The sequence below is a fragment of the Streptomyces beigongshangae genome (assembly GCF_019710745.1).
Taxonomy (GTDB): Bacteria; Actinomycetota; Actinomycetes; order Streptomycetales; family Streptomycetaceae; genus Streptomyces; species Streptomyces beigongshangae.
Map to the genome: position 1 here is coordinate 156,579 of NZ_JAHKJW010000003.1, position 55,507 is coordinate 212,085.

56 protein-coding genes, 1 tRNA gene and 4 pseudogenes (2 of these 61 only partly in view) are annotated in these 55,507 nt (G+C 69.9%); 33 read left to right on the top strand and 28 right to left on the bottom strand.

All coding sequences use genetic code 11. From position 1 onward, the window contains the following. A protein-coding gene (locus KM933_RS03375) for a M1 family metallopeptidase (RefSeq protein ID WP_430727273.1) crosses the window boundary here: on the bottom strand, positions 1-1,299 show its 5' portion. 129 nt of this gene lie to the left of the window's left edge; the window shows 1,299 of its 1,428 coding nt (coding positions 1-1,299); it begins with the start codon at positions 1,297-1,299; the stop codon falls past the left edge of the window. A 7-nt stretch (positions 1,300-1,306) separates the two neighbouring features. Between KM933_RS03375 and KM933_RS03380 the strand changes: the two genes are divergently transcribed. Beyond that, positions 1,307-1,807 (top strand): hypothetical protein, encoded by a 501-nt coding sequence (locus tag KM933_RS03380; protein ID WP_221348250.1) that lies wholly within the window; start codon positions 1,307-1,309, stop codon positions 1,805-1,807. A 266-nt stretch (positions 1,808-2,073) separates the two neighbouring features. Here the strand turns inward: KM933_RS03380 and KM933_RS03385 are convergent, their stop codons facing one another. Together KM933_RS03385 and KM933_RS03390 are read right to left on the bottom strand one after the other, a co-directional pair. Continuing rightward, the gene (locus KM933_RS03385) at positions 2,074-2,787 is read right to left on the bottom strand and encodes a pentapeptide repeat-containing protein (RefSeq protein ID WP_221348251.1); all 714 of its coding nucleotides are present in this window, start codon (positions 2,785-2,787) and stop codon (positions 2,074-2,076) included. Between the two features lie 35 nt (positions 2,788-2,822). Next, positions 2,823-3,662, bottom strand: a complete 840-nt coding sequence (locus KM933_RS03390; RefSeq protein ID WP_308013243.1) for an aminoglycoside phosphotransferase family protein — start codon at positions 3,660-3,662, stop codon at positions 2,823-2,825. Between the two features lie 182 nt (positions 3,663-3,844). On the opposite strand from KM933_RS03390, the gene KM933_RS03395 reads away from it, so the two are divergent. Together KM933_RS03395 and KM933_RS03400 are read left to right on the top strand one after the other, a co-directional pair. Next, entirely contained in the window at positions 3,845-5,212 is a 1,368-nt protein-coding gene (locus KM933_RS03395; protein WP_308013248.1) for an NAD(P)/FAD-dependent oxidoreductase, read from the top strand. 25 nt (positions 5,213-5,237) lie between these two features. Next, a complete protein-coding gene (locus KM933_RS03400; protein ID WP_221348253.1) occupies positions 5,238-5,966 on the top strand; it encodes an alpha/beta hydrolase in 729 nt (242 codons plus the stop codon). Between the two features lie 48 nt (positions 5,967-6,014). On the opposite strand, the gene KM933_RS03405 is transcribed toward KM933_RS03400, so the two are convergent. Continuing rightward, a tRNA-Thr gene (locus KM933_RS03405) sits at positions 6,015-6,089 on the bottom strand. 175 nt (positions 6,090-6,264) lie between these two features. On the opposite strand from KM933_RS03405, the gene KM933_RS03410 reads away from it, so the two are divergent. The 4 genes from KM933_RS03410 to KM933_RS03425 all read left to right on the top strand — a co-directional run bounded on the left by KM933_RS03410 (position 6,265) and on the right by KM933_RS03425 (position 10,678). Then, on the top strand, positions 6,265-7,665 hold the full coding sequence (locus tag KM933_RS03410) for an RNA-guided endonuclease InsQ/TnpB family protein (RefSeq protein ID WP_221348254.1): 1,401 nt from the start codon (positions 6,265-6,267) through the stop codon (positions 7,663-7,665). 334 nt (positions 7,666-7,999) lie between these two features. Further along, entirely contained in the window at positions 8,000-9,136 is a 1,137-nt protein-coding gene (locus KM933_RS03415; RefSeq protein WP_221348255.1) for an ABC transporter ATP-binding protein, read from the top strand. A gap of 237 nt (positions 9,137-9,373) precedes the next feature. Beyond that, positions 9,374-9,820 carry a hypothetical protein gene (locus KM933_RS03420; protein ID WP_221348256.1) on the top strand — a complete coding sequence of 149 codons (447 nt, stop codon included), beginning with the start codon at positions 9,374-9,376 and terminating at the stop codon, positions 9,818-9,820. Positions 9,821-9,946: 126 nt separating this feature from the next. Continuing rightward, complete coding sequence (locus KM933_RS03425) at positions 9,947-10,678, top strand: nucleotidyltransferase family protein (RefSeq protein WP_221348257.1); 732 nt, start codon at positions 9,947-9,949, stop codon at positions 10,676-10,678. 98 nt (positions 10,679-10,776) lie between these two features. Here the strand turns inward: KM933_RS03425 and KM933_RS03430 are convergent, their stop codons facing one another. The 6 genes from KM933_RS03430 to KM933_RS03455 form a co-directional block, all read right to left on the bottom strand. Continuing rightward, entirely contained in the window at positions 10,777-12,495 is a 1,719-nt protein-coding gene (locus KM933_RS03430; RefSeq protein ID WP_260332980.1) for a DoxX family protein, read from the bottom strand. An 87-nt stretch (positions 12,496-12,582) separates the two neighbouring features. Continuing rightward, the gene (gene rlmB, locus KM933_RS03435; RefSeq protein ID WP_221348258.1) at positions 12,583-13,527 is read right to left on the bottom strand and encodes a 23S rRNA (guanosine(2251)-2'-O)-methyltransferase RlmB; all 945 of its coding nucleotides are present in this window, start codon (positions 13,525-13,527) and stop codon (positions 12,583-12,585) included. A gap of 137 nt (positions 13,528-13,664) precedes the next feature. Further along, positions 13,665-15,065 carry a cysteine--tRNA ligase gene (cysS, locus tag KM933_RS03440; RefSeq protein WP_221348259.1) on the bottom strand — a complete coding sequence of 467 codons (1,401 nt, stop codon included), beginning with the start codon at positions 15,063-15,065 and terminating at the stop codon, positions 13,665-13,667. Between the two features lie 221 nt (positions 15,066-15,286). Next, positions 15,287-15,805 carry a 2-C-methyl-D-erythritol 2,4-cyclodiphosphate synthase gene (ispF, locus tag KM933_RS03445; RefSeq protein ID WP_221348260.1) on the bottom strand — a complete coding sequence of 173 codons (519 nt, stop codon included), beginning with the start codon at positions 15,803-15,805 and terminating at the stop codon, positions 15,287-15,289. After that, on the bottom strand, positions 15,795-16,547 hold the full coding sequence (gene ispD, locus KM933_RS03450) for a 2-C-methyl-D-erythritol 4-phosphate cytidylyltransferase (protein ID WP_221348261.1): 753 nt from the start codon (positions 16,545-16,547) through the stop codon (positions 15,795-15,797). Before ispD ends, ispF begins: the two co-directional genes overlap by 11 nt. A gap of 402 nt (positions 16,548-16,949) precedes the next feature. Beyond that, positions 16,950-17,432 (bottom strand): CarD family transcriptional regulator, encoded by a 483-nt coding sequence (locus KM933_RS03455; protein ID WP_006380568.1) that lies wholly within the window; start codon positions 17,430-17,432, stop codon positions 16,950-16,952. A gap of 724 nt (positions 17,433-18,156) precedes the next feature. On the opposite strand from KM933_RS03455, the gene KM933_RS03460 reads away from it, so the two are divergent. Beyond that, entirely contained in the window at positions 18,157-18,852 is a 696-nt protein-coding gene (locus tag KM933_RS03460; RefSeq protein WP_221348262.1) for a copper chaperone PCu(A)C domain-containing protein, read from the top strand. A gap of 193 nt (positions 18,853-19,045) precedes the next feature. Here KM933_RS03460 and phoP read toward each other — a convergent pair whose 3' ends face one another. Continuing rightward, complete coding sequence (gene phoP / locus KM933_RS03465) at positions 19,046-19,717, bottom strand: two-component system response regulator PhoP (RefSeq protein ID WP_488269380.1); 672 nt, start codon at positions 19,715-19,717, stop codon at positions 19,046-19,048. Positions 19,718-19,722: 5 nt separating this feature from the next. Next, positions 19,723-21,000, bottom strand: a complete 1,278-nt coding sequence (gene phoR / locus KM933_RS03470; RefSeq protein WP_221348263.1) for a two-component system sensor histidine kinase PhoR — start codon at positions 20,998-21,000, stop codon at positions 19,723-19,725. 288 nt (positions 21,001-21,288) lie between these two features. On the opposite strand from phoR, the gene phoU reads away from it, so the two are divergent. The 3 genes and pseudogenes from phoU to KM933_RS38945 all read left to right on the top strand — a co-directional run. Then, positions 21,289-21,966 (top strand): phosphate signaling complex protein PhoU, encoded by a 678-nt coding sequence (gene phoU / locus KM933_RS03475; RefSeq protein ID WP_221348264.1) that lies wholly within the window; start codon positions 21,289-21,291, stop codon positions 21,964-21,966. A 182-nt stretch (positions 21,967-22,148) separates the two neighbouring features. Then, a complete protein-coding gene (locus tag KM933_RS03480; RefSeq protein WP_221348265.1) occupies positions 22,149-22,301 on the top strand; it encodes a hypothetical protein in 153 nt (50 codons plus the stop codon). Between the two features lie 343 nt (positions 22,302-22,644). Next, positions 22,645-22,835: pseudogene (locus KM933_RS38945) on the top strand (hypothetical protein); the annotation flags it as partial. A 224-nt stretch (positions 22,836-23,059) separates the two neighbouring features. On the opposite strand, the gene KM933_RS03485 reads toward KM933_RS38945, so the two are convergent. The 3 genes from KM933_RS03485 to KM933_RS03495 all read right to left on the bottom strand — a co-directional run bounded on the left by KM933_RS03485 (position 23,060) and on the right by KM933_RS03495 (position 25,545). Continuing rightward, entirely contained in the window at positions 23,060-24,145 is a 1,086-nt protein-coding gene (locus tag KM933_RS03485; protein WP_221348266.1) for a Gfo/Idh/MocA family protein, read from the bottom strand. 103 nt (positions 24,146-24,248) lie between these two features. Beyond that, positions 24,249-25,217: an alpha/beta hydrolase gene (locus tag KM933_RS03490; RefSeq protein ID WP_221348267.1), complete on the bottom strand. Its 969-nt coding sequence runs from the start codon at positions 25,215-25,217 to the stop codon at positions 24,249-24,251. Between the two features lie 115 nt (positions 25,218-25,332). Further along, a complete protein-coding gene (locus KM933_RS03495; protein ID WP_221348268.1) occupies positions 25,333-25,545 on the bottom strand; it encodes an SDR family oxidoreductase in 213 nt (70 codons plus the stop codon). A 102-nt stretch (positions 25,546-25,647) separates the two neighbouring features. Between KM933_RS03495 and KM933_RS03500 the strand changes: the two genes are divergently transcribed. Continuing rightward, positions 25,648-26,517, top strand: a complete 870-nt coding sequence (locus KM933_RS03500) for a helix-turn-helix transcriptional regulator (RefSeq protein WP_221348378.1) — start codon at positions 25,648-25,650, stop codon at positions 26,515-26,517. Between the two features lie 297 nt (positions 26,518-26,814). Next, a pseudogene (locus KM933_RS03505) lies at positions 26,815-27,360 on the top strand (tyrosine-type recombinase/integrase); the annotation flags it as partial. A 237-nt stretch (positions 27,361-27,597) separates the two neighbouring features. Here the strand turns inward: KM933_RS03505 and KM933_RS03510 are convergent. Beyond that, positions 27,598-27,969, bottom strand: coding sequence for a GIY-YIG nuclease family protein (locus KM933_RS03510; RefSeq protein ID WP_260332982.1), 372 nt, complete (start codon positions 27,967-27,969; stop codon positions 27,598-27,600). Between the two features lie 566 nt (positions 27,970-28,535). Here KM933_RS03510 and KM933_RS03515 point away from each other — a divergent pair. Both KM933_RS03515 and KM933_RS03520 read left to right on the top strand, forming a co-directional pair. Continuing rightward, the gene (locus tag KM933_RS03515; RefSeq protein WP_221348270.1) at positions 28,536-28,955 is read left to right on the top strand and encodes a hypothetical protein; all 420 of its coding nucleotides are present in this window, start codon (positions 28,536-28,538) and stop codon (positions 28,953-28,955) included. Between the two features lie 35 nt (positions 28,956-28,990). Then, positions 28,991-31,123, top strand: a complete 2,133-nt coding sequence (locus KM933_RS03520; RefSeq protein WP_221348271.1) for a tetratricopeptide repeat protein — start codon at positions 28,991-28,993, stop codon at positions 31,121-31,123. Between the two features lie 570 nt (positions 31,124-31,693). On the opposite strand, the gene KM933_RS03525 is transcribed toward KM933_RS03520, so the two are convergent. The 3 genes from KM933_RS03525 to KM933_RS03535 are packed head-to-tail and all read right to left on the bottom strand — an operon-like array spanning position 31,694 to position 32,953. Further along, entirely contained in the window at positions 31,694-32,077 is a 384-nt protein-coding gene (locus tag KM933_RS03525; protein ID WP_221348272.1) for a hypothetical protein, read from the bottom strand. After that, positions 32,071-32,499 (bottom strand): ATP-binding protein, encoded by a 429-nt coding sequence (locus tag KM933_RS03530; protein ID WP_221348273.1) that lies wholly within the window; start codon positions 32,497-32,499, stop codon positions 32,071-32,073. Before KM933_RS03530 ends, KM933_RS03525 begins: the two co-directional genes overlap by 7 nt. 46 nt (positions 32,500-32,545) lie before the next feature. Beyond that, positions 32,546-32,953, bottom strand: coding sequence for an NUDIX hydrolase (locus KM933_RS03535; protein WP_221348274.1), 408 nt, complete (start codon positions 32,951-32,953; stop codon positions 32,546-32,548). 107 nt (positions 32,954-33,060) lie between these two features. Here KM933_RS03535 and KM933_RS03540 point away from each other — a divergent pair, with 107 nt between their 5' ends. The 11 genes and pseudogenes from KM933_RS03540 to KM933_RS03590 all read left to right on the top strand — a co-directional run bounded on the left by KM933_RS03540 (position 33,061) and on the right by KM933_RS03590 (position 40,794). Then, positions 33,061-33,846 carry a GntR family transcriptional regulator gene (locus KM933_RS03540; protein WP_221348275.1) on the top strand — a complete coding sequence of 262 codons (786 nt, stop codon included), beginning with the start codon at positions 33,061-33,063 and terminating at the stop codon, positions 33,844-33,846. A 156-nt stretch (positions 33,847-34,002) separates the two neighbouring features. After that, positions 34,003-34,359 (top strand): SCO3933 family regulatory protein, encoded by a 357-nt coding sequence (locus KM933_RS03545; RefSeq protein ID WP_221348276.1) that lies wholly within the window; start codon positions 34,003-34,005, stop codon positions 34,357-34,359. After that, positions 34,359-35,747, top strand: coding sequence for an FtsK/SpoIIIE domain-containing protein (locus tag KM933_RS03550; protein WP_221348277.1), 1,389 nt, complete (start codon positions 34,359-34,361; stop codon positions 35,745-35,747). Before KM933_RS03545 ends, KM933_RS03550 begins: the two co-directional genes overlap by 1 nt. A gap of 95 nt (positions 35,748-35,842) precedes the next feature. Continuing rightward, positions 35,843-36,499, top strand: a complete 657-nt coding sequence (locus KM933_RS03555; protein WP_221348278.1) for a DUF2637 domain-containing protein — start codon at positions 35,843-35,845, stop codon at positions 36,497-36,499. Positions 36,500-36,521: 22 nt separating this feature from the next. Next, positions 36,522-36,713, top strand: coding sequence for a mobile element transfer protein (locus tag KM933_RS03560; RefSeq protein WP_030673588.1), 192 nt, complete (start codon positions 36,522-36,524; stop codon positions 36,711-36,713). 15 nt (positions 36,714-36,728) lie between these two features. Next, positions 36,729-36,923, top strand: a complete 195-nt coding sequence (locus tag KM933_RS03565; RefSeq protein ID WP_221348279.1) for a hypothetical protein — start codon at positions 36,729-36,731, stop codon at positions 36,921-36,923. A 25-nt stretch (positions 36,924-36,948) separates the two neighbouring features. Beyond that, positions 36,949-37,194: a SpdD protein gene (locus KM933_RS03570; protein WP_221348379.1), complete on the top strand. Its 246-nt coding sequence runs from the start codon at positions 36,949-36,951 to the stop codon at positions 37,192-37,194. Positions 37,195-37,359: 165 nt separating this feature from the next. After that, complete coding sequence (locus tag KM933_RS03575) at positions 37,360-38,664, top strand: replication initiator (protein ID WP_221348280.1); 1,305 nt, start codon at positions 37,360-37,362, stop codon at positions 38,662-38,664. Then, positions 38,657-38,899: pseudogene (locus KM933_RS03580) on the top strand (helix-turn-helix transcriptional regulator). The gene KM933_RS03575 and the pseudogene KM933_RS03580 overlap by 8 nt, the downstream one beginning before the upstream one ends. Next, complete coding sequence (locus tag KM933_RS03585) at positions 38,899-40,128, top strand: tyrosine-type recombinase/integrase (protein ID WP_221348281.1); 1,230 nt, start codon at positions 38,899-38,901, stop codon at positions 40,126-40,128. The pseudogene KM933_RS03580 and the gene KM933_RS03585 overlap by 1 nt, the downstream one beginning before the upstream one ends. Before the next feature lie 483 nt (positions 40,129-40,611). Beyond that, on the top strand, positions 40,612-40,794 hold the full coding sequence (locus tag KM933_RS03590) for a hypothetical protein (RefSeq protein WP_221348282.1): 183 nt from the start codon (positions 40,612-40,614) through the stop codon (positions 40,792-40,794). Positions 40,795-40,881: 87 nt separating this feature from the next. Here KM933_RS03590 and KM933_RS03595 read toward each other — a convergent pair whose 3' ends face one another. Next, on the bottom strand, positions 40,882-41,643 hold the full coding sequence (locus KM933_RS03595; RefSeq protein ID WP_221348283.1) for a phosphoglyceromutase: 762 nt from the start codon (positions 41,641-41,643) through the stop codon (positions 40,882-40,884). Between the two features lie 197 nt (positions 41,644-41,840). Between KM933_RS03595 and KM933_RS03600 the strand changes: the two genes are divergently transcribed. Then, positions 41,841-43,184 (top strand): MDR family MFS transporter, encoded by a 1,344-nt coding sequence (locus KM933_RS03600; protein WP_221348284.1) that lies wholly within the window; start codon positions 41,841-41,843, stop codon positions 43,182-43,184. Positions 43,185-43,255: 71 nt separating this feature from the next. Here the strand turns inward: KM933_RS03600 and KM933_RS03605 are convergent, their stop codons facing one another. Beyond that, positions 43,256-43,771: a DUF2000 domain-containing protein gene (locus tag KM933_RS03605; RefSeq protein WP_221348285.1), complete on the bottom strand. Its 516-nt coding sequence runs from the start codon at positions 43,769-43,771 to the stop codon at positions 43,256-43,258. A 49-nt stretch (positions 43,772-43,820) separates the two neighbouring features. On the opposite strand from KM933_RS03605, the gene KM933_RS03610 reads away from it, so the two are divergent. Further along, a complete protein-coding gene (locus KM933_RS03610; protein WP_221348286.1) occupies positions 43,821-44,684 on the top strand; it encodes a helix-turn-helix transcriptional regulator in 864 nt (287 codons plus the stop codon). Positions 44,685-44,755: 71 nt separating this feature from the next. Here KM933_RS03610 and KM933_RS03615 read toward each other — a convergent pair whose 3' ends face one another. After that, positions 44,756-45,283: a type III secretion system chaperone family protein gene (locus KM933_RS03615; RefSeq protein WP_221348287.1), complete on the bottom strand. Its 528-nt coding sequence runs from the start codon at positions 45,281-45,283 to the stop codon at positions 44,756-44,758. Next, a complete protein-coding gene (mshA, locus tag KM933_RS03620; RefSeq protein WP_221348288.1) occupies positions 45,276-46,613 on the bottom strand; it encodes a D-inositol-3-phosphate glycosyltransferase in 1,338 nt (445 codons plus the stop codon). The genes KM933_RS03615 and mshA overlap by 8 nt, the downstream gene beginning before the upstream one ends. Positions 46,614-46,987: 374 nt before the next feature. Here mshA and KM933_RS03625 point away from each other — a divergent pair, with 374 nt between their 5' ends. From KM933_RS03625 to KM933_RS03635, 3 genes are all read left to right on the top strand, one after another. Beyond that, positions 46,988-47,797, top strand: coding sequence for a class I SAM-dependent methyltransferase (locus tag KM933_RS03625; RefSeq protein WP_221348289.1), 810 nt, complete (start codon positions 46,988-46,990; stop codon positions 47,795-47,797). A gap of 244 nt (positions 47,798-48,041) precedes the next feature. After that, complete coding sequence (locus tag KM933_RS03630) at positions 48,042-49,169, top strand: C40 family peptidase (RefSeq protein ID WP_221348290.1); 1,128 nt, start codon at positions 48,042-48,044, stop codon at positions 49,167-49,169. Between the two features lie 414 nt (positions 49,170-49,583). Then, positions 49,584-51,218 carry a PP2C family protein-serine/threonine phosphatase gene (locus tag KM933_RS03635; protein ID WP_260332984.1) on the top strand — a complete coding sequence of 545 codons (1,635 nt, stop codon included), beginning with the start codon at positions 49,584-49,586 and terminating at the stop codon, positions 51,216-51,218. 69 nt (positions 51,219-51,287) lie between these two features. Here the strand turns inward: KM933_RS03635 and KM933_RS03645 are convergent, their stop codons facing one another. From KM933_RS03645 to KM933_RS03655, 3 genes are all read right to left on the bottom strand, one after another. Then, entirely contained in the window at positions 51,288-51,620 is a 333-nt protein-coding gene (locus KM933_RS03645) for a DUF2516 family protein (RefSeq protein ID WP_221348291.1), read from the bottom strand. A gap of 136 nt (positions 51,621-51,756) precedes the next feature. Beyond that, positions 51,757-52,353: a hypothetical protein gene (locus KM933_RS03650; RefSeq protein WP_221348292.1), complete on the bottom strand. Its 597-nt coding sequence runs from the start codon at positions 52,351-52,353 to the stop codon at positions 51,757-51,759. Between the two features lie 147 nt (positions 52,354-52,500). After that, entirely contained in the window at positions 52,501-52,983 is a 483-nt protein-coding gene (locus tag KM933_RS03655) for a helix-turn-helix domain-containing protein (RefSeq protein ID WP_221348293.1), read from the bottom strand. A gap of 141 nt (positions 52,984-53,124) precedes the next feature. On the opposite strand from KM933_RS03655, the gene KM933_RS03660 reads away from it, so the two are divergent. After that, a complete protein-coding gene (locus KM933_RS03660; RefSeq protein ID WP_221348294.1) occupies positions 53,125-53,667 on the top strand; it encodes a hypothetical protein in 543 nt (180 codons plus the stop codon). Between the two features lie 84 nt (positions 53,668-53,751). On the opposite strand, the gene KM933_RS03665 is transcribed toward KM933_RS03660, so the two are convergent. Next, on the bottom strand, positions 53,752-53,973 hold the full coding sequence (locus KM933_RS03665; protein ID WP_221348295.1) for a hypothetical protein: 222 nt from the start codon (positions 53,971-53,973) through the stop codon (positions 53,752-53,754). Positions 53,974-54,472: 499 nt separating this feature from the next. Between KM933_RS03665 and KM933_RS03670 the strand changes: the two genes are divergently transcribed. Then, entirely contained in the window at positions 54,473-55,327 is an 855-nt protein-coding gene (locus KM933_RS03670) for a nitroreductase/quinone reductase family protein (RefSeq protein ID WP_221348296.1), read from the top strand. 103 nt (positions 55,328-55,430) lie between these two features. Here the strand turns inward: KM933_RS03670 and KM933_RS03675 are convergent. Further along, a pseudogene (locus KM933_RS03675) lies at positions 55,431-55,507 on the bottom strand (HelD family protein) (its annotated part continues 2,161 nt past the right edge of the window); the annotation flags it as partial.

A 55,507-nucleotide genomic window follows, 5' to 3' on the forward strand; every position in this document is an offset into this window, starting at 1 on the left:
GGCGGCCCAGCCCCGCAGGATGTCCCGGAACACCCGGTCACCGACCGTCCGGCGCACCTCGTGCAGCACCATGGCGCCCCGCTCGTAGACGGGCCTGCCGGAGATGTGGGCGGCGCTCGGCGGCCGGGCGGGGGGAAAGGCCCAGACGGCGTCGTCGTCCGCCTCCTTGTCGAAGTGGTCGCCCGCGTACAGCCGGTCGAAGACCTCCTGGGCGGTGTCCCCGCCGTGGTCCTCGCCCCACAGCCACTCGGCGTACGTCGCGAAGCCCTCGTTCAGCCACATGTCGCGCCACGACCCGGGGGTGACGGAGTTCCCGTACCACTGGTGGGCGAGCTCGTGGACGAGGAGCTCCACACTCGGAGCGCCGGGGAACACGGGCCGGTTCTGGGTCTCCAGGGCGTACCCCGCATCACCCTTCCGCTCCACGATCGCCCCGGTGGACAAGAAGGGATACGCCCCGAACGTCCGCTCGCCCCACGCCACGATCTCGGGAATCCGCCCCAGCACCTTCTCGCTCGCCGCGTCCTGCCCGGGATCCACCGCCACGTACACGGGCAGCCCTCCGGCGGTCCGCGAACGGCGGATCCGGAACTCCCCCACGGCCACGGTCGCCACGTAGGAAGCCATCGGCTCCCCGACACGCCACTCGTGGACGGCCCTCCCGTCCACCACCGTCTCCTTCCTCAACTCCCCGTTGGAGACGGCCCGCAGCCCCTCGGGCACGGCGACGGTGATGTCGTACGTGGCCTTGTCGCCCGGATGATGGTTCCCGGGGAACCAGGCCATGCCCCCGACCGGCTGCCCGAGCGCCACAGCCCCGTCCCCGGTAGGCAGCCACCCCTCCTCGGAACCGTCCGGATCACGAATGACCTCGGGAACCCCGGAGTAACGGACGACCACGACGAAAACACGCCCCTCCCCCACCCCACCCCGGGGCCGGACGGTCACCTCGCCCCCACGCCGTTCGAACCGCGCGGCCTCACCCCCGACCTCGACCGACTCGACCTCCATCCCCACGAAGTCAAGATTGAACGCGCGCAGATCCTCCTCCGCCCGCGCCACGATCACGGCCTCCCCCACCAGCCACCGCGTCCCGGGCTCGTAGTCGAGCGTGAGCCCGTAATGCGTGACGTCGTACCCCCCGGTCCCGGAAGCAGGAAAATACGGATCGCCCACTCCACCACTCCCCGCCCCACCACTCCCCACGCCGCCACAACCCACAAGAACAAACACCACCAGAAAAGCAACAAGCCGCTCAAACCGGCGCACAACTCCTCCCCCGACGCGACGTGACACCATCACCCACGTGCTCGACATCGGCTACGCCCTCTCCTCCCGCTTCCCGGACCCCCCGCAGACCGACTACCGCCGCGCGGACGTCCACGCCCTGCGCCACGACCTGTTCTGCGGAGATGTCTACCTCGCCGACACCAGGACGGACCGGGAGCTGTCCACAGCCTGGGGATGGGTACCGGTGCTCGACTTCGCGTGGGCCCTGTGCGACATCGCCGAACAACTCGACCAGGATCCCCTGGGCAGCCGGGCCTCCCGCCCCCAGCACGCCGAACTGGACTTCACCGAGTCCACGGACCGCATGCTCTTCGAGCGCCGCTTCGGATGGGTCGACATCGAGTCCGACTGGATGCCCGGCGACGAGCCCCCGCTCACCTTCTCCCACACCGAACTGCGCCGGGAGGCCCGCGACTTCCTCCACGACCTCCTGGCGGACCTGACCGACCTCCACGAGGGGCTCCGCGACAACCCGGCGATCTGGACCCTGGAAGCCCGCTTCCCCAGACTCCCCTGAACACCCTCGGGCCCGGCCCGGCCCCGCCCGGCCCGCAGTCGGCGACGTCACGGGAGCGGGCCGTGCCGGTACGTCGAAAGTCCGCCGCGTAGGGCTCCTCCTGGAAACGGAACCCTCAGAAACCTACGGCCGGACACCCGGTGGCGGCGGACTCGACGTACCGGCACGGCCCCGACCCCACCACCGCCCGGACGGACGCCACCCCTCAGCACCCGCCCTCAGCACTCACCCCTCAGCACCCGCCCTCAGCACTCACCCCTCAGCACTCACCCCTCAACCCCCACCACCCGAACCCCCACCTCCGCGGCGAACACCCCCGCCAGATCCAGCAACTGCGCCGGACTGATCACCGCCCCCGCCAACCGGTCGACCCCGCGCGCGAACCCCACCTCCGCCGCCCGCCGCAGATCCACGTCCGTCAGCGACACCCCGCTGAAGTCCGCCTCCTTCAGCACGGAGTCCACGAACTCCACCCGCTCCAGCCGGGCACCCCCGAAGTCCGGCTCGACGAGCACGCACCCCTCGAACACCACATCCCGGATCCGCGCCTCCCGCAGATTCAGAAAATCGATCTTCCCCCCACGGAACACGACCCGCTCCAGCACGGCCCCGTGCAACTGCACCCCGCCCAACCGCGCGTCGACCACCTCCACGTCCCGGAAGGCCGCCGACCCGAGGTCCGTACCGACCCCGCGCAGCCCCGTCAGCATGGAGTCCAGCACCCGCACATGGTGCAGCCGCGTCCCGTCGACCGCGCACCCCGTCAACGCGCAGTCCATGAACCGCGCACCCCCGCCGTCCTGCCCCGCGAAGTCCACGTCGGTGAACCGCAGCCCGTCGTAGTCCCCGTCCGGCTCCAGCTCCCCACCCCCGTACGGCTCCAGCGCAGGCAACCGCACCTCGGGCCGCCGCGCCCCCTTCACCCCAGCGCCCTTCTTCACCCCTGCGCCGGCCTTCACCGCTCTACGTGCCACAACCATCCCCCCATCCTGCCCCCCACGGCCCACGGCAGCCCTCAACGCCCCAACAACATCCGCGCGACAGCGACCTGCCCGACGTCCAGCCCCGCCCCCGCCCCCGCCCCCGCCCCCTCCTCCACCCGCCACAGCGAGTCCTGCAGCACCCGCCCCAGCGTCCAGGCACGCGCCCGTTCCCGGTCCACGCCCAGCGTCCGGGTCAGCAGGTCGAAGCGGCGCGTCAGCCGGCCCTCGTCGAACCGGTTCCACAGCGCGGGCAGCAACTCGAAGCAGGGATCCCCGGCCAGCGGCTTCGGATCGATGACGAGCCAGGGCTCGCGGCCGGCCGCGAGGACGTTCCCGAAGTGCAGGTCCCAGTGCAGCAGCCGGTCCCCCGGCTCGTCCGCGACCTCGCGCACGGCCGCCGCGCAGTCCGCCAGCAGCCGTCTGTCGTCGTCCGCCGCGAGGGACGCGAGCACCCGCGGCAACCGCGCGAACATCCCCGCGACGACACCGTCGAGGCGCCGCAGCCCGGCCGGCGCCGGCACGGCCGTGAGCCGCGCGAGCAGCCCGGCCAGGACCGCGGTCGCCTCCATCACGTCCGGCACGGCGTCCAACGGCCGGTCCTCGTCGAGCCGCTCCAGCAGCAACGTGCCGCTCTCCGCGTCCTCCTCCAGCAACCGTACGACCCCGTCGCCGTCCCAGGTCCGCAGCGCGAGCCCTTCACCGGCCGTCTCCTCGTCGACGTCCTGCAGCTTCAGCGCGGCCCGCGTCCCGTCGGCGCACACCACCGGCAGCACGACCGAGACACGCCCGCTCATCGGCGCGCCCTCCTGCCGCAACCCCCACCGCTCGACGAACCGCCCGCCCCGCTCCAGCAGCCGCCCGTGCCCACTCACCCTCGTGTCCTCCACCCGAACCGCCCCCAGACCCTCGCATCCGAAGAAGACACCCACCACCCGGAGAAGCTAACGTCTCGCGCGTGAGCAGCACGGAGAACGCGGACAACACACCCGGCACACCGGACGGATCCCGCGCCCCCGCCCCCGCCCCCGCCCCCGCCCCCACGACAAACGGTGACATATCGTTCTGGTACGCCCAGGACGGCCGCCCCTCCCCCCGCACCCCCCTCCCGGGCGACGCGAACGCCGACGTGGTGATCGTCGGCGGCGGCTACACCGGCCTGTGGACCGCGTACTACCTGAAGAAGACCGCCCCCTTCCTGCGCATCACCGTCCTGGAACAGCGGTTCTGCGGCTACGGCGCCTCAGGCCGCAACGGCGGCTGGCTCTACAACGGCATCGCGGGCCGCGACCGCTACGCGCGCCTGCACGGCCACGAGGCCGCCGTACGCCTCCAGCAGGCCATGAACGCCACGGTTACCGAGGTCCTCCGCGTCGCCGCACAGGAAGGCATCGAGGCGGACGTCCACCGGGGCGGCGTCCTCGAAGTCGCCCGCACCCCCGCCCAGCTGGCACGCCTGAAGACCTTCCACGAGACGGAACTCTCGTACGGCGAGGAGGACCGCGAGCTGTACGGCCCCCGCGAGACCGCCGAGCGCATCCGGATCGCGGACGCCACCGGTTCGACCTGGACCCCGCACGGCGCCCGCCTGCACCCGGTCAAACTGCTCAAGGGCCTCGCGACCGCCGTCGAGGCGCTCGGCGTCACGATCCACGAGTCGACACCCGTCACGGAGATCAGGCCCCGGCACGCCGTCACCCCGCACGGCACGGTCCGCGCCCCGTACGTCCTGCGCTGCACGGAGGGCTTCACGGCCGCCCTGAAGGGCCACCGGCGCACCTGGCTCCCGATGAACTCCTCGATGATCGCCACCGAGCCCCTGACCCCCGCCCAGTGGGAGTCGGTCGGCTGGGAGGGCCGGGAGACCCTCGGCGACATGGCCCACGCCTACATGTACGCCCAGCGCACCGCCGACGACCGCATCGCGCTCGGCGGCCGCGGCGTCCCGTACCGCTACGGCTCACGCACGGACGACGACGGCCGTACGCACCCCTCCACGGTCCGGGCCCTGCACGACCTCCTCCGGCGCCTCTTCCCCCAGCTCCCGGACCTCGCCGTGGCCCACGCCTGGTCCGGCGTCCTCGGCGTGCCCCGCGACTGGTGCGCCTCGGTCACCCTGGACCGCTCCACCGGTCTCGGCTGGGCCGGCGGCTACGTCGGCTCCGGAGTCGCCACGTCCAACCTCGCCGCCCGCACCCTCCGGGACCTAGTCCAGCAGGACTCGGGCCAGTCCGGCGCGACCGACCTCACCACGCTCCCCTGGGTCGAACACAAGGTCCGCAAGTGGGAACCCGAACCTTTCCGCTGGCTCGGGGTACACGCCATGTACGCGACGTACCGGGCCGCCGACCGCCACGAACTCACCACACACGCCGCGCGGTCGTCCCGGATGGCACGCATCGCCGACCGGGTCGCGGGCCGCTGAGAAAAGCTGAGACAAGGGGAACCCCATGAGCACCGCAGTCATGGACACCGTCCGCTACTCGTCCGACGGTCAGCTCCTCGACATCCACCGCGCCGCCGCCCCGGACGCCCCGACGGTCCTGCTCTGGCACGGCCGCGGCCCCGCCGAACGGGACGTCCTCGGCGCACTGGCGGCGGAGGTCGCCCGCCTCGGCGCCACCGTCATAGTCCCCGACTGGCACCCGGACGCCGAGGACGGCGGCCGCCCCCAGCTCGCCGCGTCGCTCCGCTTCACCTGGGACTTCGTACGGAACCCGGAGGAGGTGGTCCTCGTCGGCTGGTCCCTGGGCGGACGCGCCGCGATGGCCACGGCCCTGCGCCCGGACCCGCCGGAGGGCTGGCGCCCCGCCGCCGTGGTCGGCGTCGCCGCCCGCTACAACCAGCCCGAGCCGCTGCTCGGCCTGCCCTCCCCGATGGACGTCTGCGCCGACGCCCCTCCCCTGCCCATCCACCTGGTGCACGGCACGCAGGACACGGTGTGCGACTTCGCCAACGCGGGCGAGTTCCAGCGCGCCCTGGCGGCCTGCGGCCGCACGGCCCCCCTCACGGAACTGGCCACGGACCACCCGGGCGCGGTCATGGCCGAGTACTCCCCGGAATGGGGCCGCTGCCGCCCGGCCCACACGGGCCAGGCCCACCGGGAGGGCCTGCGCACGGCCCGGGTGATCGCCCGGGCGGCGGGCGTCCCCACGCAGAAGGCCCAGGCCGACGACTGACCTGGGCCCTGCGGAACGGCACGGCGATCACCCCGTACCGATGGACGGAGCCCCCTGTCGGATTCGAACCGACGACCTACGCATTACAAGTGCGTTGCTCTGGCCGGACTGAGCTAAGGAGGCACCGCGCACAACAACGCCGCACGCGAAAGCGGCTCCACTGTACACAGACCGCCTCGCTCCGATCCACGCAGTTGCCCTGACAGCGGACCGCGAAATCCGCACGTAACCACCCGCGCACCCGTTCGTTGAACGGACTGACGTGCTGTTCCGAAGATCGGATCGCGAGGGGGGGCTCGTGGAGGACGTGGCGAAGAAGCCGAAGGCGGTGAAGGGCGTCCGGGCCGAGCGCGTCAAGCGCGAGGCGTTCGGCATCGAGGGCCGCCGCAAGCACGAGGGCCGCACGGCGACTCCGCTGAGGAGTCACGCCAAGGAAACGGGCACCCAGCACCGTGTCTACCGGTTCCGGTTCTATCCGACCGGGGCGCAGGCCGAGCAGTTGGGCAGGACGTTCGGTGCCTGTCGGTGGGTCTACAACGAAGGGCTGGCCCTGCGGTCGGAGGCTTGGGAGCAGCACCGGGTGAGAGTCGGTTTCGCGGAGACGTGCCGAGCGCTGACGGGCTGGAAGCGGACCGGGGAGAGGGCGTGGCTCAAGGAGGTGTCCGCGACGGTGCTGCAGCAGGCCCTGCGCCATCTCGACCAGGCGTTCACGCGGTTCTTCAGCGGGGCGGCGAAGTATCCGCAGCGGAGGAGGAAGCAGCGCTCGCGGGATGCGGTGACGTATGTGCGCACGGGGTTCAGGTGGGTCGAGGACCCCGTGCGGCCAGGGACGGGTCTGATCACGCTCGCCAAGCAGTCCGGGCCGTTGGACGTCCGCTGGTCCCGGGCGCTTCCCGCGGGGGCGGTTCCGGTCCGGTTGTCGGTGACACGGGACCGGGCGGGTCGGTATTTCGTGTCCGTGCTGGTGGAGGAGCGTGTGCGAGTGCTGCCCGCGCTCTTCCTGCCGGGTTCGCGGGAGCCGAAGGCGGTCGGGCTGGACTTGGGGCTGGCGTCCCTGGTGACGCTCGACGACGGTACGAAACTGGACCATCCACGGCTACTGAAGCGGTACGCGGAGAAGTTGGCGCGGTTGCAGCGGGAGCTGCACAGGAAGGTGAAGGGGTCCGGGAACCGGGACAGGGCCAGGCAGCGGATTGCACGCCTGTACGCGCTCATCGGTGACGTACGCAAGGACATGCTGGACCAGTTCACGACCCGCCTCGTGCGCGAGAACCAAGTGCTCGTGGTGGAGGACCTGTCCATCGTGACCCTGTTGCGTCCGGCTCGCGGGAGGGGCCGTCGGCGCAAGGCGGCGCTGAGCCGGGCGATCATCGACGCCGGGTGGGGAGAACTGCTCCGACAACTTCGGTACAAGTGCGGGTGGTACGGCCGGACGCTGGTCGTCGTCGACCGGTTCTTCCCCTCCACCCGGCGGTGCTCGGCGTGTCATGCGAAGGGCCCGAGGCTGGATGTCTCGGTCCGGGAGTGGACGTGCGCCGAGTGCGGTGTGGTGCACGACCGGGATGTGAACGCGGCGGTCAATCTGCGGGACGAGGGGATGCGCCTGTACTGGCTGGTGGCGTCCGCGCTACCTCCGGGCAGCCGGGCTCCGGTTGTGATCAAGGCTTCGGAGTTGGAGAGGTGTCTGCCGGCCGCGTGACCGGGCCGGTGTGCGGTACGGACCGGCGGGCCGTCGGCCGGAATGCCTGTGGAGTCTGCGTGAGACCGTGCGTGACAAAGGGGTGACTCGTTGTCCGCCGGCAGCGACTGTGAAGCAGGAAGCCTCGGCAAGGTCAAAAGTGATCTGCTCTTCCAGGATCGAAATTTAGTCAAAGTTCACACCTTCCTGCCTACTGACAGGGCGGTGAACGCAGGGTAGCGTCTCGATCCAGTCCACCCGTGTGGACTACACCACTACGGAACGTTCCGTGGTGGCACACCACCTTTACAACGGATCGTCCGGCACGTTCCTGCCGGTGAAGGGGGCCCTCATCATGGCCACTGTCTCGTTCAACAAGGCGACCCGCATCTACCCGGGTGGCGACAAGCCCGCCGTCGACCAGCTCGAACTCGACGTCGCGGACGGCGAGTTCCTCGTCCTCGTCGGTCCCTCCGGCTGCGGAAAGTCCACCTCCCTGCGCATGCTCGCGGGTCTCGAGGACGTCAACGGCGGTTCCATCCACATCGGTGACCGCGACGTCACGCACCTGCCGCCCAAGGACCGGGACATCGCCATGGTGTTCCAGAACTACGCGCTGTACCCGCACATGACGGTCGCGGACAACATGGGCTTCGCGCTCAAGATCGCCGGCGTCAACAAGGCCGAGATCCGCCAGAAGGTCGAGGACGCGGCGAAGATCCTCGACCTCACCGAGTACCTGGGCCGCAAGCCGAAGGCCCTCTCCGGCGGTCAGCGCCAGCGTGTCGCCATGGGCCGCGCCATCGTGCGCGAGCCCCAGGTGTTCCTCATGGACGAGCCGCTGTCGAACCTCGACGCCAAGCTCCGCGTCTCGACCCGTACGCAGATCGCGTCGCTGCAGCGCCGTCTCGGCATCACCACGGTGTACGTCACCCACGACCAGGTCGAGGCCATGACGATGGGCGACCGCGTGGCGGTCCTCAAGGACGGTCTGCTCCAGCAGGTCGACTCGCCGCGCAACATGTACGACCGCCCGGCGAACCTCTTCGTGGCCGGCTTCATCGGTTCCCCGGCGATGAACCTCGTCGAGGTCCCGATCACCGACGGCGGCGTGAAGTTCGGCAACAGTGTGGTGCCCGTCAACCGCGAGGCCATCAAGGCCGCCTCGGACAAGGGCGACCGCACGGTCACGGTCGGTGTCCGCCCCGAGCACTTCGACATCGTCGAGCAGGGCGGCGTCGCCTCGGCGACCCTGTCGAAGGAGGCCGCGGACGCTCCGGCCGGCCTCGCCGTCACCGTGAACGTCGTCGAGGAGCTCGGCGCCGACGGTTACGTCTACGGCAGCGCCAAGGTCGGCGAGGAGCTCAAGGACCTGGTCGTCCGCGTCAGCGGCCGCGCGGTCCCGGAGAAGGGCGCGACGCTGCACGTCGTGCCGCGCGCGGGCGAGACCCACGTGTTCTCGACCTCCACGGGCGAGCGCCTCACCGACTGACCCCGGCCCGCCGGCCGAAGGATTCACCCGGGCCGGCACCCGAGTCGGCAGGAGAAGGCCCCGCAGATCACTGCGGGGCCTTCTCCGTTGTCGATCTCCGTTGTCGATAAATATCCCGTCAGACCGGTCATTTCGACAGCCGTTCGTCAACACCCAACTCGAAAGCCAGCCCAATCCCGTCCCCCGAACTGATTACTAAATGTCGCCAAATCATCACCCCGCGCTACCCTCTCTCGCGTGAAGCACTCCACTAACCACTCGACGCGACACGGCCGCGGCCCGGCCCGCCGGATCGGCCGCACCCTCGCCCTCGTTCTGCCCGTCGTCCTGGTGCTCTCCGGGACGCTCGCGGTCACCCGGGTCAGCTGGTCGGGGGACGACTCCACGTCGGCCCTCGCCGCATCCTCCGAGGACGTCTCCCGGCGCGCCTCGTCCCGCGCTCCGCAGGACGTGCTGCGCGACCAGCTCCTGCTGGAGCTCCAGGAGAAGAGCCCGGGAGCCGCCCTCACCCACCTCCAGGAGGCCGTGAACGACCGTCCGTCCCTCGGCCGGCACTGCGCCTCCATCGCCCGTGCCCTGGGCCGCGCGGCGGTTCTCGCGTACGGACCGACCCGGGCCCAGTCGTACGCCCGCCCGGTCTGCGACACATCCTTCGCGACGGGCGTGGCGGCCCAGAACAGCTGAGCCCGCCCGCGGATCCGCACCCGCCGGACCCGCCGCACCCGTTGCATCTGCCGCATCTGCCGCATCTGCCGCACCCCGCACAAACCCCGAAGGTCGACCCGGCGGAGCGCGACGTAAAGTTCGGGCATGACCGATCCGAACGCCGCGTCGCGCCCCGTTCAAGCCGTCGTCCTGGCCGGCGGCCAGGGCTCCCGGCTGCGTCCCTACACCGACGACCGTCCCAAGCCGATGGTCGAGATCCCCGGCACCGGGACCCCGATCATCGGCCACCAACTGGCCTGGCTCGCCGAGGAGGGCGTCACCGACGTCGTCGTGTCCTGTGGTCATCTCGCCGAGGTCCTCCAGGAGTGGCTGGAGTCGGCCGACCTGCCGGTCTCCGTGACCACCGTGGTCGAGTCGGAGCCCCTGGGCCGCGGCGGCGGCCTCAAGTACGCCGCCAAGCACCTGCCCCACCCCGACCACCCCTGGTACGCGACGAACGGCGACATCTGGACCCGCTTCTCGCTGCGCGAGATGGCGGACTTCCACACCGAGCGCGACGCGGTGGCCACCCTCGCGCTGGCCCGCCCCCGCATCCCGTGGGGCGCCGTCGAGACCGACGACTTCGGCCACATCACGGACTTCATCGAGTCCCCGCCGACCGCGTACGGCATCAACGCGGGCGTGTACGTCTTCTCCCCCGAGTTCACCGACCTGCTGCCGGCCCTCGGTGACCACGAGCGCTCCACGTTCCCGCGCCTGGCCCGCGAGCGCCGCCTGGCCGGCTACCCGATCCCGCAGGGCGCCTACTGGCGCGCCATCGACACCGCGAAGGACCTCACGGAGGCGGCCAAGGAGCTGGCGGCACTGGGCCGCTGACACCCGCGCCCAGCCCCGCCCCTCCCCGTCCCACGCACACACCGATGGGCCCCGCACCCGAGGTCAGGTGCGGGGCCCGTCGCCGTCGTACGGCTGTCTCAGCGCAGCAGACCGCCCACGAGCCCGGAGGAGCCGCCGGAGGACCCTCCGGAACCACCGGAGCTGCCGGAGCCTCCCGTGGCGGCGCCCGAGCCCGTACCGCCGCCGGTGCCGCTGGTGCCGCCGCCCGAGCCGGTGCCGCCGCTCGTGGTGCCGCCGCCGGTGGAGGACGGTCCCGTGCCCGTGGTGGAGCTGGGCGCCTGCTGCTGCGGCGCGGCCGGCTGCTGCGGCGGTGCCGGGTCGTAGCCCTGGGTCTGGCTGGGCCGGTCCGCACCCGTACCGGCCGTCTCGCGGACCGGCGCACCGGGTGAGGTCGCGGTCTGCGAGGGACTCGCCGACGTCGCATCGCGGGTGGGCCGGTCGGACGCCGCCGGGCTCCGCTCGTCGCGGCGCGCGCCGGGCTCCTGCGGGAGCGGGGAGCCGGGCAGTTCGTTGCGCGGGGCCTCGCCCGGACCGGGGACGACCACGCGGTCGGAATCGCGGACGGCACCGCCGAGCACCGATCCGACGAGCAGCGTGAGGCCGACGACGACGGCCGCGACGAGGGCGCCGCGCCGCAGTACGCGTCGGCGCAGCTCCCAGATCCCGGTACGCGGCCCGAGCGTGCGCCAGGCCTCGCCCGCGAGGCGGCCGTCGACCGAGTAGACGGGGGCTCCCGCGATGATCAGCGGGGACCAGGCGGCCAGGTAGATGATGTCGGGCGCGTCGTAGACGGGGACGGACTTCCAGCTGACGGTGAGCAGCAGCGCCGCCGACAGCAGGGCGCCGACGACCGCCGCGACCCGCTGCCACAGTCCGAAGACGGTGAGGACGCCGACGATCACCTGGAAGAAGGCGATGAGGAGTCCGGCGCCGATGGGGTGCTGGAGCGCGAACTCGCGCAGTGGTTCGGCGAGTTCCCAGGGGTGCAGCGAGTTGAGCCACTGGACCATGGAGCCGCGCTTGCCGCCGTCGAAGTAGACGGGGTCGCAGAGCTTGCCCATGCCCGCGTAGATGGAGATGAAGCCGAGGAAGACGCGCAGCGGGAGCAGGACGACGCCGAGGTTCATGCGGCGGCCGGGGTAGTACCCGTGCCGGACGGGGGCGGCGCCGTGCCGCTTGTGCGCCCCGCCGTCGCCGTCCCGGTACCCGTCGCCGTCCCGGTACCCGTCGCCGTAGGAGTCGTCCTCGAAGTCGCCGTCCCCGTACGGGCGTTCGTCGATCTCCTCGTACGCGCTGCCCGCGCTGCGCATCTGCTGCGGCAGGATGCGGGTCCCGGGGCCGCTGACGGCGGGGGACTCGACGGTGGCGTCGACGTCGAACCCCGGACCGTCGACGCTGTCGATGCGCGGGATGACCTGGGTCGAACCGCCTTGGCCCAGCGGGTCGTCGGCGCCGTGCCGGAGGCTCGTGTTCCGCGCGGCCTGCAGCAGCCGGGTGGCGCCGGTGTCGTCGGGGGCGGACCTCCCGCTCCAGACGACGGGCGCGTGACGGCGGGTGCCCCCGGTGGTGCCGACGACGGGGACGCGCGCGGTGTCGTCGCCGGAACCCAGGCGCCGGCCGGCGAGCGGCGCCCGGGCCCTGGGCGCGGCGCCCAACTGCACGCGGAAGCTCGCATGGTTGACGATGACCTGCGCCGGATCGCTCGGCACCTTCACCATGTTCAGCGCGGGGACGTCGTCGAACCCCGACGAGTGGTCCCCCGTGGGTGTGCGGGGTGTTCTGGTGTCCACACTCATCTAACCGAGTGACAAGTGCTTAGGACACTGCCTTGACCCGCCGGATCTGTCCGGACCCCGTCAAGATCAAATCCGGCGGCCCACCGCTCAGGCGCGTCGCCGCGAAGCCTCGTACAGGACGACTCCCGCGGCCACGCCCGCGTTCAGCGACTCCGTGCCGCCCGGCATGGGGATCCGCACCCGGAAGTCGCAGGTCTCCCCCACCAGCCGGGAGAGCCCCTTGCCCTCACTGCCGACCACGATGACCACGGGTCCCCCGAGGGCCTCCAGGTCACCGACCTCGGCCTCGCCGTCCGCGGCGAGACCGACCACCACGAGTCCGGCCTTCTTGTACGACTCCAGGGCCCGGGTGAGGTTGGCCGCGCGGGCCACCGGCGTACGGGCCGCGGCACCGGCGGACGTCTTCCAGGCACCGGCGCTCATCCCGGCCGCCCGTCGCTCGGGCACGACCACGCCGTGCCCGCCGAACGCGGAGACGGACCGGACCACGGCACCGAGGTTGCGCGGGTCGGTCACCCCGTCGAGCGCGACGATCAGCGGGTCCGCGCCCTCGTCGTACGCGGCGGCCGCGAGGTCCTCCGGATGCGCGTACTCGTACGGCGGGACCTGGAGGACGAGCCCCTGGTGGTTGAGTCCGTTGGTCATGCGGTCCAGCTCGGGGCGCGGGGCCTCCATGAGGTGGATGCCGCCGCGGTCCGCGGCGAGCTGGAGCGCCTCGCGCACCCGCTCGTCGTTGTCGATGAACTGCTGGACGTACAGCATCGTCGCGGGCACGCCCTCGCGCAGCGCCTCGACGACGGAGTTGCGCCCGACGACCATCTCGGAGGTGCCCTTGCCGCCCCGGCCGCCGCGCGGCGCGGGCCGGCGCACGGCCTGCTTCGCCTTGGCGCCCGCGATGCGGTTCTTCTTGTGCCCCTTGCGCGCCTCGGCGGGCGGGGTGGGGCCCTTGCCTTCGAGGCCCCGGCGCCGCTGGCCGCCACTGCCGACCTGCGCGCCCTTCTTGCCGGACATGCGGCGGTTGTTAGCGGCCATGACCTACCTGTCTGTGTGAACGCGTACGGATGACGGACATCCGTCTCCGGTGAACGGGTGTACGTCCCTGCTGAACGGACGTACGTACTGAAGTGTGCCGCCCGGACGCCCGGACGGCACAATCGATCAAGGAAAGCTCAGCGCGGGCCGAGGGTCCAGCGCGGCCCCTGGGGACCGTCCTCGATGACGAGCCCGGACTGGTTGAGCTGGTCGCGGACGGCGTCGGCGGTGGCCCAGTCCTTGCGGACGCGGGCCGACTCGCGCTGCTGCAGCACCAGCCGTACGAGTGTGTCGACGACTCCGTGGAGGTCCTCGCCCCGGTCGCTCTCGCCCGCCCAGTGCGGGTCGAGCGGGTCGAGTCCGAGGACCGCGAGCATGGCCCTGACCTCGGCGAGCCGGGCGACGGCCGCCTCCTTGTCGTCGGCGGCCAGCGCGGAGTTGCCCTGGCGGACCGTGGTGTGCACGACGGCGAGGGCCCCCGGCACGCCCAGGTCGTCGTCCATCGCCTCGGCGAACGCCGGCGGCACCTCGGCCGCGGGCTCGACCACGCCGCCGGCCTTCTCCACCACGCGCTGCACGAAGCCCTCGATCCGCGCGAACGCCGACTCGGCCTCGCGCAGCGCCTCCTCGCTGTACTCGATGGTGGAGCGGTAGTGCGGGGTGCCCAGGTAGTAGCGCAGCACGATGGGCCGCCACGCCTTGACCATCTCGCTCACGAGCACGGAGTTGCCGAGCGACTTCGACATCTTCTCGCCGCTCATGGTCACCCACGAGTTGTGCACCCAGTAGCGCGCGAACTCGTCACCGAACGCCTTGGCCTGCGCGATCTCGTTCTCGTGGTGCGGGAAGATCAGGTCGATGCCGCCGCCGTGGATGTCGAAGGCGGAGCCCAGGTACTTGTGCGCCATGGCACTGCACTCCAGGTGCCAGCCCGGCCGGCCGCGTCCCCAGGGCGTCTCCCAGGACGGCTCCCCCGGCCTGACCGCCTTCCACATGGCGAAGTCCCGCGGGTCCCGCTTGCCGGTCTCGCCCTCTCCCGCGGGCTGGCGCAGCTCGTCCAGGTCCTGGTTGGAGAGGGAGAGGTAACCGGGCAGGGACCGTACGTCGAAGTAGACGTTCCCGTCGGCCTCGTACGCGTGACCGCGCTCGATGAGCGCGCGCATCATCTCGACCATCTCGGTCACGTGGCCGGTGGCCCGCGGCTCGTACGTCGGCGGCAGGCAGCCCAGTGCCGTGTAGCCGTCGTTGAACGCGCGCTCGTTCTCGTAGCCGATCGCCCACCAGGGCCTGTCCTGCTCCGCGGACTTCCTGATGATCTTGTCGTCGATGTCCGTCACGTTGCGGACGAACGTGACGTCGTAGCCGCGGTACTCGAACCAGCGGCGCATGATGTCGAAGTCGAGCCCGGACCGGATGTGCCCGATGTGCGGGGCCGCCTGCACCGTGGCGCCACACAGGTAGATCGAGACACAACCCGGCGTGATCGGGGTGAAGTCGCGAATCTGCCGGGCGCTGGTGTCGTACAGGCGAATAGTCACCCCACCAGGGTAGTGGGCGACGGGCAGTGCCCCGCGACCTTTCCGCCGCATGCGGTACGTATGCGTGACATCCGCTCCCGCGGGGTGACGCCGGCGGCCGCCCTCCTCCACCGGACCGATCCGTACCGGCTGACCCTCGCCGGCCACCCGTGTCGGCTGACCCGTGCCGGCCACTCGTGTCGGCCCATCCGCGCCGGTCGATCCGTGTCAGCCCACCCGTGTCAGCCCACCCGTGCGACCAGTGCCGTGGCGATTCCCATCACTCCTTCGCCCCGGCCGGGGAACCCGAGCCCGTCGGTCGTGGCGCCGGACACCGACACCGGGGCCCCCGCGGCCTCCGACAGCACCTTCTCCGCCTCGGCCCGCCGCTTCCCGATCCTCGGCCGGTCCCCCACGACCTGCACCGCGACGTTGCCGATCGCGAAACCGGCCGCGCGGACGATCCGCGCGGCCTCCGCCAGCAGCGTCACCCCGGACGCCCCGGACCACTCGGCCCGCCCGGTGCCGAAGTGCTGCCCCAGGTCGCCGAGCCCGGCCGCGGAGAACAGCGCGTTGCACGCCGCGTGCGCGACGACGTCCGCGTCGGAGTGCCCCGCGAGACCGGGCCCCTCGCCCTCCCACTTCAGTCCGGCGCACCACAGTTCCCGCCCCTCCTCGAAGGCGTGGACATCGGTACCGATCCCGACCCGCGGCAGCGAGGGCACCCCGGAGTCCGTCCCGGAACCCGTCTCAGAACCCATCGTTCAACCTCCGCCGCGCCAGAACGGCCTCCGCGAGAATCAGATCCAGCGGACGGGTCACCTTGAACGCCTCCTCGTGCCCTGGCACGACCACGACCCGGAGCCCGAGCTGCTCGACCATGCTCGCGTCGTCGGTGACGTTGTCGGTGACGGTCGCGTGGGCCCGTACGAGCGTGTCGTGTTCGAAGCCCTGGGGCGTCTGCACGGCGCGCAGCCGCGACCGCTCCGGCGTGGCCACCACCGGCTCGGGCTCCCCGGGCGTCCCGGTGGGCTCGACCTGCTTGACGGTGTCCGTGAGCGGCAGCGCGGGTACGACGGCGGGAGCGCCGGCCCGTACCGCCTCGATGACGCCGTCGACCGTGTCGACGGGTACGAGCGGACGCGCCGCGTCGTGCACGAGCACGATGTCGATGCCGGGCGGCAGCGCGTCGAGCCCGAGCCGTACGGACTCCTGCCGGCTGTCGCCCCCGGGGACGACGAGGAACTCGGTCCGCTCCGGCAGCGCGTGCGAGTCGAGCAGCGTCTTGACCTCGGCGGCCCCGTCGGGCGGAGCCACGACGACGACGAGGGAGACGGCACGCGACGCGGCCATGGCCCGCACCGCGTGGATGAGCATGGGCGTGCCGTTCAGCGCGCGGAGCGCTTTGGGGCCGCCCGGGCCGAGGCGTACACCCCGGCCGGCGGCCGGAATCACGGCCGCGGTGCGAGCCCCGGGAGGCGTGGGGCGCGAATCGTCAGACATCGGTTCCTGTCAGGTTTGTATGCTCGGCCGACGTGGGTATGGCCTGGGCGTACCCCGGCCGACGGGCCGGGGGAGTGCCGGGCGCGACGCCTTCGACCGGACCCTTCCGTGAAGATGGTCGAGCCGGCCGTCCGGGCCCGGCACTCCGAGTATCGGAGCACCGGCTTCCGGCATGGCCGGGGGTGCCCGGAGCCCCGGGTCCCTCAGGTCTCCGTCCTGGGTCCCCCGGGTCCGGACATGCCGCAGCGCCCGGCGACAGTGGACATGTCATCGGGCACCACGGCATTTCTCGCGACGGCATTTCATCGCGCCGAACCGCTCGTTTCGTTTCCGGTCACGGAAAGCGTTCAGATCCCACGATCCGCGATCTGAACGTGATCCATGGTCGGAACGTGACGGGCGTCAGGACGCGAGGACCTCGTCGAGCAGGGCCTCGGCCTTGTCCTCGTTCGTGTTCTCCGCGAGGGCGAGCTCGCTCACCAGGATCTGGCGGGCCTTGGCGAGCATGCGCTTCTCACCGGCGGAGAGTCCGCGCTCACGCTCACGACGCCACAGGTCACGGACCACCTCCGCCACCTTGATGACATCGCCGGAGGCGAGCTTCTCAAGATTTGCCTTGTATCGACGGGACCAGTTGGTGGGCTCCTCGGCGTACGGCGCGCGCAGCACCTCGAAGACCCGGTCCAGCCCTTCCTGACCGACCACATCACGTACGCCGACGAACTCCGCATTGTCCGCTGGCACACGCACCGTCAGGTCGCCCTGGGCGACCTTCAGCACCAAGTAGGTCTTGTCCACGCCTTTGATCTGGCGAGTTTCGATAGCCTCGATCAGCGCGGCCCCGTGATGGGGATAGACCACGGTGTCGCCAACCTTGAACGTCATGTGACAGGTACCCCTTCCGTGGCTATCCAGGGTAACACGGAAACCGCGTCTTCTGAATGGCGTTTTCGCAGGTCAGGGCATATCTCGGGGCTTGACAATCGCAACAGGAACGTGCTTCGGAGGGGCCGCGGACGACGGTATTCGCAGGTCGGAGCGGCTCTTCCGGCGAGGAGAAACGCGCACGTTACAACACCCCGGAACCCGGCCCGCGCGCCCGAACGTCCGTATTTGTCGGTTTCGATCACCCCCTCCTCCGCTACTCCGTTCGGTGATCGCCACCACGTACGAGGCGAATCCGGAATTGATCACGCGCCCCGAAGGCCGACCGGAGGCCCGGCCGCGCAGCGGTCGGAGATCGGCCAAAGGATGGCCAAAGAGCAGCTGAAGATCGGCCGTTGATCGATTTACCGGATCACCGTGCATTCCTTACGGGAAATCCGCGGGACGGCGTCGGCGTCTTACCGGGGAGGTTCTCCGGAGGTTCTTATGTGAAAGACGGACGAGCGAGTCGCGTACGGGTCGGTGGAGCATGCACGGACACCGGATGACGCGAGTGACGGGAGACGGAGAAGCGGCGTCCGGCCACGGCCCGAACGTCTCAGGGGCGGGTCGGGTGCGGCGGCACGGGAACGGCTCGGTAACCTGAGGCCGCTGACTGACCCTTGGAACGGCTTTGCACGAGGAGCCGTTCTGTTTCGCCCACGTTCAAGGAGTTGCCGCCGCCGTGAGCAGCAGCCTTCGACGCGGCGCCCTCGCCGCCGCCGCCATCGCGTTCTCGGTCGCCTCGCTCGCCGCATGCGGCGCCGGCAACCAGGCCCAGTCCCTGCAGATCAAGCCGGACCTCGACGCCGTCACCGTCGGCGACATCAAGATCCAGAACGCCGTCGTCATCACCCAGCCCGACCTGGAGTCGACGGGCCCGGCCGCGATCGCCGCGACCCTGTTCAACGACGGCCCGACCGCCCAGACCCTGGAGTCCGTCAAGGTCGAGGGCGTCAGCGAGGCCGTCCGCCTCAAGCCCGCGAAGGGCTCGGGCAAGCTGACGGTCCCGGCCGGCGGTTCGCTGGTCCTCGGCGGCAAGGACAACGCCTCCGCCGTGCTGGAGAGCAGCCGCGAGGCGTTCAAGGACGGCGACGCGCAGCCGGTCACCTTCACCTTCAGCAGGACCGGCGACGTGAAGCTGGAGCCGCTCGTCGTACCGGCCGAGCACTACTTCTCCGACTGGGGCCCGACCGAGGTCCCGGCGAAGCCCAGCACCGAGCCGTCCGCGCCGGAGTCCGGCGAGGCCTCCGGGTCGGCGTCGGCCTCGCCCTCCGGGTCCGCGTCGGGGGAGACCGAGGAGACGGGCGAGGCGGGCGGCACGCCCACCGACGCGGCCTCGGCCAGCGCCGACGCGGCGGAGTCGGCCGCGGGTCACTGAGGCGCTCGTACGGGCGCATGACGAACCGTGTGACCGTGCACGACGCCACGACGCCCACGCGTGACGAAGGGCGGGACCCCGGAGAGGGGGTCCCGCCCTTCGTCACACGTCACGCGCGGGCGTCGTGCCCGCCGGTGCTGGCGTCACGCCCGCCGCACCCGGTGCGGGGCCGTGGTGCCCACGGCCGTGCCGTCTACGGCTCGAACTTGTAGCCGAGGCCGCGGACCGTGACCAGGTAGCGGGGCGCGCCCGGGTCCGGCTCGATCTTCGCCCGCAGACGCTTCACGTGGACGTCCAGCGTCTTGGTGTCACCGACGTAGTCGGCGCCCCACACCCGGTCGATGAGCTGCATGCGCGTCAGGACGCGTCCGGCGTTGCGCAGCAGCATCTCCAGGAGGTCGAACTCCTTGAGCGGGAGGTCGACCTTGGAGCCGGAGACGGTGACCACGTGGCGGTCGACGTCCATGCGGACCGGGCCGGCCTCCAGGGCGGCCGGGGTGACCTCCTCCGGCTCGCCGCGGCGGCGCAGGACGGCCCGGATGCGGGCGACCAGCTCACGCGACGAGAAGGGCTTGGTGACGTAGTCGTCGGCTCCTATTTCGAGCCCCACGACCTTGTCGATCTCGCTGTCCTTGGCGGTGACCATGATCACCGGGACGTTCGAACGGCTGCGCAGCTGGCGGCACACCTCGGTGCCGGGCAGGCCGGGCAGCATCAGGTCGAGGAGGACGAGGTCGGCGCCATTGCGCTCGAACTCGTCGAGTCCGTCGGGTCCGGTGGCCGCGATGGCGACCTCGAAGCCCTCTTTGCGGAGCATGTAGGACAGGGCGTCGCTGAAGGACTCCTCGTCCTCGACGACGAGCACTCGGGTCACGGATGGACCTCCGGGGCAGAAAAGGGTTCGTACGGGGATGAGACGGTGGTCGTCCCGTCGGTCTGTCCGGTCTCGTCGTCTTCGTCGAGGCCGGGTGTCTGGCTGCCTGCCGCGCGGTTGCGGGCCGCGCCCGCCTCCGGCAGCCGCAGGGTGAAGGTGGAGCCCTGACCCTCGGAACTCCACACCGTGACCTCCCCGCTGTGCGAGGCGGCCACGTGCTTGACGATCGCGAGCCCCAGCCCCGTACCGCCCGTGGCGCGGGAACGGGCCGGGTCGACGCGGTAGAAGCGCTCGAAGACGCGCTCCTTGTCCTTGTCGGAGATGCCTATGCCCTGGTCGGTCACGGCGATCTCGACGAGGTCCCCGCCGGGCGCGGTCACCCGGCGCGCGGCTATGCCGACCCTGGTGCGGGCGGGCGAGTAGTTGACGGCGTTCTCCACGAGGTTGCCCAGCGCGGCGGCCAGCTGGCCGCGGTTGCCCCACAGGCGCAGGTCCGCGGTGCCGCCGGCGGCCATGGTGATCTGCTTCGTGCCGGCCTGGTGCCGGCAGCGGTCGATCGCCTCGGCGACCAGCTCGTCGACGCGCACGGGTTCGGCGTCCTCCAGGGGGTCGTCGTTCTGGACCCGGGAGAGGTCGATGAGCTCCTGCACGAGGTTGGTGAGGCGGGTCGCCTCTATCTGCATGCGCCCGGCGAAGCGCTCGACGGCCTCGGGGTCGTCCGAGGCTCCCATGACGGCCTCGGAGAGCAGGGAGAGCGCGCCGACCGGGGTCTTGAGCTCATGGCTGACGTTGGCGACGAAGTCGCGCCGTACGGCCTCGATGCGGCGGGCCTCGGTGAGGTCCTCCACGAGGAGCAGGACGAGCCGGGAGCCCAGCGGGGCCACCCGGGCGGACACGGCGAGGGCCTCGCCCCGGCCGGTGCCGCGCCGGGGCAGGTCGAGCTCGACCTGCCGTATCTCCCCGTCCCTGCGGGTGTCGCGGGCCATCGCGATCATCGGCTCGACGGCCAGTTTCCCGCCGCGCACGAGCCCGAGGGCGTACGCGGCCGAGCTCGCCTTGACCACGGCGTCGGCCTCGTCGAGGACGACCGCGGAGGAGCGGAGCACGGACAGGACCGTGTCGACGCCCGGCGGAAGGACCGGGTCCGTGTGCAGGGAAGTGCGGGTGGGGCGTTTTTGTTCCCGCTCGCTCCAGCGGAACGCCAGCGCGGCGATGACGCCGGTGAGTACACCGGCGATCGCTGCCGCTGCGGCGACCGCCGCGTTCACGTCCATGGCTCCAGGTTAGGCACGCCGTACGCCCCGGTCACAGCCGTCCGGGGGTGGACTCGAACACTCGTCGCCCAGAGTTCACCCTGGAGACCGTGCTGGTTCATTTCGTACGACCGGACCGGTCGCGCTCTCCACCAGCGGGAAGAGGTGACGTCGCCCAGAGTTCACCTGGGTGCCGGTAATGGTTCATTTGAGCGGGCGTAAACCGTCGCGTTCGGGCCGGACCGTGGGAGCGTGGGGTTCACGAGCCCCAGTGAGCCCCCCGAAGCAACGTAGGAAAGGGACACCCTGATGCGGGACGCGTACCACGAGGAACTTGACTCGATCGGCGAGGGCCTGGTCGAGATGGCCCGGCTCGTCGGGTCGGCGATCGGTCGCGCCACGACGGCGATCCTCGACTCCGACCTCAAACTGGCCGAGAGCGTGATCGCGGCCGACCAGAAGGTCGACGATCTCCAGCACGACCTCGAGGCGAAGGCGATAGCCCTGCTGGCCCGGCAGCAGCCCGTGGCCACGGACCTGCGGATCGTCGTCACCTCCCTCCGTATGTCCGCCGACCTGGAGCGCTCCGGCGACCTCGCCCAGCACGTGGCGAAGCTGGCGCGGCTGCGCTTCCCCGAGCGTGCCATCCCGCAGGACCTGCACGCCACGATCCTGGAGATGGGTCAGCTCGCGCAGCGCCTGATGGCCAAGGCGGCCGAGGTCATCGTCACCAAGGACGTCGACCTCGCCCTCCAGCTGGAGCAGGACGACGACGCGATGGACCTCCTCCACCGCACCCTCTTCCAGCACCTCCTGGACGACCGCTGGAAGCACGGCATCGAGACGGCGGTGGACGTGACGCTGCTGGGCCGCTACTACGAGCGCTTCGCGGACCACGCGGTGTCGGTGGCGAAGCGCGTGGTCTACCTGGTGACGGGCGAACACGCGGACGAACTGCAGACGACGACGCCGGTCGAGGGCGCGTAAGCCCCCGGTGGTCGGGCGGCAGAGCGGCAGAGCGGTCGGGCGACAGGGCGTACGGTCGGCGGTCGGTTTGCAGGGGGCGCGTCGAGTGCGCGCAGGGGCGGGGAAGCCTCCGTGCGCCGTTGATGCGCCCGACCACCTGGGTCTGCAATGGAAGGCAGGCACAAGCCTTCGAGGAGGGACCCATGGCCGATTCCCCCACCACGACCGACCCCACCCGGGCCCACGAGACGCAGCAGCCAGCCGACATCAAGAGCCTGCCGCTCTTCGGCTCCTGCGGCTGCGGCTCGGGCTGCGGGTGCGGGTGCCAGTCCGGCAACCCCTGCCAGTGCGGCTGACGCACGGCATGTCGCGTACGGCGCGACGCGTGCGGCGTACAGCGTGACGCGTGCGGCGTACAGCGTGACGCGTGCGGCGTAGCGCGGCGCGACAAGTGGCGGCGAAAGGGTCCCGTTTCAGGTGCGGGACCCCTTCGTCCGCTTCTGGGCGACCGGTTGTACGCCTTGTGCACCGCCGCTGTACGCACCGCGCGCAGATCTGACTCCACGCACCGTTGCCCTCCCAGGTGGAGTCCCGTTCTGGGATGCCGGAACACGCGGAACGATCACGGCCAGGTCGTCCTCGCCGTCTCCGTTGACATAGCCCGCTGCTGCTTCCCAGTTGCGGGGCTGGACGCCCGGGACCGTCATGGTGTCGGCGGGAGAGGACGTCAAAGCCTCCGCCGAGTACCTGGGGCGCTCGGACCCGGGGCTGACGCTCCGCGTGCACGCGCACCTGAGGCCGTCCGGCCAGGAGCGCACCCGTAAGGCTGTGGACTGCGGGCTGTGACCGCTGTCTTGGACACGGCCCAGCCGGAGTCGTCTCGCACCTGACGCCCAGGGACGGTCCAGATACGGCAACAAGCCCCCCTGCCCGCGGAGAAACCGCAGACAGGGGGGCTTGTCAGTGGTGCGTTACTTCTTCTTGCCCCAGGTCTTGCCGGGGATCTTGGTGAGCTGGGTTCTTGCTGGTCGGGGGGCGATGGCGTCGTGCGGTTGAGCCCGCCTCCCACCGCAAGGGCCCCCGGTAAGGGCCTGAGCTCCCGATGCACGGGTCCTCAGCTGTTCGCGGACGTCCAGCGCCGCCCGGACCTCGCGGCCTGGGACACGCCCGCCATCAGGTCGATATTGTGCCGCGCGTGGGCGAAGTCGGGGGCGGACCGGCTGCCCGTCCGCAGGTCGCGAACCAGATGTGCGTACAGTTCGGCGACGTTCAGTGCGGGGCTCTCGGCGGTGGCGGGTGCCGCGGGTTCGTCGGGAGCCGGGAAGGAGACGCTGGAGGCCAGGCTGAGGTCCCCGCCCTGCACTCCGTAGAGGGAACCGCCGGTGAGTGAGAGCCATCCGTCGGTGCCGCGCAGTTCGAACCGGAAGTCCGCGTCCTCGGGCGGCACACCGCCGACGACGTCGGCGGTCACGACCGCCCCTGTCGTGGTCCGGGCCAGGACGTCGATGTGGTCGGGTACTTCCCGGCGCGCCTGTCCACCCGTGTCGAGGAGTTCGGGGTGGGGCCACAGGATCTCGGTGCGGGCGTCCACCTCGGTGATGTCACCGAGCAGTGCCTCGACGAGGTCGAGGGTGTGCCCAGCGGTGATCGTCAACAGGGATGCGCCGGACTCCTCCTTCTCGAAGTATTCGTACGCTGAGGTGCTCGCTGGTCCGAAGGCGGACGAGGTCGACACGACCCGGGCGTTGAGCGGTCGCCCGATGCGGCCCTCGGCGATGATCTGGGCTGCGCGCCGCACCGACGGGTTGTAGCGGCCCTGCAGACCGATGACGCCGTGTCCTGACCGGGCTGCCGCCGCGAGCATCTGCGTCTCGGCGGGGGAGCTTCCCAGTGGCGCTTCGCAGTAGACGGCTTTGCCGGCTTCGAGTGCTGCGAGAACAAGGTCGCGGTGATCAGGGACCTTGACCGCCACGGTGACGATGTCGACCGAGGAGTCCTGGATCATGGCGAGCGGGTCTGTGTGCCATGTCCGTGCTCCGAAGGCCGCCGCTGCCTCGCGTGCGCTTTCCTCCCGCCGGGTGGCGACCGCTTCCAGCGTGATGCCGTCGAGTGCCTGGATTGCCGGAACGTGCGAAACCTGCGCCCAGCCCGTCCGGGCGCTCGCCCCGATGATTCCTACGCGCAACGGTGTGGGGGACATTGGACCTCCTGATGATGTTGGCCTTGTCGGCCGTATGGCGACGGCATTGCGGTATCCCGAGCGTGTGGCTGCGGAACGGATCGGTGGGACCAGCCCCGGCGGGTCACGTTCCGATATGGCGCGCCACCCACGCGTTTCGTGTGGCGGTCATGGCCTGCGCGAGCGCCGTATGGGATGCCAGCAGGTCGAATCCGTGGAAGCCTCCGGGCCACACATGCAGCTCTGCCTGCACGCCGGCCTCCCAGAGCGCCGACGCGTAGGCGACATCTTCGTCGCGGAACACCTCGGCGGACCCGCAGTCGATGAAGGCGGGCGGCAGGCCGGACAGGTCCGTCGCCCGGGCGGGGGCGGCGTAGACGGATACGTCCCTCGTGCCGCGGCGGTCGCCGAGCAGGGCGGTCCAGCCGGTCAGGTTGCTCACCCGGTCCCAGGCGCCGATGCCGTCGATCTGCGCCGTCGAGACGGTCCGGTCGCGGTCGTCGAGCATCGGGTAGATCAGGACCTGTCCCGCCAGACGCGGACCCTGCCGGTCGCGCGCAAGCAGTGCTGTCCCGGCCGCGAGGCCCCCGCCGGCGCTCGCACCCGCGATGATGAGCCGTCCGGGGTCGATCCCGAGTTCCTCGGCGTGCTGCGCGGTCCAGCGGAGCCCGGCGTAACAGTCCTCCACCGGATACGGGTCGGGGTACTCGGGGGCGAGCCGGTACTCGACGGTCACTGCCACGCAGTCGTGCTCCACGATCCACGGCAGGATCTGCGGCAGTCCGAGGAACCGGTCGCCGAGTATCATCCCGCCGCCGTGTATGTGGAAGATCCCCGGTCCGAGGCCCGTGTGGTCCTTCCGGGCGAGGACCGAGACGACGATGTCGGCCCCCTCGTACCCGGGGATCGTGACGTCGCGTCGCGAGACGCCCGCTTCCGCGAGGACACCATCGACGGAGGCGTCGACCCCCGCGGCCTGCCGGGCGAGCGGGATCATCTCAGCCGTGAACCCGACCGGCAGCTGTCCCTTGAGGAGGTCGAGGACGGCCTGGAGCTCGGGATCGAAGGGTGGACAGGCAAGGGTGTCGTTCATGGGACCTTCTGGTGGTGTTGTGGCGTCGCGGTATCCCGAACGGATTTCGCCGGACAGTCGCTGTGACGGGTACGGGCGGCAGGTGTCCGGATCGTGTGCCCGGGCCCGCCGGCCCTCAGCGCGGTCGGGCGGAGCCGATGCCGCCGTCGACGGGGATCTCGGCACCGTGGACGGCGCCTGCCGCGTCGGAGACGAGCCCGCTGACGGTGGCGGTGACCTCGTCAGGGGCGCCGGCACGCTCGGCGGGGATACCAACGGCGAGAGCGCACCGCCGCCGCACCGGTACCGCGGTGGAGCCGGTGACCGGCGCCGTGCTCGAAGTGCTCATGCCGGCGACGCTACGTCCGTCGCCCGCGCGGCAACCAGGCCGACCCGTGCCTGGTCTTCGCATGACCAGGCACGACGCGCGGCGGTCTGATCGAATGGAATGATGCACCACCCGCACCCGGCGACAGACCGACGCACCACGCCCAACCCGGCTCTGGGATCCTTTCTCCGCTCCCGCCGGGACCGGATCACTCCCGCTCAGGCCGGGATCCACCCCTTGCCCGGCCTCCGGCGGGTGGCTGGGCTGCGCAAGGAGGAGGTCGCCGGCCTGGCAGGCATCAGCCCGGACCACTACAGCCGTCTGGAACAGGGGCGCCAGCGCACGTTGAGCGACGACCTGTGCGAGGCACTGGCGCGGGCCCTGAACCTCACCGACGTCGAGCGCAAACACCTGCGATCCCTGGCCGACCCCGGATACCACCGCGGCGGCCGGGATCGCCCGCAGCAGCCGGAACCGGGGCTCCTGCGCGTGATGACCGCACTGGACCACCTGCCGACGCTCCTGCTGGGACGGTGCTTCGACGTACTGGCCGCCAACGCACTGCTCGCGGCAACTCTGGGTGTGACGTTCGAACCGGGAACGTCCTTCGCGCGGTGGCTCCTGCTCGACGAGGCCGCCCGTGTGCGCATCGTCAACTGGGCCGACTACGCGAGCGCCGCCGTGGGCGCGCTGCGCTACGAGCTCGGCCGGCACCCGCACGACCGTGCGCTCACCACGCTGATCAAAGACCTGCGTGCCCAAGAACCCCACGTCGATCGGTGGTGGCACGACCAGACGGTCACCGACCGCACATCGGTCACCAAGCACATCACGCACCCGACAGGAGGACCGCTCGAGTTCGGCGTCGAAGCGGTGACACTTCCCCAGAGCCCCGACCAGCAACTGGTGATCTACACGGTCGAGCCCGGCTCACCCACTGCGCGCGCCCTTCCCTCACTCGGCAGCCGCGCGCCGCAAGCCGCCCGTGTGTGAGGCGGTCCCGGCGGTGACCACGTACGTCTGGGAGAGGCCGAGGATGCCGCAGAGCCGCTTCACGCCGTCCGGATCGGCTTCTCGCGCTGATCGGGGGCTGTATCCGGCGACTCGGTGACGGCGACGTGCGAGCCCACGCGTTTGTGGTGCTGTGGGGTGCGGCGTCCACCGACGGCGTGCCGACCTGGTGAACTCGCAGAACCGACCACCCGCCCCCAGCTCCCATCCCGTCTGCCGTCGTCGACCCACACACCGTGGAGCAGACGTGGTCCCCGGCGTCCAGGTGGAGCGCACCACTCGGACACGCTGCACGTGGTCCAGCAGCTCGAGCTGAGCCGCAGCAAGGCCGTGTTCGCCCCGCCCAAGGGCGGCAAGCCCCGGGACGTACCGCTTCCCGGTCCGGTCGCGGACGCGCTCCGGGCCCATCTGAAGCGGTTCCCGCCCGTCGAGATCACCTTGCCGTGGAAGGTCGCGGACGGGCCGCCGGTGACGAAGCGGCTGATCTTCACCGGGCCCCGGGGCGGTCACGTCTGGCGTACCTCGCTGAACGAAGAGGCGTGGAAGCGGGCGTTGGCCGATGCCGGAGTCATCCCGGTGCCTGAGCGCGGCCGGCCGCACGTCGAGTCGCGTGAGAACGGCATGCACGCGCTGCGGCACTTCTACGCCTCGGTGCTGCTGGACGCGGGAGAGAACATCGAGGCCCTCGCCGAGTACCTCGGCCACTCGGATCCGGGTCTGACGCTCCGCGTGTACGCGCACCTGATGCCGTCCAGCCAGGAGCGCACCCGTAAGGCTGTGGCCGCCGTGCTCGGCGAGGCCCCGCCGGAGCCGTCCCGCACCTGACGGCCCAGACACGACAACGGGTCCCCATACCTGCGAAGAAACCGCAGGTAGGGGACCTGTTTGTGCCCGCTTACTTCTTCTTGCCCTGGGTCTTGCCGGGGATCTTGGTGAGCTGGGTTTTTGCTGGTCAGGGGCGGTGGGCTCGTGCGCCTGGTGGTCGTCGTTGGTCGTCATTGGCCGCTGTCGAGCAGCCTCGGACGGCCCAGGGACGGCCCAGACAACGGTCCGTTCGGCGGCCTACGAGCTGATGGGCAACTCTCGTGCTCGCTGGCGTGCTTGGGCTCGTATCTCCTTCAGACGACTGTGGAACGCGTTGTGGCGGTTCTGGTCGAGGTTCAGCGGGAGGTCGAGCTGGGAAATGAGCTGTGACTCCAGGTCCCATGGTTCGTTCTGCTCAATCCAGCACACCCGCGCGTTGTCCGCCATCCACTGGCTCAGGGTCGCTTCGCCGACCTTGCCGAAGGTCATCCGCTTGCCGCTGCCCACGCGTCGCAGCTCAAGGCCGAGCAGGCATCCGAGGGTGAGCCGCAGCGTCGAGCCGGCCGCGTTGCCCCGATAGTGGTAGCGCACCCGCTTGCGAAGGTTCTGCGTGCTGGTCCGGTTCGCCATGAACCGCGGAGCTATACCGATGTACAGCAGGCGCCCAGCGTCCAGGTCGGGGCAGGGCGGCTGCTCGAAGTGCCACCCGTAGACGCCTGCCGCCGCCGGGACAGGACTCGAACGCACCAGGACATCCTGCGCCGACCACAACTGATTGGGACTGACGAGAGCGGTAGCTTCCACGGCATCTCCAGGCGCGCGACGGCTGATCGTCGCAGGCTACTGGTCGCCCTGATACAACGTCCCTCGCCTGCGTAGCTGCATGACATCAGCTTGGGAAGCTGCGATTGTTTTGGGCCGGTTCGGGCGCTGACCTGGGTGAACGATCGAGTAACGGCCCGTTGGGATCGGTGGCTCTCACCGTGGTTCCCCGCTGTTCCCCGTTCGATCTGGTGCGGTTGTGGTGCGACACCACCGGGGTACCACTTGCTGAGGGGGGGAGCGGACAGAGCACAGTGCCTCCGGCCGATCTTCTACGCGCCCCACGGATCTGCTGAATCCCCGGACGGACCGAAGGGCTCTGTCTACGCTGCTGGTTGAGCGAACGGCAGACGTGGTCACGCGGGGAGGCAGGGATGAGCACTGAGGTGGTGCAGGTCATGGAGCAGGCTGGGCCCTATGTGACAGCAGCGCTGGCCGCATATGGGGGAGCCGTGTTGCATCGGGCCGAAGATGCCGCAGTCGAAGCGACTGCTAACCGGGGACGACGGGTGTTGCAGGCAGTGTGGCGGCGCTGCAGTCCCGGCGGAAGGACACAGTTGGAAGAAGCGGTACAGGGCGTTGCTGAAGAGCCGGATAATCCGGATGCCCAAGCCGTACTTCGACAGCAGGTCCGGCGAGCTCTTCGCGAGGATACTGAGTTGCTGCGGGAGATCACCGAGCTGCTTCCAGTGTCGCATTCAACAAATGTGACTGCTTCCGGGAATCGATCAATTGCAGCTAAGGGTATTTCAGGGATCGCAATTACGGGAGATCATTCCAGCGTTCGGAAGTAATTAATGGAGTTCCGCCTGAAGGTCGTCGACTTGCAATGAGCAAATTTTCCGAGAATGGAGAATTCCCTGCTCGTCAGGTGACAGAGGCTGCCGGTCAGCAATCAGTAGCCGTCGGAAGCGATGTCACGGGCGTAGTGCAAACAGGGGACGGCTCTCAAGCATTCCTGGTTCAATCGGGGGCGCCGCGAACGCCTGACTGTGTAGATATTCGCCCAGGTTTGAATCATATCCCCATGCGAACCGGACTATTTGTTGGCCGCGCGGAGCAACTGGCCCGACTGGACTCAGCCCTGTCCAAGGCTGGTCAAACGGTGGTGCACGCGGTACACGGACTTGGTGGTATAGGTAAGAGCACACTGGCAGCGCACTGGGCAGCCAATCATAACCACGCCTGTTACCCTGTTCGCTGGATCGCTGCGGACACCTTGGCTGATATTGAAGTCGGACTCGCTGAGCTCGCTACAGATTTGGAACCAGCCCTTGCGGCTATTCCTTCGCGTGCTACTCAAGCGCAGTGGGCGGTACAATGGCTAGCTACTCACACGGGCTGGTTGTTGATCTTGGACAATGCCGATAGCTCTGCAGATATTGAACCCCTCCTCGCGCGCGCCTCTGGCGGGAAATTTTTGATCACGAGTAGATCTGCTGTTGGGTGGCGTGAGGCAGCCACGATCGCATTGGATGTTCTGGACGAGGATGAAGCTCTCGAACTATTCAATCGAATCGCCACCTCTGCGGGGCCCCGGCATCTGGTAGGGGCTGCAGAGGTCTGCGCGGAACTCGGATATTTGCCGCTAGCTATTGAGCAATCTGCGGCATACTTGGCACAGAACCCTCTCATTACCCCCCTTGAGTATTTAGATCTTTTTAGGAATTATCCGGGGGCGATGTACGGGGCAGGTGCCGAGGATATTCAGGAAGAACGCACTATCGCTCGTATATGGCGCCTCACCCTGGATAAGATTGCCGCCAGGCAGCCTATTGCCGGTGACGTTCTACGCGCCCTGGCTTGGTACTCGACTGATGCCATCCCGGATGTTGTGCCCGCTGCTCTTTTTGCCGGAGCTTCCGAGCCGCCGGAGGTTAACTCAGCCCTTGGCCTACTTGCGGCTTACAGTATGATCAGTATTGACACCCAATCGCGAACGTACTCTGTTCATCGACTTGTTCAAGCTTTCTTGCGTACTCCGGATGATGATGACCCACATCGAACGGCACAGCTTATCGATCGAGCACGGGACTTCGCTACGCACCTCCATCTAGCTTTGCCTGAGACGTCTCGTGATGCACAGGCGCGGCAGACGTGGGATGCACTGATTCCCCATATTGACCACCTCTTTGGACAGAGTGAGCTGCGAGATTTCGGAGAAGCCTACGTTCTGTTTAGTGCAGGCGACTATCTTATAGATATAGGAGAATCGCGGAAGGCGATCAAGTACTTGGAGAGGGCCCTTGCTGGGTGTCTTGAATTTCTGTCGGCAGGCAATCCGCAGACGCTAACTTGTTCGCACAATCTGGCCACTGCGTACCATGGTGTCGGCGATTATGAACGAGCTATCCAACTCTATGAATTGACTGCAGAAGCCAGGCGGCTCGCACTTGGTGAGGCGGGCAAGGAGACCCTTGTCACTCTTAGTAATTTGGGCTGCGCCTATTCGGAGTCTGGTGAACCAGAAAAAGGAATTCCCCTTTTGAGGTTTGTTGTTGAGCATGGCGACTCTTATCGGGGGGAAGATGCCATGACTATCCGACGCAACCTCTCTCGCGCCTATCAGAATGCGAATGATCTCGACAGTGCTCGATCTTTGGGTGAGGAAGCCCTGGCCGTAGGGGTAGAAAATCTTGGCCTGAACCACCCAGAGGTGATCCGCACTCAGCATGACCTTGTCCATATTTACCAAGATATGGGAGATCATCAAGCGGTGCTCCGAGTGGTGAGAATTGTATTGGGCGGCGACCACGAGAAGAGCACTGTCACGCCCGATATGCTGGATAGCCTACACTGTATGGCACTTGCGTCGTCAAATGCGGGTGGGCATGCGGAGGCTGCGCAGCTACTTGAGAGGGTAGTAGCACACGCAATTGAATTGTCAGGCAATGAAGAAGAAATCGACGTTGAATATTATCGGAGGAGTCTCGCGCAGAATACTTACAGGGGCAGTGACTAACGCAACGAGCTGAACCGGGGTTACTGGCCTTTATCGGACGGGAGCTGAGCCGTCGGCGCCTAGATGGTGCTGGACTATCCGTAACAGTTAACAGTCCAAGCAGGTCAAGGCGCATAACTGATTCTTCACTGAGAGCTCAGCCCACCACTTTCCCGAGCTCCCATCCCGTCTGCCGTCGGCCCACACACCGTGGAGCAGGCGCGGTGGCTGGCGTCCAGGTGGAGCGCGCCACTGTACGAACGACCTGGACGCCAGCTGCCGTGTCTGCTCGGCTCTGTGTGGGCTGATGGCAGGCGGGATGGGAGCCTCCCGCAGCAACCTCACGACGGCCGGCAGCCGCGAACGGTGCCCCCTCCATCTCGGAGCCTGAGCGTCCCCGCCGGAGGCTGTTCTGACGGGCACCGGTGCAGGTGATCAACTATCGGGTTCGGCGGCTACCCCTCGACCCATGCGGGACGGGCGCCGGCCGGGCTGGAGCGGGGCGGAGACAGGAGCGCAGGCCCGGCCGGGGGCCGGGCCGCACGCGGTGAGCGGAGCGAGCCGCCTTGAACCAGTAGAGAAAGTTGTAACTCAGTCGGACTGCTGGGGCTTGAAGTCGTGTGCGCAGGGTGGGAGTTCGATGCCCTGTCGGTGGGCGAGTGGCAGGAAGAGGACTGGGCGGATCGTCCAGGTGATGCGGGTGCTGGCGTGGGTCACTGCGACGGTGCAGGGCTGCATCTGTAAGAGCGCTCGCCTGGTCTCTATGCGTCCCTCGTAGAGCCAGGCCCAAGCGTCGTCGGATGCGTCTGCGTCGAGTGCCGGTGAGATGGTGCGCAGTGCCACCGCTACCCACCTGTCTGCCTGCGGTGCCGAGTGCGCGTCGAAGGATGCCCGGAGCTCTGGTGCTGCTCCCTCGGTGAGGTCTTCCGTCCAGCACTCGCACCAGTAGCCCCACTGCGGCCTGTCCGTCAGCATGGGTGGCCTCCGAGACGGATCCCAGTGAAGAGTTCCGCGGTGACCGTGTTGCTGCCGTCGATGGTGTGGACCACGACCCGGTGGGCGAGTGCGTTGACCATGTCCAGTCCTCGGCCGTGTTCCGCGTCCTGGTCCTGGTGCTTGACCTTCGGGGCCTGGCCGGTGCCTCCGTCGTCCGTGACCGACAGGGCGACCATCTGCGGTGAGACGGCGAGAGCCAGATGGAAGCTGCCCGAGTGCCAGCCGCTGGCGGTGTGCAGGATCGCGTTCGCGCTCAGCTCGCTCACGATCAGTTCGGCGTCCTCGACCAGGGGCGAGTCTCTGAGGATGTCCCGTGTCCAGCGGCGGGCCCTGCTGACCTCTTCCGGGAAACCTGGGCAAGTGAGTCCCCAGACCCGGACGGTGCTCGTATACTCGTGCATACAAGTTCCTTCGTGCTGGTAGGCCGCCATGTGCAGCGGGTTCGGGCTAGACGAGTTTGACGCCGTCGTGTGCGCGGACGGCCGGCGGGAACAACGCGTCCAGAGCGTCCAGGACGCGGATCGCGTACGCCTCGTCGGCGAGGGTGGTGACTTCTTCGCGGGTCGCCCATCGCAGGGCGTGGGTCTCGTCCCCGGTGGTGGGTGTGCCGTCGGCGGCCTGGCAGCGGAAGACCAGGGAGACGATCAGGCCCGTCATGTTCTTGTAGACGCCGGTAAGAATCGCGGGAAGCGCGATCTTGATGCCGGTCTCTTCAAGGACTTCCCGCTGAAGCGCCTCGGGAAGGGTTTCCGCCCGCTCGACGATGCCGCCCGGAGGTTCCCAGTGGCCATTGTCGCGCCGCTGGATCAACAGGGCCCGGCCGCGGTCGTCGACGATGACTCCGGCAACGCTCACGGAGTGTGGACGGTCAGCGGTCACGTTCCTTGGCCCTCTCGGATAGCTAGGCTCTCAACCGTAGCAACAACACTCGCCCACTCGTCTAGATACCTAAAGGAGTACTCATGACCTCTCTCCCGTCCCTGCTCGGTGGTCTGGATCCCACGAGCGATCGTGCGGTGTTCCGGCAGATCGCCGATCAACTGCGTGAGGCCATCGACCGCGGACGATTCACGGAAGGGGAGAAGCTGCCCTCGGAAGCTGAGCTCGTCGAGCACTATGGCGTGTCCCGCATGACCGTCCGCAACTCCTTCTCCGTCCTCCAGGGCGAGGGACTGGTGCATGCCGAGCACGGGAAGGGCGTGTTCGTCCGGCCCCGGCCACCCGTGCGGCGTCTGGCCTCCGACCGGTTCGCCCGGCGCCACCGCGAGCAGGGGAAGTCCGCGTTCATCGTGGAGGCGGACGCCGCCGGCAGTCACCCGAAAGTGGACAGCCTGGAGGTCAAGGAGGAGAAAGCCACCCAGGACATCTCCGCCCGCCTCGGGTCGGTGCGACGCGTGCTTGCCCGTCGCCGCCGCTACCTGCTCGACGGCCGTCCGGTCGAGTTCGCCACCTCCTACCTCCCCCTCGACATCGCCCGCGGTACGCAGATCGCCGAACCCAACCCCGGTCCCGGCGGTATTTACGCCCGTCTTGAGGAACTGGGTCACCGCCTCGACCACTTCGAGGAGGAGATCCGGGCCCGGATGCCCTCCCCGAGTGAGGTCAAGACGTTGCATCTTGCGTCCGGTGTGCCGGTGATCCATCTGATCCGTACCGCGTACGACACCGAGAAGCGGCCCGTGGAGGTCTGCGACACCGTCATGGCGGCTGACGCCTACGTGCTGTCGTACCAGCTCCCGGCGACGTAACCCGCGGTGCGCGAGGCCACTTCCTTGGACTCGTATAGCCCAACACGCATACTCGTATAGACGAGTGGGCAAGTCGTGTGTCAGAGTGGACCGCGTTCCCGGCGTCACCGGGTTCACAGACTGCCACTCATCTAGACGAGAAGATAGGAAGAAATCTTGCGCACCATCCGTGTGGAGACCTCGGCCGCGACGATCCTGCTGACCGAGGCGCCTGAGCCCAAGGTCCGCGACCGGCAGACCGGCGAGATCGCCAAGGACGTCAACAGCGGTGAGGCACTGATGACGATCGGCGTCGTCTACATCGAGGAAGGAGAGTCGTCCCTGATCAAGGTCACCATCCCGGAGAGCGGCGTCTCCGAGGGCCTGGCGCTCGGTGCCCCGGTCTCGCTGCCCGGCCTGATGGCCCGGCCTTGGGAGAGCGTGTTCAACGGACAGCAGCGCCACGGCATCGCCTACCGTGCCGCCGCTGTCACCCCGGCCGCCTTCCCTGTCGCCATGGGGGCCTCGGCCTGATGACCGACCTGGCAACGCTTCTGGAGGTGGGTGGTCCCGTCGCAGCGCTCGGCGGTGGGGCCGCCTACGCCCGGGTCAACCATCCCGGGGTCTACTGGTCCGCTGTCGGACTGCCGTTGTCCACGGCCCGGCTGCTCAGCTCGTACAGCTCGGTCATGGAAGCCTGCGGCCTGACCGTCGCTCCCTCCCGGCTGCGGGTCCTGGCGGTCAAGGCCATCACCCGGCGCGAGGTCCGGCCCGTTCCGCCGCGCCGGGGCGTCATCCGGCCCACCTCGACCGGTCTGCGGCTCCGGCTGCGGCTTGCCCCGGGGCAGGAACCCGCCGATGTCGCAGCCTCGGCCGAACGGCTCCGGCACGCCTGGGGCGTTCACGCCGTGTACGTCACGACCGTCAAGCCCGGGGTCGTCGAACTGCGGCTCGTCGGCTTCGACGTGCTGCGCAAGGTCCGCATGCCCCGCAAGTCACCGACCGGGACGCTGAAGATACCGGTGGCGCTGCGGGAGGACGCCACGCCCTTCGTACGCGACTACCGGGCCGTTCCCCACCAACTGACGCTCGGCGCCACGCTGTCGGGCAAGTCCATGTACCTGCGCCACCTCGTCGCCGGACTCGCCCGGCAACCCGTCGCCCTGGTCGGCATCGACTGCAAACGCGGTGTGGAACTGGCACCCTTCGCCGCCCGACTCTCGGCCCTGGCCACCGACCCCGAACAGGCTGCCGAACTACTGCCCGTACTGATCAAGGAAATGGAGAACCGATACGACCTGATCAAGGCCCGGCAGGGCATCGCGTCGGGCACCCCGGATGAGGAGATCACCTCCGACATCTGGGGCCTGCCCGAGCACGAGCGGCCCGTACCCGTCGTGCTGTTCGTGGACGAGGTGGCGGAACTCTTCCTCGTCGCCACAAGGAAGGACGAGGACCGACGGGATGAGATGGTCACCCAGCTCATCCGCCTCGCTCAGCTCGGCCGCGCCGCCGGCATCTACCTGGAGGTCTGCGGACAACGCTTCGGCGCCGAACTGGGCAAGGGCGCGACCATGCTGCGGGCCCAGCTCACCGGCCGTGTCTGCCACCGCATCAACGACGAAGCCTCCGCCAAAATGGCGCTCGGCGACATCGCCCCCGAAGCGGTCTCCGCCGCCTGCGCCATCGCCCCCGAACGGCCCGGCCTCGCTGTGGCCGGTGACACCTCCGGCGGCTGGTCCCGCATCCGCACGCCGTACCTCTCCCTCGGGGAGGCCGCCGAGATCTGCCACGCCTCGGCTCACCTGGTCCCCGAGCTGCCCGCGCTCAAGCCCTTCCGGCCCGTAGTGCCCGTACAGCCGGTCGAGTTGCTGGACCCAGCCTCGGCCCCGGTCGTGCAGCCGCGACCCGTGACCGACTGAGCCGCCAACCGCCACCTCGCTCCACCCCGGTCGGCGTGACCGCCTCGCGCCATCTCCCTACCCCTGCCATGCCTCGAACAGGAAGGAGTCGCAGCATGTGCGCCCTGCTGGCCCGTGTCGACGCGGTGCTCGTCCAAGCGGTCATTGCTGCCGCGCTGTCCTTCGCCCACCTGCACGACATTGCCCTTGCGGCCGGTCAGGACGGGTGGAAGGCGTGGGCGTATCCCGTCTCGGTCGACCTGTTGCTCGTCGCCGCCTGGCGCCGACTGCGGACCGGCCACGCCAAAGCCTCCGGCTGGTGCTGGTTCGTCATCGCCCTGGCCGCATCCCTCGGGGCGAACGTCGCCACCGCCGGACTGCTCGACCTGGAACAGGTGCCGGCCTGGCTGCGCATCCTCGTCGCGGGCTGGCCCGCAGTCGCCTTCCTCGGCGGAACGCTCCTTGCGCACTCCACACCGGAAGCGGCGGAGGACGTGGAGAACGCTGCCGTGGACGCGGACCAGATGGAGCAGGAGGAGGGTGCCGAACCCTCTCCTGAGCAGCCCGCACTACCGGTCGCGGATCCGGCACCCCTTCCACCGGTCGCGCCCACTCTGCCCGCCGTAACCGTCCCGGCCGCCCTGGTCGAGCACGCTCGAAAGGTCGCCGCTGAGCACCACACCCGCACCGGGACGGACATCGACACCCCGACCCTGCGCGCTCGCCTCGGCGTCCCCGCGCCTATGGCCGAAGCCATCGCCGCCCGCATCTGACCAGCCCCGAGAGGAGATCCGCGTGACCGCCAATCGCCGCTTCCGCTCCGTCACCCGCATCGGTCCCGTCCAGGTCGGCACGTCCTACGACGGCCGGGGCCGTGAGAAACACACTGCCGCGTGTACCGCCCCTCGCTGCGGCTTCTCCGCCGACTACGACAGCCGCGCCGCTGCCGAACTCGCCGCCCGCACCCACCGCTGCCCCGTCCGCTGAAAGGACCCCGATCCCGTGACCGTCAGCCTGCCGCTCGTTGCCGTCCTCGGCTTCTTCGCCTGGGGAGCGGTCAAGTTCCTCGGCGTCCGTACCTGGATCGTCGTCCTGATCGCCCTGTTCGGCTTCTGGCTCTCCGACACCTTCATGGCCCCCGCCATCGAATCCGGCACGCGTTCCGGCGTGGACGTCATCAACGGCTCACATGACTAGACAAGTAGGCAAGGAGAGCTTCGCCGTGTTCCTGCCCAAGTACCCCGACAGCCCGACACCGCCGCCCGCGCACATGCACGCGCCAGCCGATCCGGCTCCCGTGCGCCGTCCGGCCCCGCAGATATCCGTCAGCGCCGGAGCGGTCGCGGCCGTCCTCGTCGGCGGAGTCGTCCTGACCGCGCTCCTGGCCGCCGTCGCCGTCACGGCCATCTCCGTGACCGTCGCCGCCGTGGTCCTGCGCTCGATGCTCCGCGACCAGCGCCACCGCTGACACCGGCCAACGACACCAGACCCCCGGGGCGGACCGACACCGCCAAGCATCCGCCGCCCCGGGGGCCCTACCCCTCCTGACCGAAGCCAGAAGGAGAAAGCCATCATCACCCGCGCCACCCCGCCCCCGCTGGCCGAACTCGGCGAACTGGCTGCGCTCGGCACTATGCCCGGCCTCCTGCGTCAGCTCTCCGGCCTCGGCGGCTGCACCCAGCCGATCCGCCTCGACGGCCACCGCGCCGAGTACGACGTGAACACCCGTACCGGCGAGATAGGCAACCTCCTCCACCGCCTCGACTCCGCCGGCCTCCCGGCCGGTCACCTCCTGGTCCGCTGCAACAACCGCCGCACGACCCGCTGCGCCGCCTGCTCCGAGGTCTACCGCCGCGACACCTTCCACCTGATCACCTCTGGCCTGCGCGGCGGTAAGGGCGTCCCGGAACAGGTCGCCGCACACCCCCGCGTCTTCGCCACCTTCACCGCCCCGGGCTTCGGCCCCGTCCACAATCGCCCCACCGGCCCGGCCGGTTCGGTCCGCCGCTGCCGGTGCGGCGCCCTCCACGACCAGGACGACGACGTACTGGGCACCGCGCTCGCCCCGGACACCTACGACTACGAAGCGGCCGTGCTCTGGAACGCCCACGCCGGTCCCCTGTGGCGGCGCTTCTCGACCTACCTGCGCCGGGAGGTCGCCAAACGGGCCGGACTCTCACAGCGGGAGTTCCGCGAGCACGCGTGGGTGTCCTTCGCCAAGGTCGCCGAGTACCAGAAGCGCGGGGCCGTCCACTTCCACGCCGTCATCCGCATCGACGGCCCCGAGGGCGGCGACACCCCGCCTCCGGCCTGGGCCACTGCCGAGCTGCTCACCGACGCCATCCGCGCTGCTGCAACCGGGGCCCGCGTGGACGGCCCGGTCATCGACGGTCGCGCGCACGTCTTCGCCTTCGGCCGCCAGCTCGACATACGCACCATCCGCGGCGCCGACTTCGACGGCGGCCAAGAGCTGACCGACCGGGCCGTTGCCGCGTACATCGCCAAGTACGCCACCAAAGGCGCCGAGACCGCCACGGGAGCTCTCGACCGGCCGCTGAAGTTCCTCGCCGAACTGGCTCAGCTCGACATCTGCGACCACACCCGGCGGCTGATCCGTACCGCCTGGATGCTTGGCAACCGCAAGGACCTCGAAGAACTCCGCCTCCACGCCTGGGCCCACATGCTCGGCTTCCGCGGCCACTTCTCCACCAAGTCCCGCCGCTACTCCACCACCCTCGGCGCACTGCGCACCGCCCGCGCCGAATGGCGACGCGCACAAGCCATGGCGGCGACGGCAGACGCCGAGAGCGAGCAGCACACGACTCTCGTCCTCGCCCACTGGGTCTACGCCGGAACCGGCCTCACCGACGCCGAAGCGTGGCTAGCCGAAACCCTCGCGCCCGCCCCCGGAACAGAAGGAGAACCCACCCATGGCTAGCCGACGTCTGGCCGTGGCAGACGTGGCCACCGCGCCGCGGGCTGCGCTGCCGTCGCGGTACCTGACTCCTGACGACCTGGTGGCGATGTTCGACCTGCCCAGCGTCGAGACGGTCTATCAGTGACGTCGGAAGCGCACCGGCCCGCGTGGTTTCCGGGTCGGCCGGCACCTGCGGTACGACCCCGTGGACGTTCAGGCGTGGGTCGAGTCCCTGAGAGAAGGGGCTGCCGCCTGATGGCCGGGCATGTCCAAGACCGCTGGTACAAGTCAGAGACCGGTCCGGACGGGAAGGCGCGCAGGGTCAAGTCCGAGCGCTATGGATCGGGGCTCCGTTACCGCGCCCGCTACGTCGGGCCGGACGGCACGGAGAAGGGCAAGAGCTTCCCTGATCGTCAGAAGCGGCTTGCCGATCAGTGGCTGGCGCACATCGAGGCGGACATGGCGCGCGGGCAGTACATCGACCCTCGCGCCGCTCGGGTCACCTTCCAGCAGTACGCGGAACAGTGGGTGCTCACGCAGGGGGCCGACCCGAACACCCGGGCGTCGATGGAGTCACAACTTCGGCTGCATGCCTTCCCGTACCTCGGCACGCGTCCGCTCGGTTCCTTCCAGCCCGCGCACATCCGGGACTGGGTGCGGCAGCTCCAGGAGAACGGCGTCCGTGGGTCGTACGCGCGGACGATCTACTCCAACGTGCGGGCTGCTCTGAGCGCGGCCGTGGATGACGGCCATCTCCCCCGGAACCCTTGTGCTGCCCGTTCGGTCCGGCCTCCGACCGTTGACGCCAAGCGCGTGATCCCGTGGACGCCGGAACAGGTCTTCGCCGTCCGGGCCGCCATGCCCGAACGCTTCCAAGCGATGGTCGACCTGGGCGCCGGGTGCGGGCTCCGTCAGGGCGAGATCCTCGGTGTCGCCGTCGACGCGATCGACTTCGAGTCGGACACGCTGCACGTGGTCCAGCAACTCAAGCTGAGCCGCAGCAAGGCCGTGTTCGCTCCACCCAAGGGCGGCAAGCTCCGGGACGTACCGCTTCCCGGTCCGGTCGCGGACGCGCTCCGTGCCCACCTGAAGCGGTTCCCGCCCGTCGAGATCACGTTGCCGTGGAAGGTCGCGGACGGGCCGCCGGTGACGAAGCGGCTGATCTTCACCGGACCCCGGGGCGGCCACGTCTGGCGTACCTCGCTCAATGAGGAGGCGTGGAAGCGGGCGCTGGCCGACGCCGGAGTGATCCCGATACCTGAGCGTGGTCGGCCGTACGTCGAGTCACGCGAGAACGGCATGCACGCGCTGCGGCACTTCTATGCATCGGTGCTGCTAGACGCGGGGGAGAACATCAAGGCCCTTGCGGAGTACCTCGGTCACTCCGATCCTGGTCTAACTCTCCGTGTCTACGCACATCTGATGCCGACCAGCAGTGAGCGGACCCGAAGAGCCGTCCATCTCATCTATGGCGAGACTAGTTAGAGCAAGAAGCCTTTACCTCTTCTCTCTTCGCTATTTAGTGAAGCGCATTAGAAGCGATACTCGAGAAGCAATAACAGACTCATTAGCTACCACTCTCGTTAGCTATACCTTCCACAGTAGATAGCTAACGAGAGTGCCAGTGAACAACACCATCGAGTCGACTTCCAATGCGGAACGCTTCGAGTCCTCAACCTCACCATCAGCGTCTACGCCTGGGAAGACGTTCCACTGATGGAAGGTTATGTTCCATCAGTGGAACGAAACGGCCTGCACCACCCAAGGAAACCTGCCACGTCCCCCAACGAAGGACGAAAGGCACCCAAGGAAGACGCTTAGCAGGGAGTTTGTGGAGCCTTCTCAAAAAGGGTAGCGTCCTGCCTGCCGAATGGTGAGAGCCACCCCGGGCAAGGGGTGGCTCTCGTCTCCATCGGCGCATTACGAAGATCCGTAGCGGGATACCGAAACGCACAACTGGAGAAGGACATGTTGTCACGCCCTGGCCTCGCGCTCTACCTGGCGCCCCGAGAGCTCCCGTTCATCCTCGTCGGCGGCGCGATCGGCACCCTCGGCGCCTGGTCCACAGCACCGATGACGGCCGCTGCTGCAGCGGCGTTCCTGGTGGCCTTTCAGGTGAAGGCCGAGATCATCACGAAGCCCCGCTCGTAGCCATACGCGGCCCAGCGACGGCCCAGGGGTAGCAACAGGCCCCCTACCCGCGAAGAAACCGCAGGTAGGGGGCCTTTTCGTGCCCGCTTACTTCTTCTTGCCCTGGTTCTTCACTGCCTCGATCGCCGCCGCGGCCGCCGCCGGGTCCAGGTACGTGCCGCCGGAGGTCACCGGCTTGAACGACGCGTCGAGTTCGTACGCGAGCGGGATGCCCGTCGGGATGTTCAGGCCCGCGATGTCCTCGTCCGAGATGCCGTCGAGGTGCTTGACGAGGGCGCGCAGCGAGTTGCCGTGGGCCGCGACCAGGACCGTGCGGCCCGCCAGGAGGTCCGGGACGATGCCGTCGTACCAGTACGGGAGCATGCGGGCCACGACGTCCTTGAGGCACTCCGTGCGGGGGCGCAGCTCCGGCGGGATCGTCGCGTAGCGCGGGTCGTCCGACTGGGAGAACTCGGTGCCGTCCTCGAGCGGGGGCGGCGGCGTGTCGTACGAGCGGCGCCACAGCATGAACTGCTCCTCGCCGAACTCCGCGAGGGTCTGCGCCTTGTCCTTGCCCTGGAGCGCACCGTAGTGGCGCTCGTTCAGGCGCCAGGAGCGGTGCACGGGGATCCAGAGGCGGTCCGCGGACTCCAGCGAGAGCTGGGCCGTGCGGATCGCGCGCTTCTGGAGCGAGGTGTGGACCACGTCGGGCAGCAGGCCGGCGTCCTTGAGCAGCTCACCGCCGCGGACTGCCTCCTTCTCGCCCTTCTCGGTGAGGTTGACGTCCACCCAGCCGGTGAACAGGTTCTTCGCGTTCCACTCGCTCTCGCCGTGGCGGAGGAGGATCAACTTGTACGGTGCGTCGGCCATGGCCCCGAGCGTAATCGACGCCCCCGGCCGCTCGCCCGTCCGCCCGGCACCGCCACCACACTTGACGGCTTCCGTTAATTGAATGGCTTCCGCCGAAGCCCCGCTCGTAAGTTGTGCCCACCGCACGAGCCACTTACTACTTACCATGTGCCGCTTGCGCGGGCTGTTCGTCCGCATCCGGAAACCGGGGGTCCCTCATGCCGTTCACATCCCTGAGCGTGAGACGTGCCGCCCGCCAGACCGTCGCCGGGCTCCCCCGCGAGTTCTGGTGGCTGTGGACCAGCACGCTCGTCAACCGGCTCGGCGCCTTCGTGGCCACCTTCATGGCCCTGTACCTCACCCTCGACCGCGGCTACTCCGCCTCGTACGCCGGACTCGTCGCCTCACTGCACGGGCTCGGCGGTGTGATCTCCTCGCTCGGCGCGGGCGTGCTGACGGACCGGCTGGGCCGGCGGCCCACCCTGCTCATCGCCCAGTCGTCGACCGCCGTCTCCGTCGCGCTGCTCGGTTTCGTGCACGACCCGGTGTCCATCGCGGCCGTCGCCTTCCTCGTCGGCATGGCCAGCAACGCGTCCCGTCCCGCCGTGCAGGCGATGATGGCCGACATCGTGCGCCCCGAGGACCGGGTGCGGGCCTTCTCGCTCAACTACTGGGCCATCAACCTGGGTTTCGCCGTCTCGTCCGCGATGGCCGGGTTCATCGCCGAGTACAGCTACCTCGCCGGCTTCCTCGTCGAGGCCGCGATGACGATGGTCTGCGCGGTCGTCATCTTCGTGAAGCTGCCCGAGTCGCGGCCCGAACAGGTCGGCGCGGCGGCCGACGAGCCCGCGGTGGGCCTGCGGACGGTCCTGCGCGACGGGCGTTTCATGAGCGTCGTCGGGCTGTCCTTCCTCGTCGCGCTGGTCTTCCAGCAGGGGTTCGTGGGCCTGCCGGTGGCGATGGGCACGGCCGGGTTCACGCCCGCCGACTACGGCCTGGTGATGGCGGTCAACGGCGCCCTGATCGTCGTACTGCAGCTTCCGGTCACCCGTCTCATCCAGCACCGGGACCCACGGCATCTGCTCGTCGTCTCGTCGCTGCTCGCCGGGTACGGGTTCGGGCTCACCGCCTTCGCCGGCTCGGTCGGTGTCTTCGCGCTGACGGTCTGCGTGTGGACCCTCGCGGAGATCGTCAACGCGCCCACCCAGACCAGCATCGTCGTCCGCCTCTCCCCCACGCGGGGCCGCGGCCGGTACCAGGGCATGTACACGATGTCCTGGTCCGTCGCCGCCCTCGTCGCGCCCCTGATGTCCGGTGTCGTCATCGACCGGTACGGGGCCGCGTGGCTGTGGGGGGTGTGCGCGGCCGTCGGCACGGTGGCCGGGGTCGGCTACGGGGCGCTGATGCGGAAGCTCCCGGACGAGGGTAAGAGCGAGGACAAGGGCGAGGACAAGAGCCGGAGCAAGGAGAAGGACAAGGGTGAGGGCGCGGCCTTCGTCCATCGGCCGGAGGACCCCGCGGCGGATCCCGTGGCTGAGCAGGCGACCGAGCGGGTGGTCTGACTTCCCGGTCGGTGTCCGAGCAGGAGGTCCGGTCTCCGTCGGCCGGCCGCCGGACGCAGTGGTTCCGGAGCTCAGTGGTGCATCCGCGCCCCCTTCACCACCTTGTCCACCGCGCCCCGCGCGCCGTACACCGCGAGGCCCACCAGATCCAGTTCCGCGGTCGGTACGGCCCGTACGGCCGCCCGGTTGTCGCGGTCGTTGCCCGTGGTGAACAGGTCGGACGTGAACAGCGCGCGGGGCAGCGCACGGGAGAGCGCCTTGCCGTGGGCCGCCGTCAGCGTCTCCTTCGTCCCCTCGAAGACCAGGACCGGCTGGCGGAACATCGGCAGGTAGCCGACACCGTCGGCGTCCGCGTACGGCTCGCCGACCACCTCGGGGACCGACGGGCCGAGTCCGCTCACGAGGAACGCGGTCACGTTCAGCCGCTGCCACGTCTCCAGATCGTCCCGCAGCAGCACAGCGATCTTGGTGTCGAAGCGGACGGGCCCGGCGGGAGCGGCCTCGGCAGGGAGCGGTCCGGTGGAAAGGGGTCCGGTGGAAAGGGGTTCGGTGGAAAGGGGTCCGGTGGAAGGGGGTTCGGCGTTCATGCTGTGAGACTGCCCGGCCCCGTACGCGACCGTCTTGTACGTTCTTTGCATGGTCGCCCAGCGTGAGGTCTCCGCCTGGCGCCCGCGTGTGCCGGGTGTCGTGGAGGTCTTCCACGCCCATTTCACGGAGTACGCGTATCCGATGCACGTCCATGACGCGTGGACGCTGCTGATCGTCGACGCCGGCGTGGTGCGCTACGACCTCGACCGGCACGAGCACGGCACCCCGGAGGGCACCGTCTCGCTGCTCCCGCCGCACGTTCCGCACAACGGATCGCCCCTCACCCCGTACGGCTTCCGCAAGCGCGTCCTGTACCTGGACCTCAGCCGACTCGACGAGACGTACATCGGCCCGGCCGTGGACACCCCGGACCTGCCGGACCCGGTGCTGCGCCGGCGCGTCGGGCAGTTGCACACCGCCCTCGCCCACGCCGGTGACGAGCTGGAGGCGGAGAGCAGACTGGCGCTGATCGGCGAGCGGCTGCGCGGTCACCTGCGGCCGGGGCTCACCACCGGGGACGGCCGGGACGCCGGGGGCAGTCGGGACGCCGGGGACGGCCGGAGCGTCGGAGGCGGCCGGGGCGCCGATCGGCCGCTCGCCCGTCGGCTGCGCGAACTCCTCGACGAACGCCTGCTCGAAGGCGTGACCCTCCGGGAGGCCGCCGCCCTCGTGCACGCGCACCCGACCCACCTGGTGCGCGCTTTCAGCGGCGCCTACGGGATACCGCCGCACCAGTACCTGATGTCGCGGCGGGTCGAACGCGCACGCCGGCTGCTGCTGGAGGGCCGCACACCGGGCGAGGTGGCGGCGGAGACCGGCTTCTACGACCAGTCGCACCTGACCCGCCACTTCAAACGGCTGGTCGGGGTCGCGCCGGGGCGTTACCGCGGCGGCGTCAGCCCGCGGCGGTAAGTGTCGGACAGCATCACGGGGCGGCCGGTCATGACGGGGTGGTCGGTACGGACCGCTGGGAGCGGTGCGGGTCAGTCGGTCGGGCGCTGGGTCAGGTTGCTGAACGCGTCCAGGTTGCGCGTGGACTCGCCGCGCGACACCCGCCAGGCGTACTCCTTGCGGATCGCGGACGCGAAACCGAGCTCCAGGAGGGTGTTGAAACTGCCGTCGGCGGCCTCCAGGACCGAGCCGAGCAGCCGGTCGATCTCGTCGGGGGTGACCGCGGCCAGCGGCAGTCTGCCCGCCACGTAGATGTCGCCGAGCGGGTCGACGGCGTACCCCACGCCGTAGAGCTTGAGGTTGCGCTCCAGGAGCCAGCGGTGCACGCCCGCCTCGTTCTCGTCCGGGTGCCGGATCACGAAGGCGTTGAGCGACAGGGAGTGCCTGCCGACGATGAGTGAGACGGTCGTCGACAGCTTCCGGGTGCCGGGGAGCTTCACCACGAAGTGGCCGGGCTCCGGGCTCTCCCACTCCAGCTCGGCGTCCTTGAGGACCTCCTCGACGGTCTGCGCCGCGCGCGCCGCCCGCGCCGACCCTTCCGCGTTCGCCGTATCAGCCATGGTGGGAGCGTACGTGACGCCGGTGCTCGTGCACCGCCTCCGCGTAGACGTCGGCCGTGGCCGCGGCGGCCGTGTCCCAGCCGAAGGACTGCGCGTGCCGGGCGGCGGCCGCGCCCATCCGCTCCGGGAGCGCCCGGTTGTCGGCGAAATCGCGCAGCACGCGCGCGTAGTCGACGGGATTGTGGCCGGACACCAGGAAACCCGTCTCCTTGTGGCGGACCGCGACCGGCAGACCGCCCACCGCGGCGGCGAGCACCGGGGTGCCGGCCGCCTGCGCCTCTATCGCGACGAGTCCGAAGGACTCGCTGTAGGAGGGCATCACCAGGACGGACGCGGCCCGGAACCAGTCCGCGAGCTGCTCCTGGCCGACCGGCGGCCGGAAGCACACCACGTCGGCGATGCCCAGCCGGGCGGCGAGTTTCTGCAGCCCCTCCGGCTTGGCGAGCCCGCTGCCGCTCGGGCCGCCCACCACGGGGACGACGATGTTCGAGCGGAGTTCGGGACGCTCCTCCAGGAGGACGGCGACCGCACGCAGCAGCACGTCGGGCGCCTTGAGGGGCTGGATGCGGCCCGCGAAGAGCGGTACCAGGGCGTCCTGCGGGAGACCGAGGCGGGCGCGGGCGGCGGCGCGTCCGTCGGCCGGGCGGAAGCGGTCGAGGTTCACCCCCGGATGGACGACCGCGACCTTGCGCTGCTCGGCCTCGTAGTGCCGTACGAGTTCGTCGGCCTCTTCGGAGGTGTTCGCGATGAGGCGGTCGGCGGCGCGGACGATCTGGGTCTCGCCGATGACACGGGCGGTGGGTTCGGGGGTGTCGTCCGCGGCCAGGGCGGCGTTCTTCACCTTCGCCATGGTGTGCATCGCGTGCACCAGGGGGGTGCCCCAGCGCTCGGCGGCCAGCCAGCCGACGTGGCCGGAGAGCCAGTAGTGCGAGTGCACCAGGTCGTAGTAGCCGGGTCGGTGCCCGGCCCACGCCTGCATCACGCCGTGCGTGAAGGCGCACAGCTGGGCGGGCAGGTCCTCCTTGGCGAGTCCCTCGTAGGGGCCCGCGTCGACGTGCCGGACCAGGACCCCGGGTGCGAGCTCCACCTCGGGGGGCAGGGCCCCGGTCGTCGCACGCGTGAAGATCTCGACCTCGATGTCGATCGCGGCGAGGCGCTGGGCCAGCTCCACGATGTAGACGTTCATGCCGCCCGCGTCGCCGGTGCCCGGCTGGTGCAGCGGCGAGGTGTGCACGGAGAGCATCGCGACGCGGCGTGGCCTGCGGTACGGGCGGAGCCTCGCGGAAGCCGCCGGGGAGCGGCGCCCCAGCCTGCTCACGTACTGGCTCACGTGGCGTTCCTCCTTCTACGGCTTCTGCGGACCGTACGAACCGTGCTGCGGGCATGCCGGTGGCCGGCCGTGGAACGCCCGCCATGTCCTGGAACGCCGGGCCGCCCCGCTCCATTTCCTCTTTACCGAATCATTGCCTTGGGTCGCTCAACGGTTCGATCGACTTCTGCGTTCCGATCAACGCCGGGGGCTGGCCGCCGGGCGCCGGGCACTGGCTGCTGACCGCCGGGCGCCGGGCACTGACCGCCGGGCGCTGACCGCCGGGTCTTCGAGGTCCGGTCCGCGGTCCGTCTTCGCTCCGGGTCCGAGCGGCGGCCTCCGGGGTCCCGCACCGGCACGGGTAACCGCATTCGCCCCCGCATACCCTTGACCCCATGAACGCCCGCGCAGCGAAACCCGTGGGGACGGTGACGCGCGGCACCACCAACCCGAACCGCCTGCGCCGCATGGACCGCTGGATAGCGGCCACCCACGGCGCGGAGCTCCGCCGGACCGGCGACCCCGTGGCGGTCGACCTCGGATACGGGGCGGCCCCCTGGACGGCGGTCGAACTGCTCCACCGCCTCCGTACCGTCGCTCCACGCGCGCGCGTGGTGGGCGTCGAGATCGACCCGGCCCGGGTCGCGGCGGCGGAGCCGTACGAACGCGACGGCCTCGTGTTCCGGCACGGCGGCTTCGAGGTCCCGCTGCCCGTCCGGCCGTCGCTGATCCGCGCGGCGAACGTCCTGCGGCAGTACGACGAGGCCGAGGTCGCCGCCGTGTGGGCCCGCCTCCGCGGCCGTCTGGCACCGGCGGGGCCCTTCTCGCGCGGCGGGCTCCTCGTCGAAGGCACGTGCGACGAGATCGGCCGCCGGCACGTGTGGGTCGCGCTCGGTCCCGAGGGTCCGCGGACGGTCACGTTCGCCACCCGGCTCGGCTCCCTGGACCGCCCGTCCGACCTGGCCGAACGCCTTCCCAAGGCCCTCATCCACCGCAATGTGCCGGGCGAGCCCGTGCACGCCTTCCTGCGCGACTTCGACCGTGCGTGGGCGGCGGCCGCCCCGTACGCCTCGTACGGCGCCCGTCAGCGCTGGATCCGCGCGGTCCGGGACCTGGCGGCCGACTGGCCGGTCACGGACGGGCCGGCGCGCTGGCGGCAGGGCGAAGTGACCGTGCGGTGGGAGGCGTTGGCACCGGTCGCGTAGGGCGGGGCGGTGTTCGCGGGACGGGTACCGCGTCGTGGGAACCAATGGGAACGAACTCGCCGAGTCGTTCGTCACAGGGGGCGGGGAACATGGGCGGGCGTATGTCCGGGCGGGCGGCGAGGGAGGGAACGGCCGGTGGGCGAGTGGCGGTTCCCGCCCGCCTCTGTCGTATTGCGCGCCGGCATGGCACGATCCCCGAGGCGCTCGTAAGTTACTGACGGTAAATCAGTTTGGGGGTCGGTTCATGGGATCCGGTGTACGGGGTCTGACCACCACGGCCATGGCGGTGGCCTGCGCGGCAGTCATCCTGTCCGTGTCCGCGCCGGGCGTGGTCCACGCGGCTCCGACGCCGCCCTCACCGACCTCGACTCCGGTTCCGGTTCCGACGTCGACTCCGGCTCCGGCTCCGGTTCCGGCTCCGGGCGGAACCCCCGCGAGCAACGCGGACCTTGAGGTGATCCGCCAGAAGCTGGAGACGCTCTACCACGACGCGGCGGTCGCCACGGACGCGTACAACCTCGCCGAGGAACGGACCGAACAGCAGTCCACGCAGATCGTCGGGCTCGCCCGCGAGATCGTCGAGGGCAAGGCCCGGCTGGACGAGCTGAAGGAGCGCGCGGGCGCCGCGGCCCGCTCCCAGTACCGCGGCGGCGGCCTGCCGGACGGGGCCCAGCTGGTGCTCAGCGACGACCCGCAGGACTTCCTGGAGGGCGCGGGCCGGGTCCGTCAGGGTGCCAAGGCGGCCAAGGGCATGCTCGCCGAGATGCGCCGCACCCAGGAGGACCTGGAGCAGTACGCGCGCGACGCGGCGGCCCAGTGGAAGAAGCTCGAAGCCAACCGCGAGGCGAAGGCCAAGGCCAAGAAGAAGGTCGAGAAGCAGATCGCCGCGGCCGAGAAACTCGAGTCGGAACTGGCGAAGGAGGAGAAGCAGCGCCTGGCGAAGCTGGAGAGGCAGGCCGCGCGCGAGGCGCAGACGGCCTGGCTGGACTCCGGCGTCCTCGCCGACACCGGCGACACGGCCTCCGCGCGGGGCGAGGCAGCCGTGGAGTACGCGACGGCACAGATCGGCAAGGCGTACGAATGGGGCGCCGAGGGGCCGAAGACGTTCGACTGCTCGGGGCTCACGTCACAGGCGTGGGCGGCCGCAGGGCAGGGTATCCCCCGCACCTCCCAGGAGCAGTGGAGGCAGCTCGACCGCGTCGCCGTCGAGGCGATGCGCCCGGGCGACCTGATCATCTACAACTCCGACGCCAGCCATGTGGCGATGTACGTAGGCGACGGCGCGATGATCCACGCGCCGCGCCCCGGCCGCACGGTGACGATCGCGGGGGCGGGCTCGATGCCGATACTCGGGGTCGTGCGACCCGGTTAGCGGGGACGGAGGTCGGCCGGTCGGACGGTCGGTGGGCCGGGGGCGCGTGCTCTGCCGGTGCGCGGCCCGTTCGCCGATGCGCCGTCCCGCTGCGAAGGCACCCTGCGTCACTCCGGTGCGCCGGCCCCTGCCGACCGGGACAGGACGGTTCCCCTGGTGGCGTGACCTGTCGCACGTGATACGCGGCACGTTCGGGCCCGGCGGTCAACCCGCGGAGCGTGATGTACGTCATTCCGTGCAAGCGCACATCCTGCCCAATTGCGGTACAGGATGCGGCATATGACGGCGGCTGTTTTCCCCATGTCCGGCCTGCCGCCGTTTCTGTGTGACGGTCCCTGCCGCTATGGTCCCCGTCGGTGGATCGAGATCCCTCGACCCGTCATGCGTTCGGGGGGAGGGAAGGAACCCAAGACGATGCCCGTACCCGTACCGCGGCAGAGAGCGATCCCCGCCGTGGAAGGTGGTCCGGCTCACGCCGCGCCCTCACCCGGCGGACCGGCACAGGCCGCGCCCACACCCGGCGCCCCGTCCGGCCAGGAGCCGTCCCCGGCGAGGCGCGACACCGCTGCCGGCGCCGACCACGACGACGCCGGTCCCGTCGGCGACAGCACCCCGCTCACCCTGCTCGTGATCGAGGACGACCCGGCCGGCGCACTGACCGTGCCCGACCTGCGGGACGCGGCCGGCAGGCGGCTCCGTGTCCGTACCGCCCGCAACCTCACCGAGGCCGAGCGGCTGCTCACCGACGACGTCCAGTGCATCCTGCTCGACCTCGCACTGCGGACGCCCGGCCCGGCAGTCGCCGCGGAAGGACCGGAGGGCGTGGAGGACGTGGGGGAACCGGAAGGGCCGGAAGGGGCGGAGGCCGCGGACGACGAGCTGGCCACGCTCAGGCACGTGCTGCGGCTCGCACCCCGGCACGCCGTCCTCGCGCTCGTCCCGGCCGGGGACACCGGGCGCGGCGCGGAAGCCGTACGCGTCGGTGCCCAGGACTACCTCTTCCACGACGAGCTGGAGAGCCGGCTGCTGAGCCGCGCGATCCGGTACGCGGTGGAGCGCAAGCGTTCCGACCGGGCCGAGCGACGGCTGACCGAGTCCACGCTGCGCGCGCAGGAGAACGCCCGGCTGGAACGCGGCCTGCTGCCCACCCCGCTCCTGGAGGGCTCCTCGCTGCGGTTCGCCGCCCGCTACCGTCCCGGCCGCTCGCGCGCCCTGCTCGGCGGCGACTTCTACGACACGGTCCGCACCCCCGACGGCACCGTGCACGCCATGATCGGCGACGTCTGCGGGCACGGTCCCGACGAGGCCGCGCTCGGTGTGGAGCTGCGGATAGCCTGGCGCGCACTGACACTGGCGGGCCTGTGCGGCGACCGGCTGCTGTCGACGCTCCAGCAGGTCCTGGAGCACGAGCGCGACAGCGACGAGATCTTCGCGACGCTCTGCACGGTGGACATCGCGCCGGACGGCCGCCGCGCGGGCCTGTGTCTGGCGGGTCACCCCGCGCCCCTGATCTCGCGCCCGGCCCGCCCCCGGGCCCTGACCGGCGCCGACAGGACCAGCAGGACCGACCGGACCGACCGGACCGGAAGGACCGACGGAATCAGCAGAGCAAGCAGGATGCCCGGACTCTCCGGTGCCCCCGCCACCTCCAGGACCGGCAGAGGCGGTAGAGGCGGCAGAACCGGCAGGACCGGCGGAACCGAAGGCGCCGCCGCGGCCGGGACGCCGCCCGTCGCCGAGCTGCTGCCGTACGAGAACGGCGGCCCGGCGCTCGGCCTGCTGCCGAACGCCCGGTGGCCGCGCCAGCAGGTGGAGCTGGGCGGCGAGTGGAGCCTGATGCTCTACACGGACGGCCTGATAGAGGGCCGGACCGGCAAGGGCAGGGAACGGCTCGGCCAGGACGGGATGGTGGACATGGTCCGCCGCCAGCTGGCGGCGGGCCTGCGCGGCGAGGAACTGCTGCGGGCCGCAGTGAACGAAGTGCGGGACCTCAACGGCGGGGAACTGACGGACGACGTGGCGGTACTGCTGCTGGACCGCGTGGCCTAGCGGTACCGCTGTCCGACGAACCGGACATCGGGCACCGGGCACCGGGCACCGGAAGGAACCCGAGAAGGCTCAGCGCCCGCCGTTGTACGGCCCGTACGGACCGTCGCTGCTGCTGCCACCCCGGCGGCCGCCGCCCGACACCTGCTTGAGGGCGGGCCGGACGTCCACGAAGAAGACGATGGTGGCGATGAGGAACGCGATCTGCAGGAAGAGCATCGGCACCAGCAGGTTCACGGTCACCGCGAGCCCGAGGATGACCATCCAGAACACCTTGCTCTGCTTGTTCGCGGCCCGGTAGGCGTCGTCACGGGCCAGCGCGGCCATCACCAGCGCCACCACCGCCAGCACCAGCATGGCGGTGAAGAGCAGCCACATGAGGCCGCCGAATGCCGTCAAGAGCACTGTGCCCACCACCTGAGTCGAGTCGTCGTCCCTACGCGGTCACCGTACCCGCAGAACGGGCCGGGAACTCCGATAGTGCCCGGAGCGCCCGACCCGTCCTCATGCCACGTATCCCGCCCGCCGCTCGTTCGGGGCCCTACTTCGCGGGCGGCGTCGACTTCTTGGCCGTGGCGGTGGCCTTGCGGGCGGCCGGCGCCTTCTTGACGGGGGCCTTCTTCGCCGGAGCGGTCTCGGCCTCGACCACGACGGGCCTCTGGATGCTGCCCTCGGCCGGCTCGGGGTTCGGCTCGACGGTGATCGCCAGCTCCTCGATCTCCTCGGCCATCTCGCCGCGCCAGGTCCGCACGGTCTGCTCGCCGTGCTCGGCGACCTTCTCGTAGGCCTCGCGCGCCTTCACGGCGTACTCGGCGGCTACGCCGACGCTGCGCAGCGCCAGGTCCTGAGCCGTCTCGCCGATCCTCTTGAGGTCGGTGTCCAGGGAGCCGATGAGGCCGGTCACCTTGGTCTGGAGGGTCTCCTGCGCCTCCTTGGCGCGGGCGGTGGCCTTCTCCTGGACGGCGTTCGGATCGATGCCGCGGACGGCGTCGATCCGGGCCGGCGCCTCGGCACGCAGCTGCTCGACGATCCCCGGCACCTTCTTGGCCTGCTGGAGGGCCAGGTCGGCGGTACCGGCGGCGAAGTAGAGCGGGGTCGGGTCGCTGAGGGTCTTGCGCAGGTCGTCGGTGATGGCCATGGTGACGGTCCTCCCGGTATCGCTGTGGCGTGGTGCGTGAGGGTTTTGGTCGTACGTTGCTGCTGCTCCGCGGCCGGTCTGCCGACCGGCCGGTCGGCCGTTCCGAACCGGGCCCGGTGGTGCCGTGCCCGGCCGTACGGAACCCGGTCAGCCCGTGGAGGACTGCGGGTCGTTCCGCGCGGCGTCGCTGCCGCCGCCGGCCGTGCGGGCCGCGCCGTCGGCGGCGTCTGCGGCATCCCCGGCGTCTTCGGCGGCCTCGGTGTTCTCGGCGGTCTTCGTCTCGAACCCGTTCTCCTTGCGGAAGGACTCGTATATCTGGAGCAGCACCTGCTTCTGCCGCTCCGTGAGCGTCGGGTCGGCGAGGATGACCGCACGTGTCTCCACCTCGTCCCGGTCGCGCTCGGCGTCGAGGATCCCGGCACGGACGTACAGCGTCTCGGCGGAGATCCGCAGGGCCTTGGCGACCTGCTGCAGCACCTCCGCGCTCGGCTTGCGCAGCCCGCGCTCGATCTGGCTCAGATACGGATTGGACACCCCGGCGGCGTCGGCGAGCTGCCGCAGACTCAGCTGCGCGTTGCGCCGCTGGTCCCGCAGGTACTCCCCGAGATTGCCGACGTTGAGTGATGCCATGCCTCTACCGTGCACCACCTTTGCTAACTATTGCAAGCAGACGCTTGCAATAGTGTGTCACGCCACTTGTGACCGAGCACCTCAGTTGGCCACCGTGAGCGTGCCAGTTGGCCGGGCGCCATGGCGGGGCACGCTCCGAGCATGACCGCCTTCCTGAACCAGCTGCCTGCACTCATGGGTGTCATCGTCGGCGTCCTCGGAACGCTCCTCACTGCGCGCCTCAACGACAGGGCGCAGTGGACACGCGCCCTGTCGGTACGGTGGGACGAGCGGCGATTGGACGCGTACTCCGAATACGCTCGCGCGCTCAAAGAGGTCCACTTACTCGCGCACCGCATCACGGCGCCGGCCCGACCCGCGTCGCGGGCGCACCCGATCGATCGGGGCACTGGGCTCGAACTGATGGCCCAGGCGGACGCCCAGCGGACCAAAGCGTGGGAGGGGGTGCTTCTGCTGGGTGACGCCGACACGGTGGCCGCCGCGCGCGACTGGCGCTGGGCAGTGCTGCAGTTGGAGCGAGCGGCACGTGGCATCGCCGACGACGACTTCGACTGGGTGGCCGCCGTACGGCGCGTGGACGAGGGCCGAGACCGCTTCTACGACGCCGCCAGGGCCAGCCTGACTGTGGGCAGCGGTGATGTAGCTCAGGCGCGATGGCTCATCGACCGACACATGAACTCGTGATTCCGACGCGGTGACACGGCCGCACTCCGAACCGAGCGCCAAGGTGGCCAACGCAAGTGGTCAATGGCCAGCTGAGACGCTCAGTCACACCACTGCGGGCACGTCCTTGTCCAGGCGGCGGCGTACGTCCTCGGCGTGCTCGGCGCACCCGGCGATGGGGGCGGGCACCTCGTCCGGGGCCACGGTGAGGTCCTCGACCGCCGGCCGCGGCAGGAACCGCGCGCCCAGCGAACGGACCGGCTCGGATCCCCGCACCTCGGTGCCGCCCTCCGCACGAGGCACGTACACATCGACCGACAGACCCATGTCAGGGAGTCGACCACGGACGGCGCCGACGGTCCACCGCGTACGGCTCCGGCTCCCCGTTCCGGAAAAAGAGCATTGCCTGTACGCGTGAATTACCCTAGCCTTTTCATCGTGACTGCCGGGTCGGCCTTGAGCCAGAAAACAGTAGGGTTCCCGGCCTCCGAGTGAGGCCCGGGCGGGCCAGAGGGCCGCCCTTTTCCAGCGCGCCGAGCGCTCGTGCCGTGCGCAGCACCACACCGCTCCCAGACGTGTCGATTCCGTGTGACCGACGCGCCGCCGCGCCCCTGCACACCCGAGCATCCGCGCATCCGCGCATCCGCACACCTTTTCATCGTCGCTGCTCCCCCGCGCCTGAGCACTGACCGCTGATCGCTGATCGCTGATCGCGGGCGCTGAGCCGCGATGTCGCCGTGCGCCCCTTCCCGCGGGCCGTACCGAATACGCCCCGCGGCGATACCGCATGCCCTTTTTCAGAAATTCACGGAGCAGAAGGAAGAGAATGCCCAACGACTTCAATCAGCAGGTCATCGAAGAATTCCGAGCCAATGACGGGAAGGTCGGCGGTTATTTCGAGGGCGCCCGGCTGCTCCTGCTCACCACCACGGGGGCCCGTTCCGGTGAGCGGCACACCACCCCGGTCGGCTACTACCCCGACGGGGACGGCCGGGTACTGGTGATCGCCTCCGCCGGTGGTGCGCCGAAGCATCCGGACTGGTTCCACAACCTCGTCGCCCACCCCCAAGTGACGGTCGAGACAGGAGTGTTCACCTACGAGGCGAAGGCCGAGGTCCTGAAGGGGGCCGCGCGCGACGACGCCTTCGCCCGCGCAGTCGAGGCCGACTCCGGCTGGTCGGAGTACCAGGCCGGGACCAGCCGTGTGATTCCGGTGGTCGCCCTCCACGAGATCGCGACCGACGGGCCACCGAACGTCGACGCGTCCTCGATGGGCCAGTACGTCAAGGCGGTCCACGACGCCTTCCGCCGCGAACTCGGACTGGTACGCCGGGAGATCGGCGAGTCGGGCGCCACCCTGGGAGCCCAGCTCCGCATCAACTGCCTGACCTTCTGCCAGGGTCTGCACAACCACCACACCGGCGAGGACATCGCCATGTTCCCTTTCCTGGCCGACCGCCACCCGGAACTCGGTCCGGCCCTGGACCGCCTCCGCGAGGAACACGTGCGCATCGCCGCCCTGACCGCGGAGCTGAAGGAGGTCGTCGGCGGGGAGTCGGCGGACCCCCGGCACGTACGCGAGGAGGTCGAGCGCCTCGCCACCGCGCTGGAGGCACACCTGACGTACGAGGAGGAGCAGCTGATCCCCGTACTCGACGTGCCGTTCGGGGCCGCCCACTAGGGATGCCCGCCGTCCGTCGGCGGACGGTGGACGGCGGACCGGCCCGCACCCCGCACCCCGCACCCCGCACCCCGCACCCGGAGAGGGAGGGCGTGCGGGCCGGTCACCCGAAGGGCAGCGGCCGCGCGTGGACGACGTCCAGTCTGGACACCGCCCGCGTCAGCACGACGTACAGCAGGT

Coding starts and splice junctions, on each gene's coding strand:
- KM933_RS03385 (WP_221348251.1), bottom strand. CDS start 2,787: ATGGTTGTGGCACGTAGAGCGGTGAAGGCCGGCGCAGGGGTGAAGAAG.
- KM933_RS03400 (WP_221348253.1), top strand. CDS start 5,238: ATGAGCACCGCAGTCATGGACACCGTCCGCTACTCGTCCGACGGTCAG.
- KM933_RS03415 (WP_221348255.1), top strand. CDS start 8,000: ATGGCCACTGTCTCGTTCAACAAGGCGACCCGCATCTACCCGGGTGGC.
- KM933_RS03425 (WP_221348257.1), top strand. CDS start 9,947: ATGACCGATCCGAACGCCGCGTCGCGCCCCGTTCAAGCCGTCGTCCTG.
- KM933_RS03430 (WP_260332980.1), bottom strand. CDS start 12,495: ATGAGTGTGGACACCAGAACACCCCGCACACCCACGGGGGACCACTCG.
- rlmB (WP_221348258.1), bottom strand. CDS start 13,527: ATGGCCGCTAACAACCGCCGCATGTCCGGCAAGAAGGGCGCGCAGGTC.
- ispF (WP_221348260.1), bottom strand. CDS start 15,805: ATGGGTTCTGAGACGGGTTCCGGGACGGACTCCGGGGTGCCCTCGCTG.
- ispD (WP_221348261.1), bottom strand. CDS start 16,547: ATGTCTGACGATTCGCGCCCCACGCCTCCCGGGGCTCGCACCGCGGCC.
- KM933_RS03455 (WP_006380568.1), bottom strand. CDS start 17,432: ATGACGTTCAAGGTTGGCGACACCGTGGTCTATCCCCATCACGGGGCC.
- phoR (WP_221348263.1), bottom strand. CDS start 21,000: ATGGACGTGAACGCGGCGGTCGCCGCAGCGGCAGCGATCGCCGGTGTA.
- phoU (WP_221348264.1), top strand. CDS start 21,289: ATGCGGGACGCGTACCACGAGGAACTTGACTCGATCGGCGAGGGCCTG.
- KM933_RS03480 (WP_221348265.1), top strand. CDS start 22,149: ATGGCCGATTCCCCCACCACGACCGACCCCACCCGGGCCCACGAGACG.
- KM933_RS03485 (WP_221348266.1), bottom strand. CDS start 24,145: ATGTCCCCCACACCGTTGCGCGTAGGAATCATCGGGGCGAGCGCCCGG.
- KM933_RS03490 (WP_221348267.1), bottom strand. CDS start 25,217: ATGAACGACACCCTTGCCTGTCCACCCTTCGATCCCGAGCTCCAGGCC.
- KM933_RS03495 (WP_221348268.1), bottom strand. CDS start 25,545: ATGAGCACTTCGAGCACGGCGCCGGTCACCGGCTCCACCGCGGTACCG.
- KM933_RS03500 (WP_221348378.1), top strand. CDS start 25,648: ATGCACCACCCGCACCCGGCGACAGACCGACGCACCACGCCCAACCCG.
- KM933_RS03510 (WP_260332982.1), bottom strand. CDS start 27,969: ATGGCGAACCGGACCAGCACGCAGAACCTTCGCAAGCGGGTGCGCTAC.
- KM933_RS03515 (WP_221348270.1), top strand. CDS start 28,536: ATGAGCACTGAGGTGGTGCAGGTCATGGAGCAGGCTGGGCCCTATGTG.
- KM933_RS03520 (WP_221348271.1), top strand. CDS start 28,991: ATGAGCAAATTTTCCGAGAATGGAGAATTCCCTGCTCGTCAGGTGACA.
- KM933_RS03525 (WP_221348272.1), bottom strand. CDS start 32,077: ATGCTGACGGACAGGCCGCAGTGGGGCTACTGGTGCGAGTGCTGGACG.
- KM933_RS03530 (WP_221348273.1), bottom strand. CDS start 32,499: ATGCACGAGTATACGAGCACCGTCCGGGTCTGGGGACTCACTTGCCCA.
- KM933_RS03540 (WP_221348275.1), top strand. CDS start 33,061: ATGACCTCTCTCCCGTCCCTGCTCGGTGGTCTGGATCCCACGAGCGAT.
- KM933_RS03550 (WP_221348277.1), top strand. CDS start 34,359: ATGACCGACCTGGCAACGCTTCTGGAGGTGGGTGGTCCCGTCGCAGCG.
- KM933_RS03555 (WP_221348278.1), top strand. CDS start 35,843: ATGTGCGCCCTGCTGGCCCGTGTCGACGCGGTGCTCGTCCAAGCGGTC.
- KM933_RS03575 (WP_221348280.1), top strand. CDS start 37,360: ATGCCCGGCCTCCTGCGTCAGCTCTCCGGCCTCGGCGGCTGCACCCAG.
- KM933_RS03585 (WP_221348281.1), top strand. CDS start 38,899: ATGGCCGGGCATGTCCAAGACCGCTGGTACAAGTCAGAGACCGGTCCG.
- KM933_RS03590 (WP_221348282.1), top strand. CDS start 40,612: ATGTTGTCACGCCCTGGCCTCGCGCTCTACCTGGCGCCCCGAGAGCTC.
- KM933_RS03595 (WP_221348283.1), bottom strand. CDS start 41,643: ATGGCCGACGCACCGTACAAGTTGATCCTCCTCCGCCACGGCGAGAGC.
- KM933_RS03600 (WP_221348284.1), top strand. CDS start 41,841: ATGCCGTTCACATCCCTGAGCGTGAGACGTGCCGCCCGCCAGACCGTC.
- KM933_RS03605 (WP_221348285.1), bottom strand. CDS start 43,771: ATGAACGCCGAACCCCCTTCCACCGGACCCCTTTCCACCGAACCCCTT.
- KM933_RS03610 (WP_221348286.1), top strand. CDS start 43,821: ATGGTCGCCCAGCGTGAGGTCTCCGCCTGGCGCCCGCGTGTGCCGGGT.
- KM933_RS03615 (WP_221348287.1), bottom strand. CDS start 45,283: ATGGCTGATACGGCGAACGCGGAAGGGTCGGCGCGGGCGGCGCGCGCG.
- KM933_RS03625 (WP_221348289.1), top strand. CDS start 46,988: ATGAACGCCCGCGCAGCGAAACCCGTGGGGACGGTGACGCGCGGCACC.
- KM933_RS03630 (WP_221348290.1), top strand. CDS start 48,042: ATGGGATCCGGTGTACGGGGTCTGACCACCACGGCCATGGCGGTGGCC.
- KM933_RS03635 (WP_260332984.1), top strand. CDS start 49,584: ATGCCCGTACCCGTACCGCGGCAGAGAGCGATCCCCGCCGTGGAAGGT.
- KM933_RS03650 (WP_221348292.1), bottom strand. CDS start 52,353: ATGGCCATCACCGACGACCTGCGCAAGACCCTCAGCGACCCGACCCCG.
- KM933_RS03655 (WP_221348293.1), bottom strand. CDS start 52,983: ATGGCATCACTCAACGTCGGCAATCTCGGGGAGTACCTGCGGGACCAG.
- KM933_RS03660 (WP_221348294.1), top strand. CDS start 53,125: ATGACCGCCTTCCTGAACCAGCTGCCTGCACTCATGGGTGTCATCGTC.
- KM933_RS03665 (WP_221348295.1), bottom strand. CDS start 53,973: ATGGGTCTGTCGGTCGATGTGTACGTGCCTCGTGCGGAGGGCGGCACC.
- KM933_RS03670 (WP_221348296.1), top strand. CDS start 54,473: ATGCCCAACGACTTCAATCAGCAGGTCATCGAAGAATTCCGAGCCAAT.